Annotated in this window: 39 protein-coding genes (1 of these 39 running past the window's edge); 25 read left to right on the top strand and 14 right to left on the bottom strand. The window is 64.9% G+C overall.

Annotation, left to right across the window (positions count from 1 at the left end):
- Nucleotides 1-88: 88 nt before the first annotated feature.
- The 6 genes from ACL02S_RS02940 to ACL02S_RS02915 all read left to right on the top strand — a co-directional run bounded on the left by ACL02S_RS02940 (nt 89) and on the right by ACL02S_RS02915 (nt 20,008).
- On the top strand, nt 89-568 hold the full coding sequence (locus tag ACL02S_RS02940) for an FxsA family protein (RefSeq protein ID WP_412800682.1): 480 nt from the start codon (nt 89-91) through the stop codon (nt 566-568).
- 157 nt (nt 569-725) lie between these two features.
- Nucleotides 726-2,324 (top strand): amidohydrolase, encoded by a 1,599-nt coding sequence (locus ACL02S_RS02935; protein WP_412800681.1) that lies wholly within the window; start codon nt 726-728, stop codon nt 2,322-2,324.
- A 194-nt stretch (nt 2,325-2,518) separates the two neighbouring features.
- Nucleotides 2,519-4,108 carry an apolipoprotein N-acyltransferase gene (lnt, locus tag ACL02S_RS02930; RefSeq protein WP_412800680.1) on the top strand — a complete coding sequence of 530 codons (1,590 nt, stop codon included), beginning with the start codon at nt 2,519-2,521 and terminating at the stop codon, nt 4,106-4,108.
- Between the two features lie 356 nt (nt 4,109-4,464).
- Entirely contained in the window at nt 4,465-18,147 is a 13,683-nt protein-coding gene (locus tag ACL02S_RS02925; RefSeq protein WP_412800679.1) for a non-ribosomal peptide synthetase, read from the top strand.
- Nucleotides 18,144-19,136 carry an ATP-binding cassette domain-containing protein gene (locus tag ACL02S_RS02920; protein ID WP_412800678.1) on the top strand — a complete coding sequence of 331 codons (993 nt, stop codon included), beginning with the start codon at nt 18,144-18,146 and terminating at the stop codon, nt 19,134-19,136. Before ACL02S_RS02925 ends, ACL02S_RS02920 begins: the two co-directional genes overlap by 4 nt.
- Before the next feature lie 89 nt (nt 19,137-19,225).
- Nucleotides 19,226-20,008 carry an ABC transporter permease gene (locus tag ACL02S_RS02915; RefSeq protein ID WP_412801085.1) on the top strand — a complete coding sequence of 261 codons (783 nt, stop codon included), beginning with the start codon at nt 19,226-19,228 and terminating at the stop codon, nt 20,006-20,008.
- A 133-nt stretch (nt 20,009-20,141) separates the two neighbouring features.
- On the opposite strand, the gene ACL02S_RS02910 is transcribed toward ACL02S_RS02915, so the two are convergent.
- Nucleotides 20,142-20,477: an RNA polymerase-binding protein RbpA gene (locus ACL02S_RS02910; RefSeq protein ID WP_412800677.1), complete on the bottom strand. Its 336-nt coding sequence runs from the start codon at nt 20,475-20,477 to the stop codon at nt 20,142-20,144.
- Between the two features lie 288 nt (nt 20,478-20,765).
- Between ACL02S_RS02910 and ACL02S_RS02905 the strand changes: the two genes are divergently transcribed.
- A complete protein-coding gene (locus tag ACL02S_RS02905; RefSeq protein WP_412800676.1) occupies nt 20,766-21,089 on the top strand; it encodes a hypothetical protein in 324 nt (107 codons plus the stop codon).
- A 24-nt stretch (nt 21,090-21,113) separates the two neighbouring features.
- Here the strand turns inward: ACL02S_RS02905 and ACL02S_RS02900 are convergent, their stop codons facing one another.
- Nucleotides 21,114-22,100 (bottom strand): glycosyltransferase family 9 protein, encoded by a 987-nt coding sequence (locus ACL02S_RS02900; RefSeq protein ID WP_412800675.1) that lies wholly within the window; start codon nt 22,098-22,100, stop codon nt 21,114-21,116.
- A gap of 211 nt (nt 22,101-22,311) precedes the next feature.
- Between ACL02S_RS02900 and ACL02S_RS02895 the strand changes: the two genes are divergently transcribed.
- A complete protein-coding gene (locus tag ACL02S_RS02895) occupies nt 22,312-22,896 on the top strand; it encodes an HdeD family acid-resistance protein (RefSeq protein ID WP_412800674.1) in 585 nt (194 codons plus the stop codon).
- A gap of 75 nt (nt 22,897-22,971) precedes the next feature.
- Nucleotides 22,972-23,322: a hypothetical protein gene (locus tag ACL02S_RS02890; protein WP_412800673.1), complete on the top strand. Its 351-nt coding sequence runs from the start codon at nt 22,972-22,974 to the stop codon at nt 23,320-23,322.
- Between the two features lie 45 nt (nt 23,323-23,367).
- On the opposite strand, the gene ACL02S_RS02885 is transcribed toward ACL02S_RS02890, so the two are convergent.
- The 4 genes from ACL02S_RS02885 to ACL02S_RS02870 all read right to left on the bottom strand — a co-directional run bounded on the left by ACL02S_RS02885 (nt 23,368) and on the right by ACL02S_RS02870 (nt 26,825).
- Nucleotides 23,368-24,576, bottom strand: coding sequence for a Dyp-type peroxidase (locus ACL02S_RS02885; RefSeq protein ID WP_412801084.1), 1,209 nt, complete (start codon nt 24,574-24,576; stop codon nt 23,368-23,370).
- Nucleotides 24,569-25,183: a copper chaperone PCu(A)C gene (locus ACL02S_RS02880; protein ID WP_412800672.1), complete on the bottom strand. Its 615-nt coding sequence runs from the start codon at nt 25,181-25,183 to the stop codon at nt 24,569-24,571. Before ACL02S_RS02880 ends, ACL02S_RS02885 begins: the two co-directional genes overlap by 8 nt.
- Nucleotides 25,184-25,448: 265 nt before the next feature.
- Nucleotides 25,449-25,991, bottom strand: coding sequence for a hypothetical protein (locus ACL02S_RS02875; RefSeq protein ID WP_412800671.1), 543 nt, complete (start codon nt 25,989-25,991; stop codon nt 25,449-25,451).
- A gap of 123 nt (nt 25,992-26,114) precedes the next feature.
- Nucleotides 26,115-26,825 carry an endonuclease/exonuclease/phosphatase family protein gene (locus ACL02S_RS02870; RefSeq protein ID WP_412800670.1) on the bottom strand — a complete coding sequence of 237 codons (711 nt, stop codon included), beginning with the start codon at nt 26,823-26,825 and terminating at the stop codon, nt 26,115-26,117.
- 213 nt (nt 26,826-27,038) lie between these two features.
- Between ACL02S_RS02870 and ACL02S_RS02865 the strand changes: the two genes are divergently transcribed.
- Complete coding sequence (locus tag ACL02S_RS02865; RefSeq protein ID WP_412800669.1) at nt 27,039-28,175, top strand: alpha/beta hydrolase; 1,137 nt, start codon at nt 27,039-27,041, stop codon at nt 28,173-28,175.
- A gap of 102 nt (nt 28,176-28,277) precedes the next feature.
- On the opposite strand, the gene ACL02S_RS02860 is transcribed toward ACL02S_RS02865, so the two are convergent.
- Together ACL02S_RS02860 and ACL02S_RS02855 are read right to left on the bottom strand one after the other, a co-directional pair.
- The gene (locus ACL02S_RS02860; RefSeq protein WP_412800668.1) at nt 28,278-28,772 is read right to left on the bottom strand and encodes an SLOG cluster 4 domain-containing protein; all 495 of its coding nucleotides are present in this window, start codon (nt 28,770-28,772) and stop codon (nt 28,278-28,280) included.
- Nucleotides 28,773-28,859: 87 nt separating this feature from the next.
- A complete protein-coding gene (locus ACL02S_RS02855; RefSeq protein WP_412800667.1) occupies nt 28,860-29,255 on the bottom strand; it encodes a hypothetical protein in 396 nt (131 codons plus the stop codon).
- A 342-nt stretch (nt 29,256-29,597) separates the two neighbouring features.
- On the opposite strand from ACL02S_RS02855, the gene ACL02S_RS02850 reads away from it, so the two are divergent.
- Together ACL02S_RS02850 and ACL02S_RS02845 are read left to right on the top strand one after the other, a co-directional pair.
- On the top strand, nt 29,598-29,978 hold the full coding sequence (locus tag ACL02S_RS02850; protein WP_412800666.1) for a hypothetical protein: 381 nt from the start codon (nt 29,598-29,600) through the stop codon (nt 29,976-29,978).
- 85 nt (nt 29,979-30,063) lie between these two features.
- Nucleotides 30,064-31,287, top strand: a complete 1,224-nt coding sequence (locus ACL02S_RS02845) for a serine hydrolase (RefSeq protein ID WP_412800665.1) — start codon at nt 30,064-30,066, stop codon at nt 31,285-31,287.
- A gap of 59 nt (nt 31,288-31,346) precedes the next feature.
- On the opposite strand, the gene ACL02S_RS02840 is transcribed toward ACL02S_RS02845, so the two are convergent.
- Entirely contained in the window at nt 31,347-33,965 is a 2,619-nt protein-coding gene (locus tag ACL02S_RS02840; protein ID WP_412800664.1) for a helix-turn-helix transcriptional regulator, read from the bottom strand.
- Nucleotides 33,966-34,200: 235 nt separating this feature from the next.
- Here ACL02S_RS02840 and ACL02S_RS02835 point away from each other — a divergent pair, with 235 nt between their 5' ends.
- The 4 genes from ACL02S_RS02835 (at nt 34,201) to ACL02S_RS02820 (ending at nt 40,831) form a co-directional block, all read left to right on the top strand.
- On the top strand, nt 34,201-34,614 hold the full coding sequence (locus ACL02S_RS02835) for a DUF7144 family membrane protein (protein ID WP_412800663.1): 414 nt from the start codon (nt 34,201-34,203) through the stop codon (nt 34,612-34,614).
- A 265-nt stretch (nt 34,615-34,879) separates the two neighbouring features.
- Nucleotides 34,880-35,212: a histone-like nucleoid-structuring protein Lsr2 gene (locus ACL02S_RS02830; protein WP_412800662.1), complete on the top strand. Its 333-nt coding sequence runs from the start codon at nt 34,880-34,882 to the stop codon at nt 35,210-35,212.
- A 193-nt stretch (nt 35,213-35,405) separates the two neighbouring features.
- Nucleotides 35,406-40,040, top strand: a complete 4,635-nt coding sequence (locus tag ACL02S_RS02825; protein ID WP_412800661.1) for a cation-translocating P-type ATPase — start codon at nt 35,406-35,408, stop codon at nt 40,038-40,040.
- A gap of 167 nt (nt 40,041-40,207) precedes the next feature.
- Nucleotides 40,208-40,831, top strand: coding sequence for an antibiotic biosynthesis monooxygenase (locus ACL02S_RS02820; RefSeq protein WP_412800660.1), 624 nt, complete (start codon nt 40,208-40,210; stop codon nt 40,829-40,831).
- Nucleotides 40,832-40,898: 67 nt separating this feature from the next.
- On the opposite strand, the gene ACL02S_RS02815 is transcribed toward ACL02S_RS02820, so the two are convergent.
- Together ACL02S_RS02815 and ACL02S_RS02810 are read right to left on the bottom strand one after the other, a co-directional pair.
- Nucleotides 40,899-41,774: a TIGR03619 family F420-dependent LLM class oxidoreductase gene (locus ACL02S_RS02815; RefSeq protein WP_412800659.1), complete on the bottom strand. Its 876-nt coding sequence runs from the start codon at nt 41,772-41,774 to the stop codon at nt 40,899-40,901.
- Between the two features lie 57 nt (nt 41,775-41,831).
- On the bottom strand, nt 41,832-42,335 hold the full coding sequence (locus ACL02S_RS02810) for a VOC family protein (protein WP_412800658.1): 504 nt from the start codon (nt 42,333-42,335) through the stop codon (nt 41,832-41,834).
- Between the two features lie 450 nt (nt 42,336-42,785).
- Between ACL02S_RS02810 and ACL02S_RS02805 the strand changes: the two genes are divergently transcribed.
- From ACL02S_RS02805 to ACL02S_RS02795, 3 genes are all read left to right on the top strand, one after another.
- On the top strand, nt 42,786-42,959 hold the full coding sequence (locus ACL02S_RS02805) for a hypothetical protein (protein WP_412800657.1): 174 nt from the start codon (nt 42,786-42,788) through the stop codon (nt 42,957-42,959).
- A gap of 88 nt (nt 42,960-43,047) precedes the next feature.
- Nucleotides 43,048-44,139, top strand: coding sequence for a hypothetical protein (locus tag ACL02S_RS02800; protein ID WP_412800656.1), 1,092 nt, complete (start codon nt 43,048-43,050; stop codon nt 44,137-44,139).
- A gap of 502 nt (nt 44,140-44,641) precedes the next feature.
- Entirely contained in the window at nt 44,642-46,018 is a 1,377-nt protein-coding gene (locus ACL02S_RS02795; protein WP_412800655.1) for a DUF2254 domain-containing protein, read from the top strand.
- A gap of 96 nt (nt 46,019-46,114) precedes the next feature.
- Here the strand turns inward: ACL02S_RS02795 and ACL02S_RS02790 are convergent, their stop codons facing one another.
- A complete protein-coding gene (locus ACL02S_RS02790; protein WP_412800654.1) occupies nt 46,115-46,831 on the bottom strand; it encodes a metal-dependent hydrolase in 717 nt (238 codons plus the stop codon).
- An 85-nt stretch (nt 46,832-46,916) separates the two neighbouring features.
- Here ACL02S_RS02790 and ACL02S_RS02785 point away from each other — a divergent pair, with 85 nt between their 5' ends.
- The 5 genes from ACL02S_RS02785 to ACL02S_RS02765 all read left to right on the top strand — a co-directional run bounded on the left by ACL02S_RS02785 (nt 46,917) and on the right by ACL02S_RS02765 (nt 52,026).
- A complete protein-coding gene (locus tag ACL02S_RS02785; protein ID WP_412800653.1) occupies nt 46,917-47,660 on the top strand; it encodes a vitamin K epoxide reductase family protein in 744 nt (247 codons plus the stop codon).
- A gap of 87 nt (nt 47,661-47,747) precedes the next feature.
- Nucleotides 47,748-47,912: a hypothetical protein gene (locus ACL02S_RS02780; protein WP_412800652.1), complete on the top strand. Its 165-nt coding sequence runs from the start codon at nt 47,748-47,750 to the stop codon at nt 47,910-47,912.
- Entirely contained in the window at nt 47,878-48,570 is a 693-nt protein-coding gene (locus ACL02S_RS02775; protein ID WP_412800651.1) for a class I SAM-dependent methyltransferase, read from the top strand. Before ACL02S_RS02780 ends, ACL02S_RS02775 begins: the two co-directional genes overlap by 35 nt.
- Nucleotides 48,571-49,101: 531 nt before the next feature.
- Nucleotides 49,102-49,923: an SGNH/GDSL hydrolase family protein gene (locus tag ACL02S_RS02770; RefSeq protein WP_412800650.1), complete on the top strand. Its 822-nt coding sequence runs from the start codon at nt 49,102-49,104 to the stop codon at nt 49,921-49,923.
- A 168-nt stretch (nt 49,924-50,091) separates the two neighbouring features.
- Nucleotides 50,092-52,026, top strand: coding sequence for a cytochrome c oxidase assembly protein (locus tag ACL02S_RS02765; RefSeq protein ID WP_412800649.1), 1,935 nt, complete (start codon nt 50,092-50,094; stop codon nt 52,024-52,026).
- A gap of 11 nt (nt 52,027-52,037) precedes the next feature.
- On the opposite strand, the gene ACL02S_RS02760 is transcribed toward ACL02S_RS02765, so the two are convergent.
- Nucleotides 52,038-54,233 (bottom strand): heavy metal translocating P-type ATPase, encoded by a 2,196-nt coding sequence (locus ACL02S_RS02760; protein ID WP_412801083.1) that lies wholly within the window; start codon nt 54,231-54,233, stop codon nt 52,038-52,040.
- Between the two features lie 173 nt (nt 54,234-54,406).
- Between ACL02S_RS02760 and ACL02S_RS02755 the strand changes: the two genes are divergently transcribed.
- Nucleotides 54,407-54,658: a zf-HC2 domain-containing protein gene (locus ACL02S_RS02755; protein ID WP_412800648.1), complete on the top strand. Its 252-nt coding sequence runs from the start codon at nt 54,407-54,409 to the stop codon at nt 54,656-54,658.
- A 67-nt stretch (nt 54,659-54,725) separates the two neighbouring features.
- On the opposite strand, the gene ACL02S_RS02750 is transcribed toward ACL02S_RS02755, so the two are convergent.
- Nucleotides 54,726-57,671: the 3' portion of an AMP-binding protein gene (locus ACL02S_RS02750; protein WP_412800647.1), read on the bottom strand. Its footprint extends 1,230 nt past the window's final position; only the last 2,946 of its 4,176 coding nucleotides appear in the window; its start codon lies off the right edge, out of view; its stop codon occupies nt 54,726-54,728.

Below are 57,671 nucleotides of genomic sequence, written 5' to 3'. Positions count from 1 at the left end.
GGCGTCGCGATCGTGAGGTTCGGGAGAAAAGCGCGGGCGCCGGACGTTGATCGAAGAGAGCGTCCGAAAGGAAGGACACAGGATCACCATGGTCGCGTTGTTGTTCGTACTGTATGTCGTCGTCGAAGCCGCTGCGCTGGTCACGGTCGGCCAGCTGATCGGGGTCATGCCGACCATCGTGGTTCTGCTCGTCGGATCGGCCACAGGCCTGTTGCTGGTCGGTGCCCAAGGGCGGCGGGTGTTCGCACAGTTCCGGCGTGCCGGGCGCGGCGAGATCACCCCTGGCACCGCTGTGGCCGATGGCGCTCTGGTCGCCGTGGGCGCGGTGCTGATGTTCGTGCCAGGGCTGGTCACCTCACTGGCCGGTCTGCTGTTGTTGCTGCCGCCGACACGGTTCCTGTTACGTCCGCTGGTCACGGCACTCGCCGCACGACGCTTCGGCCGGTTCGCCGCCGGAACGCATTACCGTGGTGTCGTCATCGATGGCGACGAGGTGATCGATGGCACCGTAGTCCGGCAGTGGTACGACGACGGGCAGGGCGGCGCCCACCGGGCGATCACGCGATAGCGAACGCGAAGCCCGCGGTTCGGTGTGCGCACCGCGGGTGACCGCACCCACCGGTGCCCAGCGGTATTGCCGGTGCCCGCGCGGCAGGAACAGCCCTAACGCATGGTGGGTGACTGACCCACACCACCGAATCGGGCATACGGCAGACTGGTGCCTCGTGAGTACTCAGTTGCTGACCGGTGGCCGGTTCTACAGTGCGAGTGCGCCCGACGCCACGAGCATGGCGGTGACCGACGGGACAGTGGTCTGGTTGGGTGCTGAGCAACCAGGGCGTGCGATGCATCCGGACGCGGAGATCATCGACCTCGACGGCGCCTTTGTCACGCCAGCGTTCGTCGACGCGCATGTGCATGTCACGGCTCTCGGGCTGCAGCTGACCGGACTGGATCTGTCTGTTGCCGAATCGCTCGGGCACGGGCTGCGGTTGCTGAGCGAATTCGCCGCGGCGAACCCGGACGGCGCCGTGCTCGGTGTGGGCTGGGACGAGACCACCTGGCCGGAAGGGCGGCCGCCAACGATCGAGGAGATCGATATGGCGGTGCCTGGTGGTCGTCACGTATACCTCTCCCGGGTCGACGGTCACTCCGCTGTGGCGTCCTCGGCGCTGTTGGACACGCTCCCCGGGCTGACCTCGACCGGCGGATTCACCCGGGGTGAGCCGGTGCGCGCAGCCGCGCACCATATGGTGCGCGGTGCCGCGCTGGCGGGCCTGTCCCCGGAGCAGCGGGATCGGGCGCGCGCCGCCGCGCTGGCGCACGCGGCCTCGCGCGGCATCGTCGCAGTGCATGAATGCGCGGGCCCGGAGATCTCGGGGCGTGTCGATGTTCGTGAGCTGCTCGAATTCGACCACGGGGTAGAGGTCAGGGCGTACTGGGGCGAAGCGGTACGCAGTGCCGAGCAGGCGCGCGCGCTGATCGAAGAACTCGGTGTGCACGCGCTCGGCGGTGATCTGTTCGTCGACGGCTCGTTCGGTTCACACACCGCGTGGCTGCGTGCGCCCTACGCCGACGCATCGGGATGTGGCCGGAGTTATCTCGACGCCGATGCGATCACCGATCATATCCGCGCCTGCACCATGGCAGGCATCCAAGCCGGCTTCCATGTGATCGGCGACGCTGCCATGGACGCGGTCGTCGCAGGCATCGAGGGTGTGGTCGCGGAACTGGGTGGTCCGGCTGTCGCCGCGCTCGGGCACCGGATCGAACATGCCGAGCTGATCGATGCCGAGCACATCGCGAAACTCGCGCGCTGGGGTGTGATCGCCAGTGTGCAACCGGGGTTCGACGCCGCATGGGGTGGGCCGGACGGTATGTACGCCGCGCGGCTCGGTGCGGATCGGGCCGCGCGGCTGAATCCGTTCGCCACTATGGCCGCCGCTGGTGTCTCCCTGGCACTCGGTTCCGACGCACCGGTCACCCCGCTGGAGCCATGGGCGGCGGTGCGGGCCGCGGCCGCCCACCGGACACCGGGGTACGGTGTGTCGCCGCGCGCCGCCTTCGCCGCGGCGACCCGAGGCGCTTGGCGTGCCGGCGGGATCCGGGACGGTGTGGCCGGCACGCTCGTCCCCGGTGCTCCCGCCTCCTACGCGATCTGGGAGGCCGATGAGCTCATCGTCGCCGCGGCTGCCGATTCGGTCCAGCGCTGGTCCACCGACCCGCGTTCCCGCGTTCCCGGATTACCTGCGCTCGAACCTGATTCGCCGTTGCCGACCTGCGTGCGCACCGTGCACCGAGGAGTGCCGATCTATGCGGCATGAGCAGGGCGGCGCTGGGGCGATGACAGCATGTGCCCGCCGGTGTCCCGCGGTACCGGGCGGCTGTCCGGTGCATCCACGTACCCGGGTACGGTGCAGGCCGATTGTAGAAGTATGCCGCGGTGGTGAGCGGCCGGGCGGCGGATGGTGAGCGGATAATGGTGGGCGCGCGGATAACAGGATGGTGGCGTCCGATAATGGCGGTAGTGCGTGGGTATCCCGTGCTCGCGCGCGTACTTGCGGCGATCATCGCCGGATTGCTGCTGTTCGGAAGTTTCCCGCCGCGTCCGTGGTGGTTTCTCGCCCCGTTGGGCGTCGCGGTGCTCACCCTGGTTGTCCGCGGTGCCGGGCGGCTGCGCGCGGGTTTCGGATACGGGTTCGTGGCCGGTCTGGCGTTCTTCATTCCGTTGCTCCCGTGGACCGGGATCTATGTCGGCCCCTTGCCGTGGCTGGCGTTGTCTCTCGCGTGCGCACTGTATCTGGGTGTCTTCGGCCTGCTCGTCCGGCTCGTCGGCACCTTGCCGGGCTGGCCGCTGTGGGTGGCATCGGCCTGGATTACCGCGGAGTGGGGCAGATCAAATTTTCCTTTCGGCGGATTCCCCTGGGGTCGTTTGGCTTTCGGTCAAGCTGATGGTTGGTTCCTGCCGTTGGCCGCGGTCGGCGGCGCACCGATGGTCGGATTCGCGGTGGCGCTCACCGGAGCAGGCGTTGCGGCGTCGGTGACCCGATGGTGGTCCCGCCGGGCCGGTGTGCCCCGGCTCGGATATGTCACGGCGGCGCTCACTGTGCTGGTCATGCCGCTTGCCGGACTGCTGTTGCGGTCCGCGCTGCCCGGTCCGCAGGACGGTGAGCGAATGGTCACCGTCGCCGCGATCCAGGGCAGCGTGCCGCGACTCGGACTCGATTTCAACGAGCAGCGGCGCGCGGTACTGGACAACCACGTGCGCCGTACCGAGGAGTTGGCCGCTGATATCGAGGCGGGCCTGGTACCGCGACCGGATGTGGTGATCTGGCCGGAGAACTCATCGGATATCGATCCGTTACGCAACGCCGATGCCGCTGCGTTGATCACCGCGGCGTCCGAGCGGGTCGGCGCGCCGATTCTGGTCGGCGCGGTACTGATCAACTCGGATCGGACCACGACCAACTCGGTGATAGTGTGGAACGGTGCGGCGGGGCCGGGGGAGCGGCACGATAAGAAGATCATCCAACCCTTCGGGGAGTACCTGCCGATGCGTGGGTTCTTCCGGCTGTTCTCCGCATACGCCGATCGGGCCGGGTACTTCGTGCCTGGGGACGGCGACGGTGTTGTCCGCGCGGCAGGTATCGAGATCGGTGTCGCCACCTGTTATGAGGTAGCTTTCGACCGGTCGTTCGAAGACGCGTTGCGTGCGGGCGCTCAGCTGCTGGCAGTGCCGACGAACAATGCGACTTTCGGTGACAGCGAGATGACCTATCAGCAGCTGGCCATGTCGCGTGTGCGCGCCGTGGAGCACGGCCGGGCGCTGGTCGTCGCGGCGACCTCGGGTGTCAGCGCCATCATTACCGCCGATGGCGGCGTGCGGCAGGAAACAGCGTTATTCGTACCCGCTGCTCTGGTCGCCGAGCTGCCGGTGCGTGAAGACACCACTTTCGCAACACGAATGGGACCTTTGCCGGAGCGATTATCGGTTATTATCACCGCTGCCGTCGTGCTCGCAGCAATTGTTCGGCGGAGATCCACACGGGATGATGAGCTGGCCAGCAGCGTTACCGAACAGTCGACCGTGCAAAAAACCCAGCGTTAATCCGACATTTGGTATGTTATTTCCCCCATCAGCCCGAAATAAATGGTGAGGCATAGGGGTTGCGCGTCATTCGACTGACAACTGGACCAATGCACGGAGTATTATCGAGCAAACCGGTCGAGGCCATCTCCGATCTGGTTCGGCCTGTTCGAGCCGCAATATTTGCGAAAATGTGACCAACCAAAGTGGCCTTCTGCCAAGGGCGTTGGATGTGAAACAAATCCAAAACGCCGGCAATCCGGCTGGTGCGATGCTCCGAATCATAGGGCGTGGATCACGTCCTACGGCTGGCGCGTGTGCGCTTGCCGGGATGGTGCTCGGGGAGTTGCGTCAATAGCGGCAGAACGGAGTGATTGATGAGTTCATTGGCCACGGATCGCGTCGACCAATGTTCATCCGGCGAATTCTCGGCACAACCGTTTGCTCTGTCACCCGCACAGACGGCTCTCTGGTACGCGCAGCGCATCCGGCCCGACGTACCATTGACGATCTCTCAGTACGTCGAGATCCACGGTGACCTCGACGCGGGACGCCTGCTGTACGCGATCGAGCGGTTCGGCGCCGAGACCCAGGTAGGGCAGGTGCGCCTGGTGGAGATCGACGGCGTGCCGTACCAGCTTGTCGACCCGATGCATCGGCCGGGCTGGACTCGTCTCGATTTCCGCGCGGAACCCGATCCCTACGCGGCGGCCCTGCGCTGGATGCATGAGCATACGAGTTCGCCGATCGACCTGGAACGCGATCCGCTGACCTCCAACGCGGTGTTGCGGATCGGTGAGTTCGATTACGTGTGGTACTCCTTCGCGCACCATATCGTTATCGACGGTTACGGTGCGATGAACGCCCTTACCCGTACTGCCGAGATCTACACCGCGCTGGAGAATCGGACCGAGCCGGTTGCCTCGCGGGCGACGCCACTGGCGGAGCTCTACGCCCAGGAGGCGAACTATTACGACTCCGACCGGTTCCGCAGCGATCGTGAGTACTGGTTCGATCAGTTGAAAGGGATCGGTGAGCCGGTAAGCCTCGGTGGCGCCAGGATCACCAGTGCGGTGCACGATGCGGGCCGTAGGCTGGTCGCGGCCGTACTGGACGACGAGTACCACACTGCGGTGCGAGCGGCGACCGCGGCATGCGATACGACCGATCCGGCGGTCTTCGTGGCCGCGATGGCAGCTTATGTGCGGTCTGTGACCGGTAACTCCGATGTGATCCTGAGTCTACCGGTCTCGGCACGGGCCACGGTCTCCTTACGCCGTTCGGCGGGTGTGGTGTCCAATGTTGTGCCGATCCGGCTCAACTTCAATGGAGCGGACAGCGCGCTCACGATCTGCGAACTGGTGAAGGCGGCCGAACTGCAGATCACCGGTGCGCTGCGCCATCAGCGTTACCGCCACGAAGACATCCGCCGCGACAGCGGCTACTCCCGTGACACCCGCGGTTTTTTCGGCCCGATGGTCAACATGATGCTCTTCCACAGCGAGTTGCGTTTCGGCAGCCTGGTCGGCTCGATGCACGTGCTGGCCACCGGGCCGGTCGAGGATCTGTCGGTCAATATCTATAACGGGACGCACGGGCGTATCCACGTCGACTTCGAAGCCAATCCCCGGCTCTACAAGGAGACCGAGGTCAGCGCGCATCACACACGCTATCTGGAGTTCCTCCGCCGATTCCTGAATGCCGACCCGAGGACCCCGGTCGAATCACTCGGCGCGATCACCAGCGTAGAGCGCGAATGTGTTCTACGGCAATGGAATGCCACTCGGACATCGCGGCAGGAGGGGACGCTGGCGAGTTTGTTCGCCGAGCGTGCCGCGGTCGATCCGGCCGCGGTCGCGCTGGAGTTCGGTGACGAGACATTGACCTACGCCGAGTTCGACGCGCGGGTGAACCGGTTGGCCCGGTTGCTCATCGCCCGTGGCGCCGGACCGGATACGACCATCGGCCTGTGCCTGCGCCGCAGTCTCGATCTGGTCGTCGGTATGTACGCGATTGTCGCGGCTGGAGCGGCATATCTGCCGCTGGACACCGAGCATCCGGCCGAGCGGATCGGGCAGATCATGCGCGACGCCGATCCACTGTTGGTACTCACCGTGGCCCGCGAAGGGCTGGAGTTGCCGGACACCACGCCCCGGCTGGATATCGACACCGCACCGGTATCGCAGTTCGATGCCGCGCCGATCACCGATGCCGACCGGCGCGATGAACTGCGTCCCGATCACCTCGCGTATGTGATCTTCACCTCGGGATCGACCGGAAAGCCCAAGGGTGTCGGCGTGACACACGCCGCGATCGTCAACCGCTTGCGCTGGATGCAGCACACCTATCCGCTCGACAGCACCGATGCGGTGTTGCAGAAGACTCCGGCTACCTTCGATGTTTCGGTGTGGGAGTTCTTCTGGCCCTTGCAGATCGGCGCACGCCTCGTCGTCGCCGCACCGGAGGGTCATCGGGATCCGCTGTACTTGTCGCGCATTGTCGCGGAGAAGGGCATCACCACAGCACATTTCGTACCATCCATGCTTTCGGTGTTCGTCACCGAGGCCGATCTGCGTGACTGCACCGGCCTGCGCCGAGTGTTCTGTAGTGGTGAGGCGCTACCCGCTGCCACTGTTCGGGATTTCTTCGCGGTGCTTCCCGGATCCGAACTGCACAACCTATACGGTCCGACCGAGGCTGCCGTCGACGTCACCGCAGCGCCGTGCACACCGGATATGGCCAGTGTGCCGATCGGCGCACCGGTGTGGAACACCCAGACCTATGTACTGGACGGTCGGCTGCAACCGGTTCCACCTGGAACGGTCGGTGAGCTGTACCTCGCCGGTGTACAACTGGCTCGTGGCTATCTCGGACAACCGCGACTGACCGCGGAACGGTTCGTGGCGAATCCGTTCACTCCGGGTACCCGCATGTATCGCACCGGTGATCTGGCGCGGTGGCAGGTCGGTCCTTCCGATTCCATGCCTGGAGTACTGGAATACTTGGGCCGTAGCGATTTCCAGATCAAGATCCGTGGTCTGCGTATCGAACCGGGCGAGATCGAGGCGGTACTGCTCGATGATCCGAGCGTTGCCCGCGCGGTCTGCGTAGCGCACGCCGGTCGTGCCGGTGACCAGTTGGTCGCCTACGTGGTCGCGGCCGGTCAGGATGATCAGGCGGATCGGGGCGACGCGGGCCGATTGGACACGACCGCGCTGCTGACCGCACTGCGCCGCGCGTTGCCCGAGTACATGGTGCCGGCGGTAGTACTGGAGCTCGACGAACTGCCGTTGGGCGCCAACGGCAAGATCGATCGTAAGGCGTTGCCCGAGCCCGTCATCGATACTCCGGTGATCCAGTCGATCACCGAGCCGCGTACCGAGATGGAGCGGGTCCTCAACAGGATCTTCGTCGAGGTCCTCGGAATCGAGATCGGCGTCGAGGACAATTTCTTCGATCGGGGCGGCAATTCCCTGGTCGCCGCTCGGGCGGTGGCCAGGATCAACGCCGCGCTCGGTGCCACGCTGTCCATCCGGGATCTGTTCGAGGCCCCGACGATCGAGGCGCTCACCCAGCGTTTCGATACGCAGATCTCCGATGCGTCCTCGCCGCGGCTGACCCCGGCGCAACGGCCGGACCGGATTCCGCTGTCGCAGGCACAGCAACGGTTGTGGGTGCTCAACCGCTTCTCCGAGCATGCCGCCGCCTACAACATGCCGTTGGCGGTCAAGGTCGACGGTCCGCTGGACGTACAAGCGTTGCGCGCGGGACTGGCCGATGTCATCGAACGGCACGAGAGCTTGCGCACCACCTTCCCGGAGTCACCGGAGGGGCCTTATCAGCTGATCCATCCGGCCGACGCGATCCCGTTGATGCTCGACCCCATCGATGTCGTGGATGCCGATGTGGCCACCTTGGCGGCCGAATACGCAGGCTACGGTTTCGATCTACGTAATCAGGCCCCGATTCGAGTGGCGCTGTACCGGACCGGGACCCAGCAGCATGTCTTCCTCATCGTGCTGCATCATATCTGCGGCGACGGCTGGTCGATCGCGCCGTTGGCCAGGGATCTGATGATGGCTGTTGCGGCGCGGGCGAACGGTGTCGCGCCGCAGTGGACGCATCTGCCTGTGCAGTATGCCGATTTCGCGCTCTGGCAGCGTGAATTACTGGGTGAGGAGTCCGATCCGGCCAGCCCGCTCAGCCGCCAGCTGACGTATTGGCGCTCAGCGCTCGCCGGGTTGCCCGAACAGCTCGATCTCCCGTTGGATCGACCCCGCCCCTTGCGCAGGTCCACGGCCGGTGGCCGGGTCGAATTCATCATTCCCGCCGAAGTGCGTCGTGGCGCAGTCGAACTCGCGGCAAGCCGGGGCGTAAGTATGTTCATGGTGTTGCATACGGCGCTGGCAGGACTGCTTGCGCGGTTGTGCGCGAGCGATGACATCGCGATCGGGACTCCGATCGCGGGTCGTTCCGATCCGGCGCTCGACGATCTGGTCGGCATGTTCGTCAACACACTGGTGCTGCGCACGAAGGTGGATCCGGCAGCGGGATTCGATCAGATGCTCGATATGGTCCGTGAGACCGATCTCGATGCCTTCGCCAATGCCGACGTCCCGTTCGAGCGCTTGGTCGAGGTGGTCAATCCGGAGCGCTCCCCGTCACGCCACCCCTTGTTCCAAGTGATGCTGTCCTACGATCACGCGCCGGAACTGCACGTCGATCTGCCAGGGGTGCGCGCCACCGTAGTGCCGATCAGCCAGGACGTCGCCAAGTTCGATTTACAACTGGTCGTGCACGACGACGCGGCGGATGGATCACTTTCTGCTGAATTCGGTTATGCGACGGATGTTTTCGAGGAAAGCACGGTACGTTCCTTCGCGCGCCGGTTCGTCACCATACTCGGCGGTGGTGTGGCCGCACCCGATCTGCCGGTGGGTGACCTGCCCATTCTGGACCGCAAGGAAAACGAGAATCTGGTACCCATCGGGGGCGCCCCCGCCGAGACGCCGATCACGCTGGCCACTTTGCTCACCGATACGGCTTCCCGGATACCGGATGCGGTCGCGGTGCGGTATCTCGGCGCCGACACCACCTACCGGGAACTCGACGAGCAGTCGAATATTCTGGCGCGCGCACTCCTCGCGCACGGCGCGGGCCCGGAAGAAATCGTAGCGATAGCACTGCCTCGTGGTTTGGACGCGATCACCGCGGTGTGGGCCGTCGCGAAAACCGGTGCGGCGTATCTGCCGATCGACCCCGGCTACCCCGGGGAACGGATAGCGCATATGATCGGCGATTCCGGCACCGTGCTCGGTCTGACCGACACCGCCTGTCTGGCCACCCTGCCCCCGGCACATGACACACATCATAAGGACGATGTCGATTGGCTGGTGCTCGGCTCCGGCGATCTGACCGCCGAGCTCTCCGGTTACCCCGCACATCCGGTTACCGATGCCGAGCGGCGTCGCCCGGTGCGAGTGAGTAATCCGGCATATCTCATCTACACGTCCGGCTCCACCGGTATCCCCAAAGCAGTTGTGGTCACGCACGGGGGTATCGCCTCGCTGGCCGGTGAGCAGACCTACCTGTTCGGTGTCTCCGATTCGGCGCGCACACTGCATTTCTCCTCCCCGAGTTTCGATGCCTCCGTGCTGGAGTTGCTGCTCGGCTTCGCCGCAGGCGCCACCATGGTGATCGCCCCCGCGGGGATATACGGCGGTACCGAACTGGCCACCCTGCTGCGCCAGGAACGGGTCACCCATGCCTTCGTCACGCCCGCGGCGCTGGCCACTGTGCCGAATGCGGGGCTGCACGAGCTCGAGGTGGTCATCGTCGGTGGTGACGCGTGTTCGGAGGAGCTGGTCGAGACCTGGACGACCGGGCATTGCATGCACAATATGTACGGCCCCTCGGAGGCTACTGTCGCGGCGACCGCGAGCGGACCGATGATGCCGGGACGCCCGGTGCCGTTGGGGATGCCGGTGCGCGGCATGCGGCTGTTCATCCTGGACAATCGTTTGCGTCCGGTGCCGCCGGGAACGCCGGGCGAGCTGTATCTGTCCGGTGCCGGTGTGGCCCGCGGCTATCACGGCCGTTACGGTTTGACCGCGCAACGATTCCCGGCCAATCCGTACGGCAGTCGCGGTGAGCGGATGTACCGCACCGGTGATCTGGTGGTGTTGGAGCGATCGGGGCAGCTGCGCTTCCTCGGCCGTGCCGATGACCAGGTCAAGATCCGGGGTTTCCGCATCGAACTGCGCGAGATCGACAGTGTGCTGCGCACACATCCCGGTATCCGATTCGCGCTGACTCTGGTACACACCGACGAACACGGTCAGCAGCGGCTCATCTCCTATGTCACAGCGGATCGGCCGGTCGATTCCAGGGCCATTGTGGAGACCGCGCGCAGGCAGCTGCCCGGTTATATGGTTCCTGCTGCGGTGGCTGTGCTCGACGAGGTTCCGATCACCGCGGCGGGCAAGCTGGACCGTAAGGCGTTGCCGGAACCGGTGTTCGACGCCGTGGGTAGTTCCCGAGCGCCGAATACCGAGCTGGAGTCGAATATCGCGCGCATATTCGGCGATGTTCTCGGCAATCCGGTCACCGGCGCCGAGGACAGTTTCTTCGATCTCGGTGGTAACTCGTTGCTGGCTACCCGGCTCGCCGCGGCAGTGCACGCGGAGTTCGGTGTGGAACTGGCGGTCCGGTCGATTTTCGAGATGCCGACCGTCGCCGGGGTCGCCGCGCAGGTAGCCGAGGCACCAAAGGTAGAACGACCCGCGTTGACGGTGCAGTCGCCGCGTCCGGAGCGTATTCCCCTGTCACTACCACAGCAGCGCTTGTGGTTCCTCAACCGCTATGCGCCCGAATCGAGCGCTTACAACATCGCTGTGGTGATCCGTATCGCGGGGGAGCCGGATGTGCCCGCGTTGCAGGCCGCTGTGACCGACCTGGTGCGGCGACACGAGGTGCTGCGCACGGTTTTCCCGGAAGACACCCATGGCGCGCAACAGGTGGTGCTGCCCATCGACCGGGTGGCGCCCGATCTCATGGTGACCGATGCGGTGGTGACCGATATCGATGCCGCCGGTGCCGAGCGCGCGCTGGACGCTTTTGCGCGCACCGGTTTCGATCTGACCAGGCAGATACCGGTGCGGTGGTTGCTGCTACGCACCTCACCCGAGCACTACCTGCTCGGCATCGTGGTACACCATATCGCCGCCGACGGCTGGTCGGTCGGCCCGCTGACCAGGGACTTGGCCGCCGCGTATACGGCGCGGCACCAAGGCGACCCACCCTCGTGGGCGCCGCTTCCGGTGCAGTATGCGGATTTCGGTCTCTGGCAGCGCGCAGGCCTCGGCGCGGAACAGGATTCGGGGAGCGTGGCGGCTACTCAGCTGGAGTACTGGCGGTCCGCGTTGGCGGACATCCCCGATCAGCTGCCACTGCCTTATGACCGGCCGCGCCCCGCCGAACCGACTCAGCAGGCGGGTACTGTGCGTTTCACGGTACCCGAGCCAGTACGGCACGCGCTCGCCGCGAGTGCGCATGAGCAGGGCGTCACCATATTCATGGTGCTTCGTTCAGCGTTCGCGGTGCTGTTGCGTTGCGTCACCGGCGGCCGCGATATCGTGATCGGCACTCCGGTGGCCGGGCGCACCGATACCAAACTCGACGATCTGGTCGGGATGTTCGTGAATACGGTGGTACTGCGTTCGGATGTGGACCCGGACCGCAGTTTCGCCGACCTGTTACGCGCCGACCGGGATACCGAACTGGCCGCGATGGCGCACGCGGACATCCCGTTCGAGCGGATCGTGGAGGAACTCGGGCACGAGATGCGCTCGATGGGGCCGCACCCGCTGTTCCAGGTGGCGTTGAGCGTGCAGGACGGGCCGGTGCCCACCGTGGAGCTGCCCGGTCTCGTACTACGCACCGAAGCATTGGATATCGCGGTAGCGAAATTCGATCTGGAATTGCGCGTGGCGGATATCGGCTTCGGCGCGAGCGCGGATGCCGCGGGTAACGAGTTCGAGTTCATCTACGCCACAGAACTTTTCGATGCCACGACAATCGAGACGCTGGCCGATCGGTTCGTGCGCGTGCTCACGACCGCCGCCGCTGATCCGCAGGTACTTGTGCGTGATATCGACCCGCGTACCGAGTACGAGCGCCGCGAGCTCGCCCCGGTACAGGGTCGGCAGGCCGCCCCGCCGTGCACGCTGGCCGACTATGTCACCGCCACCGCGCAGCGGTATCCACAGCACACCGCCGTCTGCTTCGGCGCGACATCGCTGTCCTATGCCGAACTCGACCGGCGTTCGAACAGATTGGCGCGTGCGCTGATCGCCCGTGGGCTCGGTCCTGGAGATCGAGTGGCACTCGGACTCACCCGCTCGATCGACTCGGTCATGGCGACACTGGCCATGGTGAAGTCCGGTGCCGCGTTCGTGCCGGTCGACCCGAAATACCCCGCCGACCGCATCCGGCATATGCTCGCCGACTCCAGTTGTTCGATCGGTATCACGATCGCCGAGTACGCCGACCAGCTGCGTACCGGCGCACCCGAGGAAGCGACGACCGAGTGGTTATTGCTCGATCACCCCGAATTCGTCGCTGAGCTGGCTGAATATTCGGATTCTCCGATTGCGGGCCAGGAACGATCACGCCCTATGCGGATGGACGACCTGGTCTACCTCATCTACACCTCCGGCTCCACCGGGGCGCCCAAAGGCGTTTCGGTGACCAACAGCGGTCTGTCCAACCTTGCCGACGAGTTCCGCGACCGGCTCGGCACCGATGAGCATTCCCGGACGTTGCATTTCGCCACGCCCAGTTTCGACGCGGCGATTCTGGATCTGCTCCTCGCGGTGGGGGCAGGCGCAACGATGGTGATCTGCCCGGCCGATATCTACGGTGGCGACGAGCTGGCCGCGCTGATAGACCGGGAGCGAGTCAGTCATTGCTTCCTCACCCCGGCCGCACTGGCCACCATCGACCACGAACGGTGGCCCTTGCCGCAGCTGCGTGGGCTCATGGTCGGCGGCGAGGCGATGGGGCCGGATCTGGTGGCGCACTGGGCGCCGGGACGGTTGATGTACAACATCTACGGTCCCACCGAGACCACGATCGTCATTATGTTCTCCGATCCGCTGTACGGTGGCGCACCGATCACCATCGGAGGCCCGGTACGTGGTGCCAGGGCAGTGATACTCGATGAGCGGTTACGCCCGGTTCCGGTGGGGGTGCCCGGTGAGCTGTACCTCGGGGGACTCGGTATGGCGCGCGGCTACTTCGCCCGTTCCGGGCTCAGCGCCACCCGTTTCGTCGCCGATCCTTATGGTCCTCCCGGCACCAGAATGTATCGGACCGGTGATGTGGTGCGCTGGAACTCGGCAGGTGAGGTGGTGTATCTCGGCCGCAGCGATCACCAGGTGAAGTTGCGTGGTTTCCGTGTCGAACTCGGCGAGATCACCGCCGTGCTCGGCGATCACCCATCGGTACGGTTCGCCTACACCGAGGTGCGCCGGATCGCGGATGCCGATCGGATCGTCGCCTATGTCCAACCCGCCGCCAGTACGGCGGGGGTGGATATCGATGTGGTCCGAGCCTGGGTCGCGCGTCATCTGCCCGCGCATATGGTGCCTGCGAGCATCACCGTGCTGGATACCATCCCGCTGACCCCGGTCGGCAAGCTGGATACCAAGGCGCTGCCCGAACCGCAGCTCGCCGCGCACCCGGCCCGCCATACGCCACGGACCGAGACGGAGTGCCTGGTCGCCGCGGTGATGGGTGAGCTCGTCGGCGCGGACGATGTGCGGCTGGAGGACAGTTTCTTCGATATCGGCGGAAACTCCTTATCGGCGACCCAGCTCGTCGCCCGGCTGGCCGCCGAGACGCATGTGCGGCTCGCGGTACGTACGGTGTTCGCCACGCCGACGGTTTCCGGGCTCGCCGCGCTGCTCGATGCGGGTGCCGAGGTCGAAGAAGGCAGGCCGGCTCTGGTGCGCCGGGGCCGCCCGGAGCGCATCCCGCTCTCACCCGCACAGCAGCGGCTGTGGTTCCTCGACCGGTTCAATGCCGCCGGTGGGCCCGGCGTGGATCAGCCGACCGGCGCGTACAACATCCCGCTCGTATTGCGCATGACCGGCCGCCTGAACATCGATGCGCTGGTCCACGCCCTCGGCGCGGTGCAGGCCAGGCACGAGACATTGCGCACGGTATTCCTGGAGACCGAGGGCACACCGGTCCAGGTCGTCCTCGATCCGGCCGATGCGGCGATCCCGCTGTCCCGCGCGACGGTATCACCGGAGCAGGTCGAGACCACGGTGCGGCATTTCGCCGCACCCGGATTCGACCTGGCCACAGCCGCTCCGATCCGCGCGGCACTGATCTCGGTGACAGCGGATGCCACGACCGATCCTGCGGTAGCCGAGTACATCCTCGTTGTGGTGGTGCACCATATCGCGATGGATGGCTGGTCGCTCGGTCCGCTGGCCGGCGACCTCTCCGTCGCCTACCGCGCGGCCTGCGCGGGCACTACGCCGGACTGGGCCGAACTCGAGATCCACTACGCGGATTACACCCTGTGGCAGCAGGATGTACTCGGCAGCGAGGACGATCCGGACTCGACGGTGCGCAGGCAGCTCGATTACTGGCGGCGCGTCCTGGACGGGGTTCCCGAGCTGTCCACCGTCCCGGCCGACCGGCCACGTCCGCCCGCACCGTCCTACCGAGGCGGCACCGTGGAGTGCACGGTGGGTCCGGACACACATCGTGAACTGCACACGATCGCCGACAGCAACAACGCCAGTCTGTTCATGGTGCTGCATACCGCGCTCGCGGTCCTGCTGCACCGGATGACCGCAACCGACGACATCGTTATCGGCTCACCGATCGCGGGCCGCGGTGACCCCGTGCTCGACCCGATGGTCGGCATGTTCGTCAATACGCTGGTGCTGCGTACCCGGATCGAATCGGGTGCCGGGTTCACCGATCTGTTGCGCACCGTGCGTGAGACCGATCTGGATGCCTTCGCCAACGCGGACCTGCCGTTCGAACGCCTCGTCGAGGTGCTGAACCCGGTCAGGTCCCGAGCGCATCATCCGATGTTCCAGGTGATGCTGTCGGTCCGTAATCAACCGCTCGGTGGTCTCGATTTGCCGGAGTTGCGGATCGAGACGGTCGATATGGATACCGGAGTAGCCAAGTTCGACCTCCAGTTCACCGTGACCGAAGCCCAGACCGCGCAGCGAGATCCCGCCGGTATCAGCATCGCGGTGAACTATGCGATGGATCTGTTCGACAAGTCGACCGCGCGGCGGCTCGGCAAACAGCTGACCCGGTTGCTCACCTCGATCGCCGCGAGTCCTACCACCGCTGTCGGCGATCTGGAACTGCTCGACCCCGCTGAATGGTCGGGACTGGCTCCGGTGCGCGGTGCGGAACCGGACCATCCGGTGAGCTTTCCGCAAGTTTTCGAGCAGGCAGCGAATATCGACCGCGGGGCTATCGCCCTGGTATCCGGTGGCACCGAGCTGACCTACGATGCGCTGGAGCGCAGGACCAATCAGCTTGCCCGGCTGCTCATTACGCGTGGTATCGGCCCGGAAACGCTGGTGGCATTGGGGATTCCACGGTCGATCGAGTCGGTGGCGGCGATGCTGGCGGTGGCGAAGACCGGCGCGGCCTTCGTTCCGGTCGACCCGCTGTACCCGCAGCAGCGCATCGTGCACATGCTGTCGGATTCCGGGACCGGACTCGGCCTCACAGTCTCGGGATATCGTGATGAGCTGCCCGCGAGCACCGAGTGGATCGTGCTGGACGACGCACAGGTCGATGAACTCATACGCGGATTCCCCGACAAACCCATCGACGATGCCGAGCGAATCACGCCGCTGCGGATCGACAACCCGGCTTATGTGGTGTACACCTCCGGGTCTACCGGGACCCCGAAAGGCGTGTTGGTCACACACGGCGGGCTGTCCAATTTCGCCGCCGAGACCGCCCAGCGGTTCGATGTCGAGCCGGGCTGCAGGGTGCTGCACTTCGCCACCCCGAGCTTCGACGGCGCGATGCTCGATTTGCTACTGGCCTTCGGTGGTGCGGCGACGTTGGTCATCACGCCTCCCGGTGTGCTCGGTGGTGTCGAGCTCGGGCGGGTATTCACCGAGGAGCGCATCACGCACGCGTTCATCACCACCGCGGCCCTCGCGACGGTCGATCCAACAGGGATCACCGAGTTGCAGCATGTGCTGGTGGGTGGTGAGGCGTTGCCGCCGGATCTGGTGACCAGGTGGGCGCCAGGCCGCCACCTGTACAACGTGTACGGGCCTACCGAGACCACTATCGTCACGGCGATCTCACCACCGATGGCGCCAGGTGCGCCGATCACCATCGGCGGTCCTATTCGTGGTGTCAACGCGGCTATCCTCGATGCGCGTCTGCACCCGACACCGATCGGGGTGACCGGTGAGCTGCACTTGGCTGGAGACGCGCTGGCCCGTGGCTACCTGAATCGGCCGGGGCTGACCGCACAGCGGTTCGTCGCGAATCCGTTCGGGAAACCGGGGGAGCGGATGTACCGCACCGGTGATCTGGTGCGCTGGTGGAGTGGATCGAGAGGACCGGGGCGGTCCGCGGATCCGGCGCTGGAGATCGAGTACGTCGGGCGCACCGACCACCAGGTCAAGATCCGTGGTTTCCGGATCGAATTGGGCGAGATCGATGCCGCGCTCGCCCGCCATGACACGGTGGAGTTCTCCCTGACGATCGGGCACCGGACTCCGGCAGGCGCGACGGCATTGGTGTCCTATGTGAAGGGGTGTGCGGGCGCTACGCTCACCGCGGCGGAATTGACCGAGCATCTGACCGGGCTGGTGCCGAACTACATGGTCCCGCAGTCGATCATGGTGCTCGACGAGGTGCCGTTGAATCCGGTGGGCAAGGTGGACCGGGCCCGGCTGCCGGAGCCGGTGTTCACCGCCACGATGGGATACCGCGCACCGTCCACGCCTACTGAGGCAGTGTTGTGCGAGGCTTTCGCCGCGGTGCTCGGTGTCGAGTCGGTAGGTGCCGACGATGGCTTCTTCGAGCTCGGCGGTAACTCGCTGCTGGCGACGAAGGTGGTCACTCAGGTGCGGGAAGCCGGTATCGATCTGCCGGTGCAGCTGATGTTCGGCGAGGCGACCCCCGCGGCTATCGCGGTGCGGCTGGATGGCACGGATACGCATCCGGGTGCCGCGGTCGCCGCGATGCTACAGCCGGTGCTGCCGATCCGGCCGAGCGCGCAGACAGATCAGGCCCCGGTGTTCTGCGTCCATCCGGCGATCGGATTGGCGTGGTGCTATTCGGGATTGCTCGCGCACCTCGCGCCGGATCGCCCGGTGTACGGGTTACAGGCCCCACATGTCGCGGGAGACGATGGCTACGAATCCATCGCCGAGGCCGCGAGCCACTATGTGGCCACGATCAAGGCGATCCAGCCGGAGGGTCCGTACCATCTGCTCGGCTGGTCGCTCGGCGGCCTGATCGCGCACGAGATAGCGGTGCAGTTGCAGCATGCGGGTGCGCAGGTCGCGCTGCTGGCGATGATGGACAGCTACCGGCTCTCCGATGAGCTGCTCGATCGCGCCACTCCGCGCTTGTCCGAGATCATCGGCGAGTTCGGCAGTGCCGAACTCGGCGAAGAGATCGATCCAGAGCTGAGTTTGCTCGACGCGGCCGAATTGCTGCGCGCGCAGTCCGGACCGTTCGCGGCGCTGACTGTCGAGCATCTGGAGCGACTGTACGCCGGCTATACCAACGGCACTGTGCTCGCGCACAGCTTCCAGCCCCGAGTCTTCGAGGGCGATCTGTTGTTCTTCACCGCAGGTGCGGACGAGATCAACCGGGCAGCCTCGGATCGGTGTGCCGATGCCTGGCAGCCGTTCGTCGCCGGCACGATCCACGACTATGAGGTTCGCTGTGCGCATTCCGAGATGACGACGCCGGAGGCGCTGGCAGTGATCGGGCCGGTGTTGCGGGAGTGGCTGGAAACAAGGGAGACGTGTCGGTGAGTTTGGCGGTGGAAGTAACAGGTCTGGTGAAGAACTACGGGAAGGTTCGGGTGCTGGACCAGATCGACCTCCAGATTCCCACCGGTACAGTGATGGGCTTGCTCGGACCCAATGGCGCGGGCAAGACGACGACCGTGCGGATCGTCACCACCCTGTTGCGTCCGACCGCGGGATCGGTACGGGTGGCAGGCGTCGATGTGCTGCGTGATCCCAGCGCGGCACGCAAACGGATCGGCTTGTCCGGTCAGTACGCCGCTGTCGATACGAATCTCTCCGGTTACGAGAATTTGCGGATGGTGGCCAGGTTGTACGGGATGCCTGCCAGGCAGGCGACTGCCAGGGCTGTCGAATTGCTGGCCGCGCTCGGGCTGGAGCATGCCGCGCACCGCAGAGCGGGTACTTATTCCGGTGGTATGGCGCGTCGGCTCGATTTGGCGGGTGCGTTGGTCGCCCGGCCTGCGGTGGTGGTGCTGGACGAGCCGACCACCGGTCTCGACCCTCGGGGCAGGCTGGACATGTGGCGGGTCATCGGTGAACTCGTCGATGACGGCACCACGGTCTTGCTGACCACGCAGTATCTGGAAGAAGCGGATCTGCTGGCCGACCGCATCACAGTCATCGACCACGGGCGGGTCATCGCCAGGGGTTCGGCCGATGAATTGAAGACCTCCATCGGCGGTGATCGGCTCACCGTGACCTTGGCCGCGGGGCAAGACGCCGAGGTCGCGCTGGCGGTACTCGCGCACGTCGGCATCGGCGAGCCCAGTCACGAAGCAGGTACCGACGAGGCGTCGGTAGTGGTCGGCGACGGCTCACGCACCATGGTGGAGGCGTTGCGCAGGCTCGACGACGCGGGTGTATGCGTGGTCGACGCGAATGTGCACCGGCCGAGCCTGGATGACGTATTCCTTTCCCTCACCGGCAAACCGAGCGGTGCCCCCGATGAAGAAGCACAAGCCGACGACGTACAAGAGGAGATCATGTCGTGAGTACGGCAGTGGTCGGGGAAGCATCCCAGCGCGGGGAGAACACGCCGGACGCGGCTGCGGTCCCCACCGACTACGGCCCGCGGCTGCGGCTGTTCCGGGACAGCGCGATCGTCGCCCACCGTAATCTGCTGACCATCTTGCGGGTGCCGACGCTGTTGGTCACCGCGACGATCCAGCCGCTGATGTTCGTGTTCCTGTTCGCCTATATCTTCGGTGCCTCACTGGGCGGCGGTCAGTATCGGGAATTCCTGCTCGCCGGTATCTTCACCCAGACGGTCGCGTTCAACGCCGCGTTCACCACCGTAGGTCTTGCCGGTGACCTGCAGAAAGGCATCATCGACCGGATGCGGGCTCTGCCGATGTCGCGGCTGGCCGTGTTGATGGGCCGCACCTTGTCCGATCTGGTGGTCAACATCCTCAGCCTGGCCGTGATGGTCGGGTGCGGGTACCTGGTCGGTTGGCGGATCCACGGTAGCGTCGGCGACGCTGTGCTTGCGTTCGCGGTGATCCTTTTGTTCGCCTTCGCGATGTCCTGGGTCGGTGCGTTGACCGGCCTGTTGTCACCGACGGTCGAGGTGGCCCAGAGCGCCGGGCTGATCTGGCTGTTCCCGTTGACCTTCATTTCCTCGGCATTCATCTCCGCCGAGACGCTGCCAGGTCCGCTGCGCACGATCGCGGAGTGGAATCCGATCACCGCGGTGTCGGCATCGGGGCGCAAATTATTCGATAACAGCGCACCGCCCAGTTTCGTCCCACCCAGCGGCTGGGCGGCCGACCATTGTGTCGAGTACGCGACGGCCTGCTCGGTGGCGATTCTCGTAGTGGCCATACCGTTGGCGTTGCTGCGCTACCGCAAGGTAGCCAGCCACTGACCGATCGGCGGGGCCGATCGAGGAATCCGTCACTGTGCCGCTGCGGTGAGTTAGGCAAAGCATCGGGAGTGGAAACAGGGCGAGGGCAGGCATATCGGTTGATATGCCTGCCCTCGCCCTGTTCGCTCGGCCCTCAGGCGCGGCGGCGGGTTTTGAGCAACTCGAGGCGCTCCTTGAGCAACTCGTCGAGCTCCTCCTTGCTGCGGCGTTCCAGCAGCATGTCCCAATGGGTGCGTGGTGGTTTGGCCTTCTTGGCTTCTTGACTGGCGCCCTCGATCACCACACCTTCTTGACCGTTGCGGCACAGCCAGGTCGGCGGGATCTCGGCATCGTCGGCGAAGGGGACATCGAATTCCTCGCCGTTGTCGGTCCGATACCGTGCGATCCGACGTGGAGCCAGGTCGTGGTCGCGATCGGTCTCGTAGCTCACCGCTCCGAGCCGACTGCCTCGGAGTACGCGATCTGCCATGGTGTGCCTCTCCCTGTGTGCTCGAGCCTTCGTGCGTGGCGACGGTGTCCGCGTGCGGCGGACCGGGTCCGCATGAGCGTATGGCGCTCGCCGGACTTGATGTACAACGATCGGACCTGTGCAGGCAGTTCCCGACATGGCCGCGATGAACCGTTCCATTCTAGTGCCATCGGCAGGAGGTGGTGTCATCGGCAGGTGGTGTTCTCGGCGGGCCGCGCGCGTTGTGCCCCGCGATTGTCCGGGGGCGCCGAGTGGGTCATGAGCCACGGGATACTAGGGTTCTGCGTCATGTCGCGCCGCGTGCTGTCCTGTCTGTGGTGTGGGCGCCAGATCATGGAGTCGGAGGCCGGTCGTCGTCGCCGGTACTGCCGGCAGTCCTGCCGTCAACGTGCCTACGAACATCGCAACAGCTTGAAAGGAACCGGGATTCCCGACGATTCGGTGGTGCTCAGTGCTCAGGAGGCCGCCGATTTGGCCGACCGCTGGTTCGCTGCTCGCTGTGCTGCCGAGGATGTCGCCACCGCCATCGACGAGGGAGCGACGACAGAAGAGCTGATAGCGCTCGGTAAGGTTCTGGTCACGCTCACCAGGGACGCGGAACGTCTGCGCTGACCGGTTCTTCCGTCGGTGGCGCGGTCACCCGACGCGGCGGTAGGCCGATCCGCGCCGGTCGATGCCCGCGCTGTGCCACTTATGGGTGCGCAACTGCTTGTCGACAGCAGCGGTTACTTCGGCGACGTCGATACAGAGCAGGCCGGGATCGGGAATGTCGGCGTCGCGGTCGCCGAGGTGGCCTGCCCAGAGCACGGCATGTCTGCTCAACAGATGCGGAGGTGGACCGTTCCGTCGGGGCGAGGTAGGGCCGAACAGCAGGACGGTACGGGTTCCGAACGCGATGGCCAGATGCGCGACACCGGTGTCGCCGCAGATAACCAACGCGGCCTCGGCGATGGTCGCGGCCAGTTCGACGAGGTTCTGTTCCCCGGCGAGCACCCGGCTTGCCGGTAGCCCGGCCCGGGTGGCGATGCTCAGCGCGAGTTCGCGTTCGCCTTCGTCGCCGGTGAGTACTACCTCGCGCCCGAGTACCAGCAGATGCCGGACCACTGCGGCGAACCGCTCCGGTGGCCAGCGTCTGGCGGGTGCGCCCGCGCCGACGTGTACGACCACACAGTCCCGGTGGCTGGTGGTCGAGACCGGCGGAACCAGTCCGAGGTTGCGGCGGTCGGCCATGATGCCGCCGTATTCGAGTAGGTGGCACCAGCGGTCCACATCATGCATATCGCTCTGCCACTCGGGCCCGGAGAGTTCGGGGAATGCGGTGTTGCGATAGGTCAGGATGCGTTCGGGCTGCGTCTTGGCCAGCGCGACGATGCTCTCCGCGCTGTGGCCGTGCAGGTTGATCGCGAGTTCGGGTGCGGGTGCGTCCCAGCGCAGGCCGTCCGGTTCGGTGGTAGGCGCGAGGGTGTCGACGGAGGAGATCAGATCGACGATCGGTTTGAGTCGCTGCGGAGCCGCAAGGACGATGTGATCGTGTGGTCTGGTCCGGCGCAGCGCGCGTAAAGCGGGGACCGCGGTGAGTAGATCACCCAGCCCACGCGCTTGCAGCACGAGCAGAACCGCCACCCTCTTCTCCTAGCCACCCGAGTCTCGTCGAACCCGACCCACCCGTTCACCCAGGGGCGTACGTGAAGAGCCACTCAGCGTTTACTACCCGGCTGGGGAGCTGATAAACGTGCATGGCAAACGTCACAGTGTCACTGCTGGTCAGTTGCTGGTATCGCATGCGCTGGCAAATATTCAGAAAATATAGATACTTCAGCTATAGCATCAGCTCATGACGACAAACAGCGTGCTAGAGGGGCCGCTGCAGTCCCTTGTTCGCAGTGCATGGCAAACTATCTTGGTCACCGGTGTTCTCGCAGTGTTCCTCGGCATTTTGATCGTGGCCTGGCCGGGGGTGACGCTGTTGGCCGCAGGCATCATCTTCGGCATCTACCTGGTGGTCACCGGTGTGCTGCAGTTGGTGGCGGCTTTCGGAACACCGGCAGGGGCCGGTATCCGGGTGCTGTCCTTCATCGCCGGTGTGCTGAGCATCGTGATCGGGGTCTTCTGTTTCCGGGATGAGCTGACCTCGATCTTGTTGCTCGCATTGTGGATCGGTATCGGTTGGTTGTTTCGTGGGTTCGCCCTGGTGATGGCCGCGCTTTCCGAGCCTGCGCTACCAGGGCGCTGGTGGCAGCTGCTGTTCGGCGTGCTGACCGCGGCCGCCGGTGTGGTGCTGATCGTCTGGCCGGTGCGCTCGGTGGCCACCTTGGCTGTTGTGGCGGGGGTGTGGCTGATCGTGCTCGGCGCTGTGGAGATCGGCGTGGCTTTCGGAGTGCGCAGGGATGCCAAGGCCCGCTTCGGTGCGCCCGGCTGAGGAAGGAATTGGCGCATTCGATCATCCCCGGGGTAGAACAGTGAACTGTCACCCGAAACGTGGGGAGTATGCACCGTGGAATTCGTCTATGACATCGTTGTCATCACGCACCTGCTCGGCATGGCCGCCGTGATCGGCGCTTATGCCGCGCGGCAGCCCGTGGTCTCCGGGCCGATGGTGTGGGGGGCGCGATTGCAGATCGTCACCGGACTGATCCTTGTCGGCATGGCCGAATCGATCGATTCGCTCGGCAAGGATCCGAATATGGTGAAGATCGGTGTCAAATTGGTCGTTGCCATCGCGGTGGCAGCGTTCGCCGAGATGGGGTATGCGGATCACAAGCGGGGCAAGTCGGTGCCGTGGTTCGCGCACGCCGCGGGTGCGCTGGCGGTCGTCAACGTATTCGTCGCCGTGTTGTGGAGCTGACGCGATCCGGTGCCTGCGGGGTATTCCGCAGGCACCGGACGCGGTTCATGCCTCGAACAGTGACTGCCCGAGATAATCGCCCGGTGCGGACACCCCGGGCGGCATCACGAACACCGCAGAACCGATCGGCGTCGTCCAGATGTTGAGCGCGTCGACTTCCGCGAGACGGCCCTGGACGGGCAGGAACTGCGCGTCCACATCGCGCTGGTAGGCAGTGAACACCAGGCCGGAGTTCGAGATCCGGCCTGGCTGCGGTGCGTCGTCGTAGTTGTAGCCACGCCGGAGAAATCGTTCACCATCATGCGTGTGATGGGCCCGAGCGATATGCGAAGACGGCGGGATGACCGGGATGCCGTTCGCGTCGACCGCGGTGAAATCGGGTTCGTCGAATTCGTCGGTCCCGGTCAACGGGGCACCGTTGGCCACAGTGCGGCCCACGCTGAGTTCCCTCCCCTCCTGGTCGATCTCATCCCAGGTATCCAGTGTCATCGCGATCCGACGTAGTACCAACGAGGTACCGCCTGCCAGCCAGGGCTGGGTCGTGCCGTCATCCCACACCAGGCGGTCGAACTCTGGTGTATCGGGGACGAGGTTCACGGTGCCGTCCACTTGACCCATCAGATTGCGCGGCGACTTCCCCGGTTCGGCGTTACGGAATCCGCGCTGTACCCAGCGCACAGTGACCAGCGAGGATACGCTCCGGCACAGTACACGCACTGCGTGTGACACCGTGGTGACTTCATCGGCGCAGATCTGCAGCAACAGATCACCACCGGTCCAGGATGGTTCCAATCGGTCGATGGAGAACGGCGGCAAGGGCCGCAGCCAGGCGGGCCTGCGATGTTCGAGTTCGGCGAGCGGGAATACCGCGGGCCCGAAGCCGACCGTGACGGTGAGCCGCGCAGGCCGTTGCGCGAGTTCGGGTTCGGTGTCCGCGAGCGCGGGGCTGCCTTGGGTGAGCCGGGCGGCGTCACCGGTCCAGATCCGCAGCAGTCCGATGAGATCCGCACGTGTGGTATCGGGTCGCAGATCGAACGCGACGAACGCCGCGTGTGCCTGCGGTGCGGTGGCGATGCCCGCTTGGTGCGCGCCGTAGAACGGCACTGTCTCCAGCGGGTCCGCGGTGTCGGGTTCGTGCCGTTGGGTCAGCGCGACCATGCCGAGGCCGATCCCGGCGGCGCCTGCGGCGGCACCACCGCCGAGCAGCCGCCGCCGGTTGATGCGTACTGGTCGCGGCTCGTTCCGCTCAGCCACCGTGCGCGGGGGTCCGAGTGGCGGAGTGCGGCTCATCATGGGCGTGGTCATCGCCGGCATGGTCTGGATCGGCATGGCCGGGTGCGTAGTTCTCCTGATTGCCGGAGAAATCACGCACCTGGGCGGTGAAGGTCGTGGCCGAGCCGTCGTCGAAGGTCAGCGTGACCGAGGTTTCCGAGCCTGTGCGCAGCGGTCCGAGCAAATCCATGAACATGATGTGATCATGACCCGGTTCCAGGTTCTTCTGGCCGTGCGCCGGAATCACGAAACCATCCGGTTTGGGGCGCATCGCCGTGACCCCGCTCGCGTCCGTGACCACTTCGTGCAATTCCACCCGTTCGGAAGCCGGGCTGCTCGCCGATACCACGGTGCGGGGTGTATCGCTGTCGTTGTTCAGGATGCCGAATGCGGCGGACATCCCGCTGTCGGCCGCCTTGACCCACTGATCGGAGATGGTCACGGCATCGGCCGCTGATGTGGCAGCCGTCTCGTCGTTCGACGAGCAGGCCACCATGAGGAAGGGCACCATCGCGGTGGCTGCCGCGCCGCGCAGGATACGTGCGGTGCGCGAAGCGGGACGGAGCGGATTGACGGGGGTGGTATTCATGGGAACTCCAAAGTGGGGTTACTGATGTGCTCCCTCGGCAGTGCTCGGCACCCATCGGTTCGACATGCGGCTCGAAGCGCATCGAACCGTGGCCGGCCAACCCGACGGCGGGCGGCCGGCCCGTGGTGACGAGCGTGGCGTGGGCTGGAGAACATCAGGACAGCGCTGGATCTTCCGCTTGGGCGGAAGGTGTCGCATCGTGATCGCGCGGGGAACCGCCGGGTCGCCGGTGGCGCCGGATGCGGTATCCGCGTTCGGTCACGGGTCAGTGGCAGAGGGGTGGGCCGCGCAGGCCGGAGCCTGAACCGAGCAGGTGAATTCGGGGGCCGGGGAGCGCCCGGTCGATAGCGATCGTGCGGATTCCGGTCTGCGCGGCAGGACTGTCGACCAGGATCCGCACGGTGTGGTGCATTCCGGAAACCGCTCGCAGCACTGCCCGTTCGCCGGAGTGGATGAGCAGTGCGCCGATCGGAACGGCCGCCAGATGGGCGCCGAGCATCACCGGCGATATGCCCATGCTGTGCTGATGCCCGGCAGCCGAAGCCAGCGTGAGGTGCGCGACCGCCTGTGCGATCGTGAGCATCAAGAGGATTTCGCCGAATCCATGCTGTTGTGCGCGCGGCTGTCGTGCGCGTGCGCTGACCAGCACACCCACCGAGGAACACACGGCGAGTAGCGCTGTGATCGCCCACATACTGGGGAAGAGTGCGCCGCCGCCGAGCGCGTGCCCGGCGATGCTCACCGCCCCGGCCGCGGATCCGACGAAGGCGCCGCGCAGTCGCGCCGCCATTACTGTCGGATTTCGCACCGATCCATACTACCGCTTGTCATAGCGGGCGGCGGTGCCGGAGCGGGTGCGCAGCCTGGCACTCTGTTCGGAGTGATCGGTGTGCCTGCCGGGACGGTACTCGACCGCCATATCGTGAGCAGCTCAGAGCGTGACAGTCGCGTGGACGAGATTGTGATCGGATACTCCGTTGACATCGTCGACAGATGCGGTGGTGACCGTCGCGCCGTGTACCACGATGTGATCGATGTATTGCGATTTCGTGCCAGAGGTGCGTGGACGAGTCGGCAGTGCCCCTGGGGTGTATTCGGCGATCGTGAAGCCGTTGCCCAAGCCTGTGGCGACCGTGCTGCGGTCGGCGTTGAAATCACCGAGTAGCACGGTGGCGCGTTCCGATGCGGTGGAGAGTTCGGTCAGGCGGGACAGTTGGTGTGCGCGTCGCCGGTCGCCCGTGATGTGCGTGGCGATCACGACTACTCCGTCCGCGTCGACGACCAGTGCGCCTTTACCGCTGTCGTGCGCGAACGATTCGGAGGTGAGTTCCTTGCTCGGTGCGGTGGTGAGCACCACGAGGTACTCGCCACCGTCGAGCAATGAGCTGGGTATCCGGCGCGGGGTCGGTAGACGCTGATACCGCATGGCATGAAAAATTCGGTGCGGCATGGCTATTCGAAGATCTGCCAATTGATCGCCACTGACTTCCTGTAATGCGATGATCCGTTCGGTACGTTCGGCCACCTTGGCGGTGATTTCCGCGATCCGGGCGGACTCGTCCGGCCAGCGCGTCGCGACGTTCTCGTACCAGTTTTCGGCATGGACGCGATGCAGAACGTTCCATGTAGCCACCGTGATCACATTCGTGATGGTAAGCGACTCGGTGAAAACGATTGTGGCGCGGTTATGCCGAGGATGCCGGAGCGGCTGTCACCGGCCCGCCGAGCAGGCCGGGTGCCGCGTATCGCCGGTGTTCTCGGCACGGATGCCTTCGGGTGGTGCCACAGTAGTGGCATGCATGGCTACAGTGTGTTCCGGCGAGTCACCGGGCCGGGAACCGAGAGGTGGACGCGTATGTCGCTGCGGCGCGCGGGAATCATCGTTATCGCGGCGGCGATGCTCGCCGTAGTGTCGCCGATGGGTCATGCGGTGGCCGATCAGCTCGTGCCGGGCGCGTCGCCGGGAACTGTGGTGCACAGTGAGCCGCTGCCCGAACAGTTGTGGATCGAGGGCACGGGCGAGGCCCGCCGCTTGACATATTGGACCCGTACCTCCGAGGACCAGCCCGCACTGTCCACCGGAGCAGTCTTCATCCCAGCGGGTACTCCACCGAGTGGCGGCTGGCCGGTGGTGTCCTGGGAACACGGGACGGTAGGTCTCGGTGACGATTGCGCTCCCTCCACCGCTGGGCGTAGCCGGAACAATCAGGCCTACCTGGCCACCTGGATGCGGCAGGGCTACGCGATCGTCGCCACCGACTACATCGGACTCGGTACGCCGGGGACACATGCCTACCTCGATGGCCGTGCCGAGGCGCACGCGGCGATCGATATGGTGCGCGCGGCCAGGGCCGGAGACGATTCGCTGTCGTCGAAATGGGTGGCCATCGGTCAGTCACAAGGTGGTGGCGCCGCTGTCTTCACCGCATCATTGGCTACCGGATACGCCCCTGATCTCGACTACCGCGGCGCGGTTGCCACCGGGCCGGCTTCCGGCATCGTCGATGTGGCCACGCTCCTCGGGCCGGGTACGCCCCCGATCGAGAACCCGTATCTCATCGCGTATATCGCCTACACGATAGCGGGGCTGAAAGCGGCGCGGCCGAGTGTCGATATGGACCCCTATCTCAGTCCGCTCGGCAGGGAGCTGGCGACTGCCGCGCATACGTTGTGTTTCGGTCCGATGGCCGATCGGGTACAGGGCGTCTCGATCGATGAGCTGTTCTCTCGCCCGCTGGCCGACGGAGATTTCATCGCTACCGCCCGCTCGGTCATGGATATTCCGCTCACCGGGTACGACCGGCCGTTGTTCATCGGTCAAGGTGCCGCCGACACCGACATCCCGGCCCCGTTGACCGCGAAACTGGTCGCGGATCTGGTATCACGTGGTTTCCGGCCCGAGGTGCATATCTATCCCGGCGAGGACCACAGCACCACTGTGGCCGCATCCCTGTCCGACAGCATTCCGTTCGTCGCCCGCCTGTTCGCCTGATCCGGCCTGCTGCGGTGGCTACGCCGCGGCAGGTGGGCCGGAGGGGTGTTCTCCCGGTACGGCGGCTCTCGGCCACCTCGGACCTGTGCGGTGCGGGGTGGGTCAGCCAGGACCGGTCGTCTCGGCCGGGGTACCGCCGAGCGCTTGCCGCACGGCATCGGCAGGGCTGTTCGCCACCGGCCCCGCTGCGAGGGTCTGCCCGCTCATATCGCGAATCTCCCAGCCGCCGAGGCGGACAACCGGAATCCCGCCCCGGCGCCGGGCCAGCGCGAGCTCCGACAGGGTGCCCCATGAGCCGCCGACGACGATCACCGCGTCCGCCGACTCCACCAGGATGGCGTTACGCGCTTCGCCCATACCGGTGAACAGCACAGCCGACAAACCGGCGCAGACTTCGGTGCGATCGGTATCCGGTCGCACTCCGATCACCAGCCCGCCCGCGCGTGCCGCTCCCTCGGCGACCGCGGCCATCACCCCGCCGCCTCCGCCGCACAACACGGTGATACCCGCGCATGCCAAGAGCCTGCCCACTTCGCGGGCCCATTCGGCTTCCTGCCGAGTGCAGGCTCCCGGTCCACACACCGCGACTTGCCGCATCGGTTCACCTCGCTGTCGTCGAACTCATTGCCGTCGAACGAGGTGCCACCAGGACATTCTCTCGCAGGCATCGGCTTCGCGGAACTCTCAGACCATCACGAACGAGGCGGCGAACCATGCCAGCAGGACCAGCACGGCGCCGATCAGCGCGCCGGGGAACAGCGCCCGGCCGCGTCTGGCCGCCACACCCGACAGCACCGCGCCGATAGCGAATCCGGCGAGCCCGCCACCGACCATGATCCATACGCCCGCGCCGGTATCGACCCGGCAGTCCGGCCTGGACTCACAGATACCGCTGCCGAGCAGAAACCACGGTGCGAGGACCACCGACATGATGGCCAGCGCGGCGGGCAGGAACCACAGGAGTGCGCTGACCGCCAGATCGGCATTGCGCGGTGGCTCGATCGCGCGGACTTCCGGTTGGCGTATCGGATAGCCGGAAGAGGTTCTGCCGTGGGAGACCTGGTTCGGGTAACCGTGCATCGTGTCTCGCTATCGCTCGTCGGTGGAGTCGACCGGGTCGATGGAAGTTATACACGACCCTCCGGGACACTGAAGTGCTCGTGTTCCCCTCGGTGCGAAGGGCAGGTGGTCCGGCGTCTGCGGATCGCTCTCGCCCTGTGCGCGGGCCGGGGCACTCCCTTCTGCGTAGAACACATCGAATGCCTCCTGCCCGCCCTCGCCGGTGCCGAGTCCGCTGCCGGGAGCAGTGGAAGTGTCGGTCCGCTCCCCAGAGGCGGTTTCGTGGTAGAGCCAATCATCGGCGACCACCGTGCCGAATTTCCTATATAGGGGGTTATGGGGTATTCGAGCAAAGGTGAGTTTATGCGAGTTATAACCGGAATGTCGGCGGTCGCGATTCTGTGCAGTGGGGTCTTGGGCGCGGCCGTGCTCACGCAGACCCACGCGAGTGAACCGTTCGGCGCCGAGGCGGGCACCCCTATAGCAGCGCCGGTGTCCGATCCGGCCATGGAACAGGTGCTTGCGTTATCGTCACCGATACCGGGTCGGGTGCTGGCGTCGATGCCGGTTCCACCGGCCCCGCCACCTGTGCCACCGGTGGAACGTCCTCCTGGGCAGAACACATCGCCAGGGTCCATCGGGGTGTCTCCCTATGGTGTCGACGCCGACTTCTCCCTCCGTAATCAGCCGCCGCCAGGACCTCCGCCGCTGTCGTCACAGGATGGGTTCGATACGACTGTGTGAAGCGGTCCCAGTGTCTGTGCCGATCAGGTGCGCTGCTCCGCGCTGAGCACCGGCGAGCACGGCGTGCCGTCGATAGTCTGGACGGATGACTGCACGCACGGCCGGATCGGTGCGGATCGCGGCGGACATGGCCGCGGTGACGACTCGCGGCTACGAGGATGACCCTGCGGCGACCGGGATCAGCCGAGGCGATATCGAATCGGTATGGGAGTCGGTACAAGCGTGGTACCGACTCGGTACGACTCCGGCGATTCAGGTATGTCTACGGCGCAACGGCATGATCGCGTTGAATCGGGCCATCGGTCACGGCTGGGGTAATGCGCCGGGCGATGGCCCGGACGCGACCGAAGTGCTCATCACCCCCGATATGCCGTTCTGTGGTTTCTCGACCGCGAAGGGTGTTGCCGGTGCGCTCGTGTTCATGCTCATCGAGCAGGGGGCATTCGGACCGGACGAGCCGGTATGTGCCTATATCCCCGAATTCGCAGCGCACGGCAAGGACGCCATCACGATCGGCGATGTACTGTCCCACTCCGCTGGGGTGCCTTTCGTCACGCCGCCGTACCGGGGCGTCGATCTGGTACTCGACGAGGAGTTGGCCACGCGGGCACTGGCCGATCTCGTCCCGAGCTGGAAGCCGGGTCGTTTCCGGGTGTACCACGCATTGACCAGTGGTCTGATTCTGCGGCTGCTGGTGCAGCGGGCGACCGGTAAGCGCCTGCGTGAGCATCTCCGCGAGCAAGTGCTCGACCCTTTCGGTTTCCGCTGGACCGACTTCGGTGTGCGCCTAGAAGATCTCGGCGCGGTAGTGCCGAGCGTCCGGACCGGCCCCGCGCCCTCGCGGATAGCCGCCTATCTGGCCCGCAAAGCGATCGGTGGACGAATGGACCAGGCATCCCGCTCCGCGGCCGATGCCTTTCTGCTCGCCGAGCTACCCTCAGGGAATTTGGTCACCACCGCATTCGAGTTGTCACGGTTCTACGACCTGCTCACCCGCGGCACCCCGGACGGCCGCCGGATCATCCGGCCGGAGACACTGGCCGAGGCGGTACGACCCGCGCGCAGGATTCCCGGTGTCGCCGGACGAGTCAGCAGAGCCGGTTTCGAACTCGGCGGGCGCAGATCGAAGTTCGGTCGCGACACCGCATCGCATTTCGGCCGTAGCGGGCTGACCACCCAGTACGGTTGGGCTGATCCGGCGCGTGGCCTATCGGGCGCGATACTCACCAGCGGAAAGGCGACAGCCGATACCAGACGGCCATGGCAGCTGGTCGCGCAGATCTCCGCCGCGGCACACCCAGCCAGGTAGTTGTGCTGCCGGATGATTCGGCGCGCGATCATCGGTAGCGGAAACGACAGTGAGCCCGTTCAGAGCAACCCGCCGCGGCGAGCATGGTCGAGGGCGCCGATCCGGGAATTCGATCCCAGCTTGCCGTAGATACCACGCAAATGGGTTTTCACCGTATTGACCGAGACACCGAGATCGGCGGCGATCTGCTGCGCGGTGCGCCCGGACGGTAGCTGTTTGAGCACAGTCATCTCGGTATGGGTCAGTGCGGGGTAAGTCGCTCTGCGGCATACCGCGGGATGTCGCCGGACCAGCTCGGCGAAATTCTCCGATCGACCGAACCGGCCCGCGTAGCTGTCCAACAGGGGAATAGCAGTGGGTATGTCGAGGAACGGTCGTACGAGCAGCTGGGGGGCGGCGGCACCGAGCGCGTTCTCCAGCGCGGTAAGAGCCTTGGCGGGCATGCCGGATTCGTGTTGCGCCGAAGAGTACAGTAGCCACCCGGTGATCGCGCTGGCCGGGCGTAAGTCGCTCGCGTGTTCGAGCAACGGTTCGAGGAGGGCGCAGGTCGCTTTGGGCCGTTCCGCGGTAGCGGTCAGCGCAGCGCAGGACAGACGAATTTCGGGTAGGTCGCCGATCAGGCCACGGGCCCGATCGATCAGTACCTGCGCGGTTCTGATGTCGTTCGTGCGCAGCAGTGCCCACACCACGGGAAGAATCAGGCTGCCGGTCGTGGCAGGCAGCGGTTTGTGCTCCACCAAGGCGAGCAGGCTCCGGCGCAGCGCGTCGACCGCGGCGGATTGTCTATCGCTTCCCTCCAGATCGAGTAGCCGCCCGATCACCTGCTCGGACCATCCGGCTGCGGGGCCGAGGGACCCACCGTGATCGATGTGTTCGGTGAGAACTGTCGCCACCTGCGCCGGATCGGTCGGCTCGCCTTGTAGGTAGGTGCCGTAGGCGGCGATGGCGGTGGCTTGTACGGCGTCGATCGTGGCCGAAAGCCCGTATGCCTCGGCAGTCGCCAAGGCGCGTGCCGCACGTTCGCGCATTGCCGAGGCAGCATCGACGGCGTTCGCGGCGAATGCCAATCGAGTGAGCGCGCGCAATACCAACCGTGGTCTGCCGATGTGCTCGGTCAAGGCGAGACTCGCGTACAGCAGCTGCTCACCCCGTGTCACCGCACCGCGTGCGATCTGGGCGGTAGCGACCTGAATCGCGGAGTACGCATCGATATCGGGGTCACCGATCGGTGCGATTTCCTCCGGTAGCGCGCCGCGCAGAGTTCCGGTGGTCGCGGCGACATCGGTGGTCGCGGCCAGCGTAAGAGCATGGACCAGATCCGTTGCGGCGAAAGAGTTCTTTGCTGTACGCCGGGCGGTCGCGGTATCCAGACAGGCAATGGCTGTTGCGGTATCGCCGCGGACGAGTGCATCGACGACTCGCACCAGCCACAGAAAAGGATCGTCGAGGACTGTGGGTGCCGACTGCGCGAGTCCCTCGAACAGGGCGTCGCCTGCTCCGTCGAGAACTATGCGCAGGGCGCACTCGGACAAGAATTCCCCGAGGAGCCTGCGATCGGGGTCGGCGAGCAGATGCGGAAGAGCCTGTACGGCAAGTCCAGCGGAGCGCAACCACCGGGCCGACTGCGCGTGTAGGTCCGCACATAACTGTGGTCCGAGCCGGTATGCCTCGGCGCGAAAATAAGCGCGCACCATCGGATGACAAGCGAACCACACTTCCGCACCGCGCACGGCGGAGCTGATCGGGAAATGGATCCGTTCGAGTTCACGAAGATAGTGGCCTGCGCCGCCACCGACGAGCTCATCGGCGAATCGCTCGGTGAACGAGTCAGGAATGCTGGTATAGACGAGGAACTGGCGTAGCGCCGGTGGCAGCCCATCGATCAGCTCGCCGGCCAGGAACTCCGTGAGCGCTCGCGCGGGCCGGGCCAGTACGGTCAGCGCATTGGCGCGGTCGCCTGGTTCGGCAGCCAACTGAGCGGCACTGATGCGCACCAGCGCGGCCCAGCCATCGGTCAGCGTGCCGAGCGTGCCGAGCTCCTCGGCAGTGAGCTCACAGCCGTGTTCTCGGCAGATCGTATCGATCTGTTCGAGCGTGAAGGCGAGTTCCTTCGTGCCCCAGCGGGTCAGCCGCGCCTGCAGTTCGAGGAGGTGCCATCGGATCGGCAGCGCGAAGCGTCCGCACAGCACCGTTGTGACGGTCGGCGGCGCATGCTGCAGAAAGTGCTCGACTCCGGCGAGCGCGAGCGGGTCGGTGATCAGATGGGCGTTATCGAACACGAGCACCGTCGGAGTGGCCCGCGCAGCGAGAGCTTCGGCCAGTCTCGTCGCGGCTCCGGTCGACGGGGCGGCGCAGGCCGCGGGTGTCACCTGGAATCGAGTGTGCAGTACGTCCCACAGCGAGGTCGCGTCGTTGAGCCCTTCGGTGATCGTCAGCCAGGCCACATCGGGTTCACCCGCGGCCTGCCTGCGTGCCCACTCGGCCAGCAGAACCGTTTTTCCCGTGCCTGCCGGTGCGCACAGGAGCAGTACCTGCCCATTGCGGATATTCGAGATGGCATCGATGGCGGTGTGTAGATCCGCTCGAACGAGTGGTGAGAACGGTAATGCCGGTATCGCGCCTGTAATTTCCGCCGCGCGAGGGATGCGACGTAGAGCGGGGACGTGCGATATGGTCACCGTGCCTCCCGGGCCGTCTGCTGACAGATCCCTACCGCGCCTGATTTCCGGAATGTACCTGGCGCACAGTGCACTCGATCCCATCGTGTGCGGTCGTTATAGAAATTTCATCCCGATGGTGCTGGTACCGGATGGTGCTGGTACCGGAGTCATCCGGGTCGGGTGAAGTGCCGGACCGCATGGTTGCTGGAGATTCGGAAGACGTCTGTTCACTTCCCGAGAAAGGCAGCGATCGATGACGCACACGAGTGAATCGAAACAGAATCCGGTGCGCCGCGGTATCGCGGCGGGCACATCCATCGCGGCCGCGGTTCTGCTGCTTACCGTCGGCATACTGTCGATCTTCGAAGGTATTTCCGCTGTCGCCGAGGACGACCTCTACCTTGTCGGAGCGGAATACATTTACAAATTCGACACCACCACGTGGGGCTGGATCCATATCGTGCTCGGCATCTTCTTGGTCGTCGCCGCCCTTGGCTTGCTGACCGGCGCCATGTGGGCCAGGATCATCGCGATCTGTGTGGCCGCTTTGTCGATTCTCGGAAATTTCATGTGGCTGCCCTACTACCCGGCCTGGTCGATCCTCGTCATCGCGCTCGATGTCGTGGTGATCTGGGCGATCGCCGCGTGGCGGCCGGAGACGATCTGATCCTACGGGCTTCGCATCGGCCTTCATGCCGCAATTGCGGCATGAAGGCCGATGTTGTCGCAGTTCACAGCGGTCTGCTGCCGGATGAAGCCTGCGGCCTTACCGGATCTGGGCGGGTGGAGATAAGCGGGTAGATCGATCGGATTCCGGGTTCGCGGTACCGCGATAGCGGCCCCGCTGTAGTAGGGCTGGAACCGATCTGTTATCTACTGGCTACGATTGTTTTCGACTACTCGCGCTCGGTAACTGTGAAGGGACTATCTCTATGGCACGCAAGGTCGTGGTGACGCTGATCGATGACTTCGACGGCGAGTCTCAGGCCGAGGAAACAGTGTCCTTCGCCCTGGACGGCGTGGCCTACGAGATGGATTTGTCCACGGATAACGCCGGCAGGCTACGCGATCTCTTCGAGCCGTGGGTGCCGCACGCCCGCAAGCTCGGCCGGGCGCGACGCGGCCGCGGTGTCTCGCGCTCGACAACCGATCGGGAGCAGGCCACGGTCATCCGGGAGTGGGCGCGCAAAAACGGCATCGATGTGTCGGCACGCGGGCGTATCTCGGCGGAAGTGGTCGAGGCCTACAAGAAAGCCAACGGGTAACCCCACACGCCATGAGATGAGCTACCGGCCGGGGACCTGCGCCGGCAGGCCGGTACTCCGGATTTCTGTGACGGTGTGGCGATGACCGCGCGACGGTATGGGCGGGTGGCTCATCCGTAGGCGGTGGAACATTATCCGGCAAACCGGCTGCCGCAGCCGGTTTGCCGGATTCGCTCCTGGGTAGCTGCCGGATATGACTGTTTCACTGCGCGGAGTCGTTTCGTCGTGGTGGTTCGAGGCATCGACTTCCGTGGCGACGGAAGCAGTGCTCGCGGGCATGGATATGGCAGTCGATCTGGGATCCAAAGCTGCACAGGCTCCGAAGCACGCCGTCACGGCGAGCGCGTCGCTGCTGAAACCGAGCCGCGCGGAGCGGTCGAACGATGAACTCACTGCGCGGCCGTTGCCATCTCGGCACCGGGATGCGCAGCACGACGACCGTGCCGTCACCGAAATGCGCGGCCCTGGTTCCGGTGACAGCCTGTCTACCGCGCACCCACCGCGGCGGCCAGGCAATACCCAGCCCCTCCCGCGCCGATGGCGAGTGTACGAGGTGCCTTACCGTGTCCTTACCGTGCTCGCGCGCAGCGCAACCGAACTACCGGACTTCATCGCAGGCATCGAGCCGACCGAGGCCGCCACCCCCATTCACGAGCAGAGCTACCGCCGGGGTGACGAACATCCCGCCGACCCGGAACCAGTGCTGCGGGCCGGTATCCAGATCGCAGTCGATATATGTGCGATCGGGCTGTCGACCACAGCAGCCGTGTTGCCGCTGCGCGGGCCCGCCAAGGTAGTCCGCGCGGTCGCCGTGTTCGCCGATACCCAGCCCCGGGTACGCGAAATGCTCGAACAGCGGCTCGGTCCGCAGCGGGCAGATCTGTTACTCAGTACCGCCACTGCCTTCGGCAACGCGCTCGGCAACCGCGCCGCGGAGGCGACAGCGAATGTACTGGTCGATATCGCGCACCGGAGTCTCGTCCTGACCGAGGCACTGACCAGATATACGCAGTGGCGGTACTGGGAGGACGAGGCAACCCTCCATCTCGCCGATAGCCTCGAACCACCGGTGCCGACCCCCCGTATCGTCGATATGCCCCAGGGGCCGATCGAACGAGTCGCCGACGAAACAGCCACGGGTGCGCTCGCCGGTGCCGCCACCGCGGTCCTCGGTGGCCGTGGTCTGCTCGACGCGGCCGATGCGGTGGAACTCGGTGCACCGAAGGCAGCACGCGCCTGTCGTGAAGCCTATAGCGCCGTGGTCTCGACGCTGTTGAGCCGGGCGGGGGTACTGACACTGCGCCCCCGGGTCTGGCGCAGGCTGGATCGGTTGTCCGCGCTGGTGATCGATGGCGAGACATTGCTGACCACGCGCCGGGTGGTGCTCGCCGCCGAAGCGATCGACCAAGGGTGGTCGGTCGCCGAGGTCTGGAGCGCGAGCCAGCGGGTGCTGTGGACCAGGAGCGATGACGAAAACCTCGATGACGACCCGTGCTGTGCCGACCTGCGCCCAGCCGATTTCACCGAGCAGCTTCCACCACGTGCAGGCAGGCAACGGCTGGTACATCCGGGGACAGGGAAACCCGATCGCGGTGTGGCCCGTCGACCGGTATGGCGAGAACTCCAGAACAACGGCACAGCGGTGGGACGGGTACTGATCGGACGTGAACTCGACCGCCGCGCACCCACAATACTCAGCCGGGCACGCACCGCAGGTCTGCGCGTGATCCTTGTAGCAGGCACCGACGCCGCCGAGTTGCGGTCGATGTCCGACGACTTCATCGACCCGGCCCGCTCATTACGCAAACTGGTACGCGACTTACAACAAGACGGTCATGTGGTCGCTCTGCTGAGTCCGTGCGCACACAAGGCATTGGCGTCGGCGGATGTGGCCATCGGGCTCACCGGCCGGGAAACCGGTGTGCAGACACTGCCATGGTCCGCCGACGTGGTCTGCCGCGACCTGGCCCAGGCACACCGGATCCTGGCCGCTGTCGCGCCTGCCCGGCAGGTGAGTGAGCGCGGCCGTTCGCTGGCACTATCGGCGGCGGCCTTGGGTGGTCTGCTGCTCGCTGTCGCCCCCGACCGGCAGACCAAGGCGGCACCGGGCACCGCCGCACACCTCACCGGACTGCTCACCGGCGCCTACAGCGGGTGGCGCGCAGTCAGGGCCGAGCCACCGGCCACCCTGTCCCCACTACTGCCGTGGCATGCCCTCGAACCAGGCGAGGTCCTGCGCAGGCTACCCGAACCGATCCCGGTGGCAGACCGTGCCGGACCGAATCGGCAGACCAGAATACCGGGGCCAGCCACAGTCAGATCTGTGGCATCGTTCGCACGGCAACTTCGTCGTGAGCTGGTCGATCCGCTCACGCCGGTACTCGGGGTCGGCGCAGTCGCCACCGCCATCCTCGGCGCACCATTCGACGCGGTGCTGTTGTCGTCGGTACTCGCGGTCAACGCGCTGGTCTCCGCCTGGCAGCGGCAACGAGCCGAAAACGCGTTGCACCAGTTGTTCGAGCGGGAAAAACTCACCGGCAGACTGATCGGCCGCGCCCAACTCGACGCGGACGAACCCGATGAACACCGAGTGTCCGCGAACCTGCTCATCCTCGGTGACGTGATCACACTGCGGGCAGGCGATGTCGCCCCAGCCGATGCGCGACTGTTGCGCGCAGACGATCTGGAAATGGACGAATCCGGGCTCACCGGTGAATCGGTGACCGTCGAAAAACAGGTCACCGCGACCCCGGGCGCAGCAGTAGGCGACCGCGCCTGCATGATCTTCGAAGGCAGTACCGTCGTCAACGGGACCGGTCGGGTGATCGTCGTGGCAACAGGAGCCGACACCCAGACCGGTCGGGCCACCGCAGGCGCCATTCCACCGGAAAAAGCCGGCGTACAAGCGCAAATGCGCAGGCTGACCGACCGCGCTCTGCCACTGACCTTGACCGGTGGCGGGATCGTGACCGGATTAGGGATACTGCGTGGCGGACCGCTGCGAGCCGCCATCGCCGATGGTGTCGCAGTGGCAGTCGCCGCGGTACCGGAGGGGTTGCCCCTGGTGGCAACGGTCGCTCAGCTCGCAGCCGCCCGCAGACTCTCCCGCTACGGCGTCCTGGTCCGAGCCAGCCGGACCGTCGAGGCCCTCGGCCGGATAGACACCCTGTGCTTCGATAAAACCGGGACCCTCACCGAAGGACGCCTGCGCCTGACCACCCTCGCGGACCTCGAACAGCAGTGGCACCCGCATACGAACTCCGGCGGTGCTCGCACATTGCTCCGCGCGGCAGCCCGCGCCTGCCCCGATCCTGCGGAAGGACCGATCGTGCACGCCACCGACCGCGCGGTGTTGGAGGCAGCCGAAGAGGTGCTCGGAGACGATACCCGCCGCTGGGACCACATCGACGAGATCCCGTTCGAGTCCAACCGCGGCTACGCCGCCACCCTGGGTCACACCACCCGCAAACTACGTCTGATCGTGAAGGGAGCCCCCGAGGTCGTCCTGCCACGCTGCAGCACAGTACGCAGCGGTGAGACAGGCAGCCTCCCGTTCGACGAACACACCAGGGAGCGCGCGGAACACGCGATCCGCGAACTCGCGGAACAGGGGCTGCGCGTGCTGGTGGTAGCGCACCGCGACCTGCGCACCGCGCCGGACGACGTCGAGGCGTACGTCGGAGAGCTCACCCTGCTCGGCTTCCTCGGACTGGCCGACACCCCACGCCCGCAAACTCTCCCGCTCATCACCGCATTGCGCCGTAACGACATCAGCGTCAGGATGATCACCGGCGACCATCCCGTCACCGCGGCAGCCGTGGCCGGACAACTCGGTATCGCGGCGGGCACAGTGGTCACCGGCGCGGATCTGGATGGTTTGGACGAGACCGCACGGGCCGCATTGATCGAACACAGCACAGTCTTCGCTCGCGTCGACCCCGAACAAAAGGTGCGCATCATCGCCGCACTTCGCCGCGCGGGCCATGTCGTCGGGATGACCGGCGACGGCGGCAACGACGCTGCCGCGATCCGCACGGCCGACGTCGGAATCGGCCTGGCGGCACAGGGCTCCATAGCTGCCCGCAACGCCGCCGATCTAGTACTCACCCATCCCGACCCACTGGCGCTACTGCACGCCCTTGTCGAAGGCCGTGGCATGTGGCAGCGGGTCACCGACGCGGTCGGTGTACTGGTCGGCGGTAACGCCGGTGAAGTGGTCTTCACCCTGTACGGCACCGCCGTCAGCGGCCACGCCCCTCTGGGCACCCGGCAATTCCTACTGGTGAACATGCTGACCGATATGTTCCCCGCCATGGCGTTGGCCCTGTCTCGCACCAGGGACACCGCGGATCCATCGGATTCCGACGACCCGCATACCCAGGCACAGCTGGCAGCCGAACGCCTCGCCGAACTACCCCCCGCACGGCTGGGGACGGATCTGTTACGCGCCCTCGCCGTCCGTGGCGTCGTCACCGCCACCAGCGCATCGATCGCCTGGACCCTCGGCCGGTACACCGGTACGCAGCGGCGTGCCGCCACCATCGGATTGGTCGCTCTCATCGGTACCCAACTCGGGCAGACCCTGGTTTCCGGCTACCGTAGCCCCTTGGTCTGGCTCACCATCGCGGCAAGCGGCACGGTACTCGGTGCGGTGGTGATGACACCGGGGCTGTGCACCTACTTCGGTTGTCTGCCGTTGGATCCCGTCGGGTGGGCGATCGCGACCACCTGCGCGGTGACGGCTACCGCCACCGCGGTGTTCGCGCCTCGTCTGCTGCCGGAATCTCTTTTCTCCGATGCCGGGACGTTTCGAGCTATTGCCCGGTAGCACGGACACCCACTGATCACTCCATACGCGACAGCGCAGCGGTAGGGGAGCAGGCAACCGGCCGGCCACCACCTCGGTGGCATTGCGCACATCCGAACCCTGGAGGAAGGTGAGTATGTCCGGTGGCGCCACCGGGGTGCCACCCTGATCAGGGCAGGAGGTGCCCCGTGTACGCACGTTCCAGCACATTTGTCGCCCAACCTTCGGCTATCGACAAGGGGGTCACCTACCTCCGCGATGAAGGGATGCCGAATCTGTCGGAGTTCGAGGGTTGGGTGGGTTTGTCCATGCTGGTCGACCGGTCGACCGGACGCTGTATCGCCACGACCGCGTGGGAATCCGAGACGGCACTCCATGCCAGCAGCGATCGAGTCCAGTCGATACGCGAGAGACTGGCCCGTACCTTCGATGGCAGGCTGGACCGAGTCGAGGAATGGGAGATAGCGCTCATGCACCGCGGCCACCCGGCCGGCGAGAACTGCCGCGCCCGGTGCACCTGGGTACAAGTCGATCCGGACCGGCTCGACCGGCTGATCGATACATTCAAAAACGAAGCGCTGCCGCAGACCGAGCGGCTCGACGGATTCCGCAGTGCGAGTCTGTTCGTCGACCGGGCAACCGGCCGTGCCGTGACCGCGATCGTCTGGGCGAATGAGGAAGCTCTCGAGGCCAGCCGGGAACCGGCGATTCGGACCAGGGCCGCGGCGACCCAGCGGCTGAGCATAAATGTGCTCGAGGTCGGGGAATTCGATCTGGCATTCGCACACCTGCGGGTACCCGAGATGGCCTGAATCGACCGCGGCGTCAGGTCGGAGTGCGGTTTCTCCGGCCTGACATGAGGGAACTTCGCAGAGCAGCTCACCGGTCGACCTTCGCGATGACCTCCTCCGCGAAGCGGGACAGATGAGCGATCTTCGTCTCGAGTGGCTCGGTATCCTGCTCGGTGGTGTACGGCACCCGGAACCCGACGATCACATCGGTGACCCCCTTGTCCTCTAGACGCTTGACGCCGTCGGTGGTGAAGCCATCCAGTGAAATGACATGGACCTCGAAGTCCTTCCTGGTGCCGTACTCCGCGCGCAAGACCTTCAACTCGGCCAGCAACCTGTCCAGTTCGGCGCCGTCGCCGCCTGCGTGCATCCATCCGTCGCCACGCTGCGCGGCCCGGCGCAGCGCGGGTTTACTGTGCCCGCCGATGAGGATCGGTACCGGTTCGGTCGGCACCGGGCTGATCTTGATCGGCGGAATATCGTAGAACTTCCCGTGATATTCGAAGTACCCGCCGTTCATGAGGCCGCGCACAATATCGATACACTCGTCCATCCGCGCACCACGTTTGTCGAACGGCACCCCCATGATCTCGAAATCGTCCGGCCACGGACTGATTCCGACCCCGAGTCCGAGCCGATTACCACTGAGCGCGGCCACCGACGCCGCCTGCTTGGCTACCAGGACCGGCGGCCGGATCGGCAATTTCAACACGAACGGCGTGAACCGCAGCGTGCTGGTCACCGCGGCCATCGCGGCACTGAGCACGAAAGTCTCGATAAACGGCTTGTCCTCGAGGAACTCCCGGCTCCCATCCGGGGTATAGGGATACTTCGCATCGGAGTTCTTCGGATACGCCACGCTGTCGGCGACCGCCATAGCGGTATATCCCGCCTGCTCGGCGGCCTGGGCGAGCGGAAGGTAGAACGAAGGATCGGTCATCGTCTCGGCGTAGGTGAATCGCATGTCGATCGCCTTCCCGGCGCATCGAATGCGCCGCACGGGTCCTGACGATAGCGCCACCTACTGCCATGGGTTGGTGAAACCTGCCGGAATCAGGTGGTCGAACATCGCCTTCATCTCTTCTGACAATCGCATCAACTCGATGTAGGAGCCGATCGACCCGCCATCGAGGTAGGCGAACTCCATCCCGATGTCATCGAATCTGCCGCGCGCGACGATCTCGATGCCCGCGGCACAGGCTTCGGTGAGCGCGGCGTCGTAGTCGTCGGGTACCCAGGCAGCGTGATGCAGCCCGGGGCCGATGCGTTCGAGCTGCTCGGAGTACAAGCTCACCCCATCCCGCGGCTCGATCAGCTCCAATTGCTGCCCACCGGCGTAACCCAGCGCCACACTGATCGTGTAATCGGTCGGCACACCACGTAATTCAGCGGATTCGGTACCGAAATGCACATCGGGGATACTGAACCAGTCCGCCACCCCGTACTGCTCGGTGAACGCCTGCTGCGCCACGGCGATATCACGTACTACCCAGCACAGCTGAAAGATAGCGCCGCCGACGATCATTGCCGACTTCCTCTGCAGCTCATCGGCTTCGGAGAGCGGCGAAAGAATGTCACCCCGTTGTGTACGGACAGGAGGCGGTGCCTCGTGCCGATTCCCGATACGTCATAGGTGACTGCCGCCACATTCCTCACATTATTCAATTAATCACCTGTATCCGGCACCGTCAATACGCGGATCCACTGCCGCGCGGACAGCTCCGGTGGCACTGCGCGCACCGTGCTACTCGATGTTCGGATACAGCGCATCGGCGGTGCCGCATCGATGTACCGCTGCGCGATGTCGTACCGCTGTGCGATGCCACCGGCGCGGCAGCACAGTGTGGTAACCCGACCCCGGTACTGCCAGGAGCGCGCCGCGGTTGGTGGGTCTACGGGCCGCCCGGACCGCCCCCATCTCGACCAGAGCGACATCGCCGCCTCGCCGGACGCTGCCTGAGCGTATCGTGGACACGTGGGCGTCATCGGGGAACTCTTTCCTGGCAAGAAGCTTATGCACGAAGGCGATCAGGACGGCGAAGGGCAGGTGCACACCCCTCGGTTCGATATCGATCTCGATACCGGGGTGGCGCGGATGTCCCGAGCGGTAGAGCCTGCCGGTGGAGAACGACAGGCCGGGCAGTCCTAGGGGAGGGGAGTCTGCGAAATCCCGATCGCGCCACCCGGACGAACCGATTGATCACGCATATCCGCCGCGGATCGACCAGACTTGCTGGGTGACTCGATACGCATTCGACGCCGACCGTGCCGCCCTCATCGCCATCTGGGCGACCGGGCGGGGTGATCTCGCCCACCTGGTTGCGCCATTACCCTCGTCGGCGACCACGGATCAGGCAACCGACCTGGCATCGAATCTGACTACTCTGTCGCGGTTCCAGTGGCGTACCTACACCCATCCGGCCAGTGCCGCGGGTGACCCCGGCGTCCCGGAGAGCGAAGCATGGCGGCGCGCCGAAGAACGCGGGAACTTCGAAGAAGTCGAAGCGGGGCTGTGTAATCCCCATCTGCCTACCGAAGAAGGACTGCTCGTCTCCTATAGCGGCGTCGTCGAATCCGCACACCGTATCGGACGTGTGCTGCACGCTATCGGCGACAGCGCGTTGTGCGACGCCATTGTCGCCGAAGTACGGGCCGAGCAAGGAGCCATCGAATCCGCCGAACGCGGCGATCTCTCCGGTCGTGCCAGGCAGGCTGTCGAATTATCGCGTCCCGATGTGTCCCCGGCCCAAGTCCATGCCGCTGATGCGCTACTGCGCGCGGATCCGCTCGGCGCCATCGAACTGTTCACCGAGATCGATCCCGCGTCCGCGTCTGTTGCCGCTGCCCATTGGTTGTACGCCGCGGCGGAAGTCGCCGGCGAGGCCGCGGAGGTGCCGACCACCGATGTCGTGGCCGAGGCCGAGGGTGTCGAGTCGCTTCACGTCGAAACTCCGACTCTCGTACTGGAACGACTGGCGGCAGGCGATACCCCGACCGAGGTGGTTCTCGACTTGATCGCCGAGGCCATGGCGGTAGGTGAAGGTCGTATCTCCGCGCCATGGGACTTCGTCGCTCGGGTCGCCGAAATCGAGGCGCAGGCACATCGCTTCGGTGTGGATGCCGACACCCGTCAGACGATGCTCACCGGATTCCGTATCAGCCGCCTCGACCCCGCGCGACCTGCACTCGACCTTTTGGAAGATCTTCTCGACGGCATTCGCGGTTGCCTGCTTCTCTACTCCGCCCACATCGATGCGGACGACGTGGTATCCCAGTTCATCGCCGACATTCGTGTCGAAGCCGACGCCGATCCCGAAGACCTCTTCTGACGTCGAAACCGCGGCGCGAAGGCATCCTGGCAGGGGAGGGCGCCCCGAATCTTCGATGGCAGGGGAGAGAGGGGGCAGGCATTGTGGTCGTGCCTGCCGAACAAGTACGGGGGAGCGTCTTCGTTCGATGGACACGCCCCAAGGGGCGGAAGGGCGCAGCGAACAGCCGCTGATGTTCACGTACCGCACGAACGCTGTATGGAGCCGCCGTGGAGCCACTGTATAAAAAAATATTGTGTTATGTAGATATTCGCATCTAACTATGTATCTCAATAATCGATACCACATCCGGAACATACAAAAACAGCCATACTTCAACAGCAGCAAAGAAGGGGAGGGGCGATCTCTGGTGAAAGACGGAGATCGCCAGAGCATGCTGGTTTGTCCGTAGACCGCCGGTGGTATGCCCCGCATGCCGAACTGTTCTGTCAGCGGCACCCATTCGGGCAGAGCCGGACTGTGCTCTACACCGAATGGCGTAGGTTCGATCAAGGAGGACGCGATGAGCGCCGAACACCGGCCGGGTTCGCGGCCCATTCCACAACTGCGCGAGATGTTCCGGGCACAGTTGTGGCCGCTGCCTACGCTGGGCATCGCACTCGCCATTGCCGCTGGTGCGGGACTACCTCGGCTGGATGAGCACATTCAGCAGAGTATCCCGCCTGGGTTGGCCGACTATCTGTTCAGTGGCAGTGCCGACGCCGCGCGCACGATGCTGGAGGTGATCGCGGGATCCCTGATCACTGTGACGGCACTGACCTTCTCGCTCACCGTACTGACATTGCAGTTGGCGAGCAGCCAATTCTCCCCGCGGCTGCTGCGGACCTTTACTTCGGATCGATACGTCCAGACCACTCTGGCGTTCTTCCTGGGAACATTCACTTACGCTCTGACCGTATTGCGTACCATCCGCAACGGTACAGATGAGCAGGCCATGTTCGTCCCGCAGGTCTCGGTCACCCTGGCTTTTCTGCTTACTTTGGCCAGTGTGCTTGCCCTCGTGCTGTTCTTGTCCCATTTGGCGCGGGAGATCCGGGTCGAGGCGATGATGCGCAGCGTGCACGCTGCTGCCGACCACACCATCCGTCAGCTCCTGCCGACCGAGGATACTGCTGCCGGGAACTGTCGTGGCGCACTGCCCGCACCCCCGGCCGGCGCGGTGGCATTACCCGCAGACACCTCCGGCTTTCTCTCCTCGGTGAACGAGTCGGCCCTCCTGCGGGCCGCTGTGGAAGCCGACGCTGTCGTGCTCATCGACCGTTATCCAGGAAGCTCCCTGATCGCAGGCACCCCTATGGGAGCCGCGTGGACACGCACGGGCGAACCGTTCTCTGCCGAGGTGCGAACACGCCTGCTCGACAGTGTTGCTCGAGCGGTTGTGATCGGCCCGGAACGCACCGATCTACAAGATATTGCCTTCGGGCTTCGGCAACTCACTGATGTCGCAGTCAGAGCGCTTTCACCCGCGATCAATGATCCGACCACCGCTGTTCATGCTTTGTCGTACTCTTCGGCGCTGCTGTGCGAGCTGGCACGGCGCGACCCCGGCTCCCGGTTGTTATGTGATGATCAGCATCGGACCATCGTCGAGCTGCGCCGCCCGGATCTGCAAGAACTCTTGGATTTGGTGGTGGACCAGCCCCTCCGTTACGGCGCCACCGAGCCTGCTGTCCTGATCCGCATCGCGATATTGCTGCGTGAACTCGCCTGGGCCTGTGCCTCAACGCGGCAGCAACCCGTCGCTGCCGCACTGGCTCGGCTGCGTTCCGTTGCCGCCGCCCAGGATCTCCATCCCCTCGAACGTTCCCGTATCACCGAACAGATCCAGCTGATCGAACAGGCTATGGCGGGTCATTGGCCGTATGGACGTTCCTGTTGACAGTCAGGGGAGGGGAGTGGCGCAGTTCTGGTGGCAGCGGCCGCGGCGAGGCGATCACTAGGGTGCACGCCGCGGGCCACTGACGACGGCACGGTATCAGGATTGGTATGTGATGGTGTGCCAGAGAAAGGCGAGGGCACCGAGGGTGAACAATGGTGACACGATCCAGGTTTCGACCTTGTTCCCGGTACGAGTGATGATCGGGAAACTGATCCGGACACCGAGGGGCCAGAACAATGGGCAACCGCGATCGGTCAGGCAGTCACCGAGCAGATGCGCCAATGCGCCGATACCTACTGCGAACGGTAACCAGGCCGGTTTGTCGGCGATCCAATGATCCATGGCGAATGTACCGACGGTGGCCAGCACCACAATAGGTCCCCATGCCTTGAAGCTGTTACCGGAAGGGCACAGATGTAATGCGCGCACGGCCAAAGCCAGCAGGAAGAAGACCAGCCCAAGGGTGAACCAGCGGCCGAGCCATTGCTCACCGGCCCAGGTGCCTGCGAAGACAGCTACGACGAAGAGGAGCGAGTGGGTAGCGTTGCGGTGACCGCCGGAAATCCATGAGATGAACTTGCAGGCGTAATGGGTGATCGGGCCGAGTGTGTGTGCGAGTGTTCCGTTCGGATGGTCCGCATCGGGCAGCAACGCGGCTCCCGCGGTGAGGAATACACCCAGCAATAGATCGGCGGTACCGAGTTGTCCCATTGCGTCGTGGAGAGTGGGATAGGTCAGTACGCTGACCGGCAGCATCGCCGCTGCCGCCGACCAGGCCAGTGCGCCGCTGGTCGCATGTGAGTGTCCGAGCATCGGTCGAACATTAGTTCAGCTACCGGCTGGTAAGCGAATGCCGTTATGTGGTGCCGGAACGTGTATGGGCATACGCACGGCTCGAATGCCGAATGTCAACGGTGCGCAGGACTTTCTGCCCTACTGGCTCTGTTCTCCGGATGGTGCCATGCATCGTGCGGATATCGCCGCGAGCGCAGAGAAGGGTCCGGAATCACGTGAGTTGGTCCGAATGGTGAAAGTAGACAGCGATATCAGCAGTCGATCGGTGATCAGCAGTCGATCGGTGCGGCGGGTGTTGAGCGTGCCGGCCTGGTTGTTGCTCGGTGGTGGTCTGATCGGATGGTTCGCGTCACTCACCTTGACCATCGAGAAGTTCAAGCAACTCACCGAACCCGGGTATACCCCGTCATGCAGTCTCAACCCGGTCGTGTCCTGCGGCACTATTACGGCGAGCGAACAAGCGGCTGTGCTCGGGTTCCCGAATCCGATCATCGGGGTGGTCGGGTTCTCCGTGGTGGTCACCTTCGGTATGCAAGCTGTGGCGGGTGCGGAGCTGCCCCGGTGGGTCTGGCGTGGCCTGTGGCTCGGTGCCGCGTCCGGCGTAGGATTCATCTGCTGGTTGATCTTTCAGGCGCTGTATCGGATCAATGCGCTGTGTCCCTATTGCATGGTGGTATGGGCAGTCACACCAGCGTTGCTGGCGCTGATCACCGGACAGTTGCGCAGCTCGCATCCGGTGATCGCTATGGTGGCGCAGTGGCGTTGGACCATACTGGCGATCTTCTACGCCGTGGTGACCCTGTTGGTGTTCTTGCGATTTCAGGATTATTGGCTGACTCTGATGTGAGCGCATGACGATGTCGTACCCCTGCAGTAGATTCCAGGTCAGTTGCACTCATAGCGAGGTGTGGACGTCCAGGATGCGAGTGTCTGAATGAGCTTTCGCGACGCACTGGCTGTCCATCGCCAGACGGCGCTCGACGGCGTGCGGTTGCTGCAGGAGTTCGACATATTGGATACGGAGTCGCGCCGGGCGGCAGGCAAGCTCTCCGGTACCTTCCCGAATGTGTTCTTCCCGGACCGAAAACTCCGGTATTGACGGCAGATTCCTATCAAGCAGGCCGCGAAGCGGTTACCCTCGCGGTGTGGGAGGAGAGCGCTGGAATCACAACATCCATTATCACCGGATCGTACTCGACGCGGTGCCCGGCCACGCCCGCTCTGCGCTCGATGTGGGCACGGGGAACGGGCTATTGGCCGCTGATCTGTGTGCCGAGATTCCGGAGGTCGTTGCGATCGACGTGGATGCCGAGGTTCTGGATGTGGCACGCCAGGAGTGCGACGACGTCGAATGGATTCTCGGGGACGTGATGGCCTACCCCTTCGAACGGACATTCGACGTCGTCGCGTCAGTGGCAACTGTGCATCACCTGCGGGATTTGGCGTCCACGCTTCGGCGTCTCGCGGAGTTGACCTCACCGGGTGGTGTTCTGGTTGTGGTCGGCCTTGCGCGATCGACGAGTCCATGGGAGTTCGCTGTCGGTGGGCTCGGAGTTATCCAACAGAAGTGGCTGTCGTGGCGAAGAGGCTACTGGGAGCACACTGCGCCGACCGTTTGGCCGCCATCTCATTCGTATTCGGAGGTTCGAAAGTGCGCTGCAGAGGAGCTTCCTGGTGTGCGATGGAAGCTTCTGCCTATGTTCCGGTATGCGCTGATCTGGCGAAAGCCCGGTGATCGATCACCATCGCCGAGCTAGGGCGGCGGTCGGATCGGTATCGGCTGTTGTCCATCCGAGGATCCTGGCGTGGCGTGCGACAGTGGGGTACATCCCGAGGCAACTACTTGACATAATGTTGATTATCGGCGCAAATGTCGGGGTGGTGTGGAAGCGGTTGGTGTGCGTGTATCGCAGTACATGTGGGTGGACGCTGTTCGCCCTTGCGGGACATGCCGGTAGACCGGCCTGGCTGCGGGCTGCTGTGGATGAGTGCGTCGTCTGATGTGCGTGATCTGGATGGCAGGATTTTTGCGTGTCGTGATGACCGGTTGTGATTGCGAATATTGCGAATATCCGTGAGCTTTCATGAGTTTCCCTTTCTCGGTTTTCCATGGTCGTACTGCTGTTGTGTGCAAATATTGAAACGTCACTGTGACAGATGGGATCGTGTCCCCCTTCTGGTTGAGACGGTTGTCGCAGATCTACATCCGATGTGGAGGAAGTATGCGAGGGGCAACGCGTGCACTGGTCAGTTGTGTGATGGCCGGTACCTTTCTTTCCGGTATGCCGATGTCCACTGCGATGCCGTCCTCGGGCTTCGGTGAGTATGTCGCCCTGGGTGATTCGTGGGCGGCGGATGCCACCCTGAGTCAGCCGACGGCCGAGTTCGTGCCGTTGGGGTGTGGGCAGAGCCGGGCCAACTATGCCAAGCAGGTGGCGGCGGCGCTGGCGATACCGGTGTTCCTGGATGCGGCTTGTGGTGCGGCGAGAACGGTTCATATGACGGCCCCGCAGGCCACTGAGCTCGGGGTGAACGCGCCGCAGTTCGACCGGCTCTCCCCCGGTACCGATTTGGTGACTCTCGAAATCGGCGGCAATGATGCCGAATTCCCCTCCGCTATCCGGGGATGCTTGACACCCGATCCAGCGGTATCGCCGTGCCAGGACAAGTTCGTGGTCGGTGGAGTGGATCGGATGTCGGTGAATATCGCCGCGGCTGAGCCGAAGGTCGCGGCGGTGATCCGTGGTGTCCAGGCGCGGTCGCCGCGCGCGCGGATCCTGCTGCTGGACTATTTCCAAGGTATCGATACCGGAACGGGGTGTTATCCGGAAATTCCGATTTCTGCGGTGGATTCGGCGTGGTTGGGGCGTAAGTTACTCGAGCTGAACGCGATGTTGGCTCGGGTGGCGGCGGATACCGGTGTGGAGTATGTCGATACCTATTCGTCGAGTGTCGGGCATGATGCCTGTCAGCCGGCGGGGGTGCGATGGGTGGAGGGTTTGGTCCCGTTCTCCGAGTACCCGGTGGGGCCTGCGGTGCCGTTTCATCCGAATCAACTCGGCGCGGATCATCAGGCCAGGACCTTGTTGGCGGTCTTGAAGAACGGGTGATTCCTGTTATCGCCTGGTGAGATTGGGCACCGGCGTTGGTCCGGCTCGGTTTTCCGGCTATAGCGCTCGTCATACCGAGCGGCCGGAACCGGCGGGACTGTTTCTTCCGACTAACTGGGGTGGGGCAGCGCGAACAGTGCGAGCCGGGATGGTCGGAAGGGACGTAGTGTGACAGTTCGAACGATCTGGTTCGGTTCGGTGCTGGTAGCGGTGCTGGTGGTTGTCGGGGCGGCCTGGTCCGCTCAGGAGTTTCCGTATACCGCCGCGGGCACGTCGTATCCGGGGCTGATCCATGCGTTGATGTATACCGGGCTGCGGGTGGTGGCCGTGGTGGCCGGAGCTTTCACGCTGGGTGCGTTGGTCTATTCGGTGTGCGGTACGGCGGTCGAGGGGCGCGGGCGGATCGGGGTGGATGGGTACGCGGGAATCCGGGTGGCCGAGCGAGCGAGTGTGGTGTGGGTGGTGGCCGCGCTTGCGTTGATACCGGTGACCGCGGCCGAGATCGGCGGTAGGACCACGGCGGAGGTGCTGCGCAGTGGTGCGCTCGGACCGTTGGTCGGGGCGAGTGAGAAACCGAAGGCGTGGATCGTTGTCGCGGTGTTCGCCGCTGTTGTCGCGGTGGCGTCGCGGTTCGTTCTGTCCTGGGCTGGGGTGGTGTTGCTGGCGTGGATCGCGGCGATCGGTGTGCTGCCGCCGGGTGTCGTCGGGAATGCCGGTGAGGGGCCGGGGCACGACTATGCGACCGGTGCGATGCTGATCTTGCAGATGGTGATCTCGGTTCCGGTCGGATTGTTGTGGTGTGTGAGTGCCCATCTCGTTCGCGGGGGTGGTCATACGGTGGCTATGGTGCGCCGGGCACGGTTCGTCACGTGGCTGTGTCTGGGTGTCGCGGCGGTGTGTGGGATGGTGCTTGTCGCGATACTTTTGCCGTTGTCGCGGGTGTTCACCAGTGGATATGGGTGGATGGTCGTCGCGGCAGGGGTGCTGATGGTGCTCGTGTCGATGCTTATGTGGCGGGCTGGTCGCGGGGCGGGCCGTGCTGTGGTGTTGTCCGCGGCGGCGGGTGGTGCGGCGTTGGTCATGCTCGCGGTGCTCAGTTGTGCGGGTGTGCGGCCTGCGCCTGCGTTCGCCGACCGGCAGTTCACAGCGCAGCAGGTCTTTCTCGGTTTCGATATCGTGGATCCGCCGTCGGTGCTGCGTATGGTGACGTTCTGGCGGTTCGATGTGGTGTTGGGCAGTGTGGCGGTCGCGGGGGTGGTGCTGTATGTGGTGGGGGTGCTGCGGTTGCGGCGGCGGGGTGATACTTGGTCACCGTGGCGGACTGTGTCTTGGCTGGCTGGTTGTCTCAGCATGTTGGTCATGACGTCCGCTGGGGTCGGTGTGTACGGGTACGCGATGTTCAGCTTTCACATGATCACGCATATGGCGTTGAATATGGTTGTGCCGGTGCTGTTTGTGCTCGGTGCACCGGTCACGCTGTTGTTGCGGGTGGTGCCCCCGGCGTCGCGTGGTGGGCTTCCCGGAATTCGGGAAGGGGTGTTGGCGGTGTTGCATTCCCGGCCTGTCGCGGTGGCGGCGCATCCGGCGTTCTCTCTGACAGTGTTCGTGGTTTCGCTGTACGGCCTGTATTTCACGCCGGTGTTCGAGACGTTGATCCGCTATCACTGGGGGCATGTCTTGATGAACGTGCATTTCTTGATCGTGGGTTATTTGTTCTATTGGGCGATCATCGGTATCGATCCTGGTCCGCGGCGGTTGCCGCATCTGGGCAGGCTGGGCATGTTGTTCGCGGTGATGCCGTTCCACGCGTTCTTCGGTGTTTCGGTTATGTCGATGACGACGGTGGTCGGGGAACGTTTCTACACTGCTTTGCAGTTGCCGTGGGGTATCGATCTGTTGGCGGATCAGCATTCGGGTGGTGGTATTGCCTGGGTGGCCGGTGAGGTTCCGGTACTGATTGTGGTCGGTGCGTTGCTGAGTCAGTGGTTCGTGCAGGATCGCAGGACGGCGGTACGTACCGATCGGAAAGACGAGGTATACGGTGACTCCGACCTCGACGCGTACAACGCGATGCTTGTCGAGTTGGCCCGCACTCGCCGTTGAGTGGCGGTGGGTCAGCCGCGATGGGTTCGCGCGCGGCGTAGCCGCAGGCTGTTGGTGACGACGAAGAATGACGAGAAGGCCATTGTGGCTCCGGCGATGAGTGGGTTGAGCCAGCCGAGTGCGGCGATCGGGATGGCGATGACGTTGTAGCCGAAGGCCCATGCCAGGTTGCCTTTGATGGTGCGCAGGGTGGCGTGGGCGAGGTCGATGGCGTCGGGCACGGTGTTCAGGTCGGCGCGGACCAGGATGACGTCCGCGGCGGCGATCGCGATGTCTGTTCCGGCGCCGATGGCCATCCCGAGGTCGGCGGTGGTCAGTGCTGCTGCGTCGTTGATGCCGTCGCCGACCATGACTACGCGGTGTCCTTGTGCGCGCAACTGTGCGATTGTCGAAACCTTGTCTTGTGGCAGTAGATCGGCGGCTGTTTCGGTGATGCCGATCTGTTCGGCCACCGCGTGGGCCGTGTGCTGGTTGTCGCCGGTCAGCATGAGGGTGCGTAGGCCTTGGCTGTGGAGTCGTGCGATCGCGCCTGCTGCGGATTCCTTGACGGTGTCGGCGACCGCGATGACGGCCACAATAGCGCCGTCGACGGCGATGAAGACGGCGGTGTGCCCGGACCTGGTGTGGTGGTCGTGTGCTTTCTCCAGTGCTGTGGGGGTGGTGAGTCCGTGCTGGGACATCAGTTGCGGTCGGCCGATGAGTACGTGTTTGCCTTGTACGATGCCTCTGGCGCCGAGACCGGGCAGTGCCTCGAAGGATTCGGCTGTGGGTAGTTCGGTGTGTCGGCGTGCGTGCTCTGCTATTGCTGTGGCCACGGCGTGTTCCGAGGCTGCCTCTACTGCGCCTGCGAGGCGGAGTACTTCGGATTTTTCGATCCCGTCCGGCACGGTGATGTCGACGATGCTCATCCTGCCGTGGGTGAGTGTGCCGGTTTTGTCGAATACCACTACGTCTATATCGCGGGTGGCTTCGAGTGCCTGATGGCCTTTGATGAAGATGCCCAGTTGCGCACCGCGTCCGGATGCGACCATCAATGCTGTCGGGATGGCCAACCCGAGCGCGCAGGGACAGGCGACGACGAGGACTGCGATGGCTGCTGCCCCGGCGCGGTCGGTTCCTCCTCCGAGTAGCAGCCATACCGCGCCGGTGAGTGCGGCGATCGCGAAGACGAAGGGTACGAATACTGCTGATATCCGGTCGGCGATCCGCTGCATCCTAGCTTTGCCTTGTTGTGCCTGTTCGACGAGCCGGATCATGCCCGACAGCATGGTGTCGGGGCCTACGGCGGTGGTTTCGACCACGATTCGGCCGGTCAGCGATACTGTTCCGCCGAGGACCTCGGCGCCTGCCGCTATGTCGACGGGTATCGCTTCGCCGGTCATGGCGCTGGTGTCGATACTGGATGTTCCCGAGATCACGATGCCGTCGGCGGCGATTGTTTCGCCGGGGCGGACGAGGAAACGTTGACCGTGGCCGAGTTCGGTGGTCGGTACGGTGATTTCGCGGCCGTCGCGGGTCAGCACTGTGACTTCGTGGGTGGCCAGTTCTGCCAGCGCGCGCAATGCACTGCCCGCGGTGCGTTTGGCTTTGGCTTCGAAGTAGCGGCCCGCGAGGACGAACGCGGTGATTCCGGCGGCCACTTCCAGGTAGATCGAGTCGCTGGACCAGATCGCCGCCCATACCCCGGTGGGGGTTTCGGTGCGGGTGGGGCGCAGGTACATCGTGTGTAGTGACCACAGGGTGGCGGCGAGCACTCCCACGGATACGAGGGTGTCCATGCTCGCGCCGCCGTGGCGGGCGTTGGTGAAGGCTCGTCGATGGAACGGCGCGGCGGACCAGCAGACGACGGGCGCGGCGAGCACGGTGAGCAGGAGCTGCCATCCGTGGAAGCGGGTGCTGGGAATTATCGCGAACATGACTGATAGATCGGCCAGCGGGAAGAACGCGATGAGTGCGACGAACAGTCGCCGCCGCAGATCCGCTACCGCACCGTCATCGTTTCCGGTGCCTGCGAGCGCGGGGCGTGCCTCGGTCGCGGGCTCGGCGGTGTAGCCGGCTGCGGTGATCTCGTTGCCTACGTGTTCGGCCGAGATCGGCGGGGTGGCGTCGATGGTGGCGGTGCCGGTGGCGTAGTTGACCGATGCGGTCACGCCGGTCATTTTGTTGAGCCGTCGTTCGATCCGGGTGGCGCAGGCCGCGCAGCTCATACCGCCGACTGTGAGGGTGATTCGGGTCGGTGCGGTGTCGGAGTCGATGGTCTGGTCGATGGTCTCGGGATGCGGCACTGCCAGGTAGTCGGATGAGGGCGTGCGCTGGTTCCCGCTGTCGCGTATTGTGTGCCGCCATCGGCCGTGGCTTCTCGGGGTGGGAGAATCGGCTTGTGAAATGCTCGGTAGCGCGGGAATCATTGTCTGCCCGGCTCGATGGCGAAGCCGGGGCTGTGCCGTCGAGCCTGCTCGATGAACACCTTGCGCAGTGTTCGGGTTGCCGCTGGTGGTATGCGGCGGCAACCGATGTGACTCGGCGGGTGCGGGTGGGTGCCGCGCCGGTTGTTCCCGATCTCACCGATCAGATCTTGGCGTTCGTTCCGGATGATCTGTCGGTAACGGCAGCGGAGCCGGATGCCCACTGATGGTGGTGTTGTGCGTCGTGTCCTGTTGGGATTGGTCGGTGTGCGGTAGGACGGGCTGGTTGGCGCGTCATGGGTGCCGTTGACGGCCGGGTGCTGTGTTTCCCTGCGGTGCGGTGCGGTGGTTCCCTCCCCCGCGCCGGAGAAGTGTGGCTGCCTCGGTGGCGGAGAGGTCAGGTGTCGGTGTGGTGTGGTCGGATACCCAGTCTCGGTCGAATCCGGCCAGCTGGATATCGCACCATCGTATGACGGCGGCGCGTAGTGGCGGGGCGAGGTTCTGGCAGGTATCGATGCTGTCGCGCCAGTGATCCAAGGGGATGGTCGGCATCCGGGTGCCGGTGAGGTGAGGTAGTACGTCGGCGAGGGCGACCGGCTCGGGGGTGAGCAGATCGAGTACTCGTGGTCGGGGTGTCGGGTCGGTCCCTATCGCCGCGGTGATGATCTTGGCGGCGATGTCGGCGCGGACCATCGGTTCACGCACTTCGGTGTGTGGTAGAGATCCGATTGCGGTGGCCGCGGTGGCCAGTTCGTGCAGGAAATCGTGGTCCAGGTCACGTGGATCGGCGGGATGGGGCAGGATTCGTCCCACTCGTGCGATGGTCGTCGGTATTCCGAACTCTGCGGCGGCAACCGTCAGTAGATGCTCGGCCACGGATTTGCTTTGTGCGTATCCCGTCGGTAGTGCCGCGGGATCGGCCAGTGTTCCCCGCGGTCCGGCTGCGGTGGCGGTGGAGATGAGTGTCAGTGTCGCGTCGCAGGTGCGTGCGATGCGTAGTAGGTGGTGAGTGGCCGCGACGTTGACGCTGCGCAGGCTCTGATAGGAGCGGACCGCGCTGATCACCGCCGCGCTGTGCACGATGTGACCGATTCCGGTGCGTGTATCCAGTTCGGTCGCGAATTCCGTTGTGGCGCAGTCCCCGAGGGCGACGGACAGTCGGTGGGATGCCAGGGCGGATCGGAGGTGGTGTGCCGCGGACTCCGTCGCGGATGCGGTGCGCAGTCGATGCTCGGCGTGTTCGGTGGACTCCGCCCGGACCAGGACCGTCACGTCATGGTCGGTGGCGGCCAGTAGTTCGGCCAGTAGGTATGCGCCGAAGAAGCCGGTGGCGCCGGTCAGCAGGATCCGGTTCGTGGCGGGGGGCGCGGATGGGGTGAGGGATGACAGAGTGGCACGTAGCGCCGTGATTTCTTTTTCGTGTCCCGGGTGGTCGGTGTCGGTCCGGTCCGGTCGGTGGAGGTGGGCGGCGAGTTCGGCGGCGTTGGGCCGGGCGAGTATCTCGTCCACGGTTACCGTGTGTCCGGTGGCCAGGGTCAATCGGTTGGCGAGGGCCAGGGTCTGCATGCTGGTTCCGCCTGCGGCGAAAAAGTCTTCGTCTGCGGTGAGTTCGTCGTGGCCGAGGATATCGTGGAAGACGCGCAGGATGTGTTCGACGTCGGGTTGGGCGATGGTTTCGGTCGCGATGAGTGCCGTGCGGTCGGCTTTGAGGTTGCGGGTGCGTGGGATGCGGTCTACCGCGATGATCCGCGCTGGAACCCAGGCTGCGGGTAGCTGTGTTGCCAGCTGTTGCCGCATGGTCGCGAACCATTCGGGTGTGTGGGGTCTGTCCACGGTTACCAGTGCGTCGAAGGCGAATTCGCCGCGCCGTGTGATCAGTGCGTCGCGCACCCCTGGTTCGCGGCGCAGGAGGTCTTCGATCACGCGGAGACCGATGCGCTGCCCACCGATTTTGATCACCCCGTCGTCGCGTTCGATGAATTCGAGTACTCCATCGGCGCGCACGCGCACTCGGTCACCGGTCGCGAAGGTCCTTACTGTCCGGTCCGCGATCCGGGTTGTTCTGAATCCTGTTCCGGCGGTTGCGGGCAGGTATCCTTCGGCCAGCATCGGGCCGTAGAGGTGGAGGTATCCGACCGGATCGTCGTGGTCGTGGTCGGCGGGTTCGAGGTGGTCGACGGCGAGTATCGCTCCCGCGTGGGGGAACAGTGGGCCGAGCGGGACGGGAGCTGCCGGATCGTGTGCCGATGCGATGTCGGTACTCGCGCAGACGACCGCGGCTTCGCTCGGGCCGTAACTGTTGTGCAGTACCGGGCCGCCGTGCTGTAGCCAGCGCGCGACCAGCTCCGGTGATGCCTCTTCTCCCCCGATCACGATCCGGCGAACCGTCGTCGGCAGGTGGGCGGTGTCGGTGTCGACGGCGAGGGCGAGCTCGTGCCATACGGCGGTCGGTAGATCGAACACGGTCGCTCGGGTGCGCTGGGCCAGGGCGAGTAGCGCGACCGGTGCTTGCCGGTCGGCGGGTCGTGCGGTGACCACACATGCTCCAGCGGCCAGGGTGACGAAGATTTCCTCGATGCTGGTGTCGGCGTGTAGTGGTCCGAACTGGATGACGCGGTCATCGGGTTGCCACTGGTAGCGGTCTATCGCGTCGGTGACGAAAGCGGCGAGTGCGGCGCCACCCACACGGACGGCTTTCGGTTTTCCGGTGGACCCCGAGGTGAGTACCGCGTATCCGGCTCCGCGTCGGGATGCTATGGGTGTGTGGTTGCCGAGGAGCTTTGGGTTCGGTGCGGTGGCGGCGATCATGGCGGTGCTGCCGGGTGCTATCGCGCGGGCGAGTGCGGCGTGGTGTGGGGGGTGGATTATCGCTGTGGGTGCGATCGTGTCGACCAGTGTGTGGAGGTCGCCGACCGGAAGTGTGGGGTCCAGCGCGATATGCGCGGCACCGGCGAGCTGGATCGCCAGGATGGACACGATATCGGCGCCGTCGCCGCAGGGCAGTATCGCGACGATATCGGTGGCGGTGACACCGCGATCGATCAGTTCGGCGGCGCGTGTGGTTGCCAGTGCGAGTAGTTCCGCTCGGGACAGCAGGTGGTCGTCGTCGAGGAGCGCTGGTGCTTGCGGGTCGGTGTCCGCCCAGGTGCGCATTCGTGTGATCGGGTCACCTACCTGTGTATCCGCCGGGGTTTGGATCGGCAGGTAGGTGACGCCGATATCCCGGACCAGGCGGGTGCT

It is taken from the genome of Nocardia spongicola (assembly GCF_047200775.1).
GTDB lineage: Bacteria > Actinomycetota > Actinomycetes > Mycobacteriales > Mycobacteriaceae > Nocardia.
Note: the sequence above shows the minus strand (reverse complement) of the source record. Positions and strands in the feature narration are given on the sequence as shown.

Coding starts and splice junctions, on each gene's coding strand:
- ACL02S_RS02865 (WP_412800669.1), top strand. CDS start 27,039: ATGTCGCTGCGGCGCGCGGGAATCATCGTTATCGCGGCGGCGATGCTC.
- ACL02S_RS02815 (WP_412800659.1), bottom strand. CDS start 41,774: ATGCGATTCACCTACGCCGAGACGATGACCGATCCTTCGTTCTACCTT.
- ACL02S_RS02845 (WP_412800665.1), top strand. CDS start 30,064: ATGACTGCACGCACGGCCGGATCGGTGCGGATCGCGGCGGACATGGCC.
- ACL02S_RS02760 (WP_412801083.1), bottom strand. CDS start 54,233: ATGAGCTGCGCGGCCTGCGCCACCCGGATCGAACGACGGCTCAACAAA.
- ACL02S_RS02860 (WP_412800668.1), bottom strand. CDS start 28,772: ATGCGGCAAGTCGCGGTGTGTGGACCGGGAGCCTGCACTCGGCAGGAA.
- ACL02S_RS02810 (WP_412800658.1), bottom strand. CDS start 42,335: ATGATCGTCGGCGGCGCTATCTTTCAGCTGTGCTGGGTAGTACGTGAT.
- ACL02S_RS02790 (WP_412800654.1), bottom strand. CDS start 46,831: ATGCTCGGACACTCACATGCGACCAGCGGCGCACTGGCCTGGTCGGCG.
- ACL02S_RS02785 (WP_412800653.1), top strand. CDS start 46,917: ATGCCGAATGTCAACGGTGCGCAGGACTTTCTGCCCTACTGGCTCTGT.
- ACL02S_RS02770 (WP_412800650.1), top strand. CDS start 49,102: ATGTCCACTGCGATGCCGTCCTCGGGCTTCGGTGAGTATGTCGCCCTG.
- ACL02S_RS02795 (WP_412800655.1), top strand. CDS start 44,642: ATGAGCGCCGAACACCGGCCGGGTTCGCGGCCCATTCCACAACTGCGC.
- ACL02S_RS02940 (WP_412800682.1), top strand. CDS start 89: ATGGTCGCGTTGTTGTTCGTACTGTATGTCGTCGTCGAAGCCGCTGCG.
- ACL02S_RS02835 (WP_412800663.1), top strand. CDS start 34,201: ATGACGCACACGAGTGAATCGAAACAGAATCCGGTGCGCCGCGGTATC.
- ACL02S_RS02925 (WP_412800679.1), top strand. CDS start 4,465: ATGAGTTCATTGGCCACGGATCGCGTCGACCAATGTTCATCCGGCGAA.
- ACL02S_RS02855 (WP_412800667.1), bottom strand. CDS start 29,255: ATGCACGGTTACCCGAACCAGGTCTCCCACGGCAGAACCTCTTCCGGC.
- ACL02S_RS02880 (WP_412800672.1), bottom strand. CDS start 25,183: ATGAATACCACCCCCGTCAATCCGCTCCGTCCCGCTTCGCGCACCGCA.
- ACL02S_RS02850 (WP_412800666.1), top strand. CDS start 29,598: ATGCGAGTTATAACCGGAATGTCGGCGGTCGCGATTCTGTGCAGTGGG.
- ACL02S_RS02775 (WP_412800651.1), top strand. CDS start 47,878: ATGTGTTCTTCCCGGACCGAAAACTCCGGTATTGACGGCAGATTCCTA.
- ACL02S_RS02780 (WP_412800652.1), top strand. CDS start 47,748: ATGAGCTTTCGCGACGCACTGGCTGTCCATCGCCAGACGGCGCTCGAC.
- lnt (WP_412800680.1), top strand. CDS start 2,519: ATGGCGGTAGTGCGTGGGTATCCCGTGCTCGCGCGCGTACTTGCGGCG.
- ACL02S_RS02825 (WP_412800661.1), top strand. CDS start 35,406: ATGACTGTTTCACTGCGCGGAGTCGTTTCGTCGTGGTGGTTCGAGGCA.
- ACL02S_RS02905 (WP_412800676.1), top strand. CDS start 20,766: ATGTCGCGCCGCGTGCTGTCCTGTCTGTGGTGTGGGCGCCAGATCATG.
- ACL02S_RS02830 (WP_412800662.1), top strand. CDS start 34,880: ATGGCACGCAAGGTCGTGGTGACGCTGATCGATGACTTCGACGGCGAG.
- ACL02S_RS02910 (WP_412800677.1), bottom strand. CDS start 20,477: ATGGCAGATCGCGTACTCCGAGGCAGTCGGCTCGGAGCGGTGAGCTAC.
- ACL02S_RS02895 (WP_412800674.1), top strand. CDS start 22,312: ATGACGACAAACAGCGTGCTAGAGGGGCCGCTGCAGTCCCTTGTTCGC.